This is a genomic window from Pseudomonas fluorescens (assembly GCF_003732425.1).
Lineage (GTDB): Bacteria > Pseudomonadota > Gammaproteobacteria > Pseudomonadales > Pseudomonadaceae > Aquipseudomonas > Aquipseudomonas fluorescens_BE.
In genome coordinates this window covers 1210158-1267828 of sequence record NZ_MOBX01000013.1, presented here as the reverse complement: position 1 = coordinate 1267828, position 57671 = coordinate 1210158, and the positions used below count along the sequence as shown (strand labels likewise).

Annotated in this window: 44 protein-coding genes and 1 pseudogene (2 of these 45 cut by a window edge); 18 read left to right on the top strand and 27 right to left on the bottom strand. The window is 61.0% G+C overall.

The window, feature by feature from the left end:
* Positions 1–246 carry the beginning of a LysR family transcriptional regulator gene (locus tag BK670_RS16245; protein WP_123451042.1) on the bottom strand. The gene continues 690 nt to the left of window position 1, outside the view, so the window shows 246 of its 936 coding nt (coding positions 1–246); the start codon lies at positions 244–246; its stop codon lies beyond the left edge, outside the window.
* Positions 247–359: 113 nt separating this feature from the next.
* Between BK670_RS16245 and BK670_RS16240 the strand changes: the two genes are divergently transcribed.
* The 3 genes from BK670_RS16240 to BK670_RS16230 all read left to right on the top strand — a co-directional run bounded on the left by BK670_RS16240 (position 360) and on the right by BK670_RS16230 (position 2588).
* Positions 360–845, top strand: coding sequence for a DMT family transporter (locus BK670_RS16240; RefSeq protein WP_123451040.1), 486 nt, complete (start codon positions 360–362; stop codon positions 843–845).
* Positions 846–848: 3 nt separating this feature from the next.
* Positions 849–1301 carry a DMT family transporter gene (locus BK670_RS16235; RefSeq protein WP_123451038.1) on the top strand — a complete coding sequence of 151 codons (453 nt, stop codon included), beginning with the start codon at positions 849–851 and terminating at the stop codon, positions 1299–1301.
* 1122 nt (positions 1302–2423) lie between these two features.
* Positions 2424–2588: a metallothionein gene (locus BK670_RS16230; RefSeq protein WP_123451035.1), complete on the top strand. Its 165-nt coding sequence runs from the start codon at positions 2424–2426 to the stop codon at positions 2586–2588.
* A gap of 25 nt (positions 2589–2613) precedes the next feature.
* Here the strand turns inward: BK670_RS16230 and BK670_RS16225 are convergent, their stop codons facing one another.
* Positions 2614–2886, bottom strand: coding sequence for a hypothetical protein (locus BK670_RS16225; RefSeq protein ID WP_123451034.1), 273 nt, complete (start codon positions 2884–2886; stop codon positions 2614–2616).
* A gap of 39 nt (positions 2887–2925) precedes the next feature.
* Positions 2926–3153 (bottom strand): DUF6555 family protein, encoded by a 228-nt coding sequence (locus tag BK670_RS16220; RefSeq protein ID WP_093433873.1) that lies wholly within the window; start codon positions 3151–3153, stop codon positions 2926–2928.
* Between the two features lie 81 nt (positions 3154–3234).
* Between BK670_RS16220 and BK670_RS16215 the strand changes: the two are divergent.
* A pseudogene (locus BK670_RS16215) lies at positions 3235–3681 on the top strand (quinone oxidoreductase family protein); the annotation flags it as partial.
* A gap of 122 nt (positions 3682–3803) precedes the next feature.
* On the opposite strand, the gene BK670_RS16210 reads toward BK670_RS16215, so the two are convergent.
* Positions 3804–4826: a purine-nucleoside phosphorylase gene (locus BK670_RS16210; protein WP_123451032.1), complete on the bottom strand. Its 1023-nt coding sequence runs from the start codon at positions 4824–4826 to the stop codon at positions 3804–3806.
* A gap of 15 nt (positions 4827–4841) precedes the next feature.
* Entirely contained in the window at positions 4842–5801 is a 960-nt protein-coding gene (locus tag BK670_RS16205) for a nucleoside-specific channel-forming protein Tsx (RefSeq protein WP_123451030.1), read from the bottom strand.
* A 518-nt stretch (positions 5802–6319) separates the two neighbouring features.
* Between BK670_RS16205 and BK670_RS16200 the strand changes: the two genes are divergently transcribed.
* From BK670_RS16200 to mnmH, 3 genes are all read left to right on the top strand, one after another.
* The gene (locus tag BK670_RS16200; protein ID WP_123451028.1) at positions 6320–16846 is read left to right on the top strand and encodes an autotransporter-associated beta strand repeat-containing protein; all 10527 of its coding nucleotides are present in this window, start codon (positions 6320–6322) and stop codon (positions 16844–16846) included.
* A 204-nt stretch (positions 16847–17050) separates the two neighbouring features.
* Positions 17051–18085, top strand: a complete 1035-nt coding sequence (selD, locus tag BK670_RS16195; protein ID WP_123451026.1) for a selenide, water dikinase SelD — start codon at positions 17051–17053, stop codon at positions 18083–18085.
* Positions 18085–19188 (top strand): tRNA 2-selenouridine(34) synthase MnmH, encoded by a 1104-nt coding sequence (gene mnmH / locus BK670_RS16190; protein ID WP_123451024.1) that lies wholly within the window; start codon positions 18085–18087, stop codon positions 19186–19188. Before selD ends, mnmH begins: the two co-directional genes overlap by 1 nt.
* 119 nt (positions 19189–19307) lie before the next feature.
* On the opposite strand, the gene BK670_RS16185 is transcribed toward mnmH, so the two are convergent.
* Complete coding sequence (locus BK670_RS16185) at positions 19308–19982, bottom strand: histidine phosphatase family protein (protein ID WP_123451022.1); 675 nt, start codon at positions 19980–19982, stop codon at positions 19308–19310.
* 342 nt (positions 19983–20324) lie between these two features.
* Between BK670_RS16185 and BK670_RS16180 the strand changes: the two genes are divergently transcribed.
* Both BK670_RS16180 and hemB read left to right on the top strand, forming a co-directional pair.
* Positions 20325–21023: a glutathione binding-like protein gene (locus tag BK670_RS16180; protein ID WP_123451020.1), complete on the top strand. Its 699-nt coding sequence runs from the start codon at positions 20325–20327 to the stop codon at positions 21021–21023.
* A 242-nt stretch (positions 21024–21265) separates the two neighbouring features.
* On the top strand, positions 21266–22240 hold the full coding sequence (gene hemB, locus BK670_RS16175) for a porphobilinogen synthase (RefSeq protein WP_123451018.1): 975 nt from the start codon (positions 21266–21268) through the stop codon (positions 22238–22240).
* Between the two features lie 124 nt (positions 22241–22364).
* Here the strand turns inward: hemB and BK670_RS16170 are convergent, their stop codons facing one another.
* Positions 22365–23900 carry an FAD-dependent oxidoreductase gene (locus tag BK670_RS16170; protein WP_123451016.1) on the bottom strand — a complete coding sequence of 512 codons (1536 nt, stop codon included), beginning with the start codon at positions 23898–23900 and terminating at the stop codon, positions 22365–22367.
* Positions 23901–24412: 512 nt separating this feature from the next.
* Between BK670_RS16170 and BK670_RS16165 the strand changes: the two genes are divergently transcribed.
* Entirely contained in the window at positions 24413–25504 is a 1092-nt protein-coding gene (locus tag BK670_RS16165) for a DUF1615 domain-containing protein (protein WP_123451014.1), read from the top strand.
* A 71-nt stretch (positions 25505–25575) separates the two neighbouring features.
* On the opposite strand, the gene BK670_RS16160 is transcribed toward BK670_RS16165, so the two are convergent.
* From BK670_RS16160 to BK670_RS16100, 12 genes are all read right to left on the bottom strand, one after another.
* Complete coding sequence (locus BK670_RS16160; protein ID WP_110721273.1) at positions 25576–26055, bottom strand: hypothetical protein; 480 nt, start codon at positions 26053–26055, stop codon at positions 25576–25578.
* Positions 26056–26187: 132 nt separating this feature from the next.
* Positions 26188–26880: an anti-sigma factor gene (locus tag BK670_RS16155; RefSeq protein WP_123451012.1), complete on the bottom strand. Its 693-nt coding sequence runs from the start codon at positions 26878–26880 to the stop codon at positions 26188–26190.
* Complete coding sequence (locus BK670_RS16150) at positions 26877–27410, bottom strand: sigma-70 family RNA polymerase sigma factor (RefSeq protein WP_123451010.1); 534 nt, start codon at positions 27408–27410, stop codon at positions 26877–26879. The genes BK670_RS16155 and BK670_RS16150 overlap by 4 nt, the downstream gene beginning before the upstream one ends.
* Positions 27411–27575: 165 nt before the next feature.
* Positions 27576–28097, bottom strand: coding sequence for a DUF3455 domain-containing protein (locus BK670_RS16140; protein WP_093433916.1), 522 nt, complete (start codon positions 28095–28097; stop codon positions 27576–27578).
* 167 nt (positions 28098–28264) lie between these two features.
* Entirely contained in the window at positions 28265–29899 is a 1635-nt protein-coding gene (locus BK670_RS16135; RefSeq protein WP_123451006.1) for an ABC transporter ATP-binding protein, read from the bottom strand.
* A gap of 1 nt (position 29900) precedes the next feature.
* Positions 29901–30923 carry an ABC transporter permease gene (locus BK670_RS16130; protein ID WP_123451004.1) on the bottom strand — a complete coding sequence of 341 codons (1023 nt, stop codon included), beginning with the start codon at positions 30921–30923 and terminating at the stop codon, positions 29901–29903.
* The gene (locus tag BK670_RS16125; protein WP_123451002.1) at positions 30923–31987 is read right to left on the bottom strand and encodes a microcin C ABC transporter permease YejB; all 1065 of its coding nucleotides are present in this window, start codon (positions 31985–31987) and stop codon (positions 30923–30925) included. The genes BK670_RS16130 and BK670_RS16125 overlap by 1 nt, the downstream gene beginning before the upstream one ends.
* Position 31988: 1 nt before the next feature.
* Entirely contained in the window at positions 31989–33854 is a 1866-nt protein-coding gene (locus tag BK670_RS16120; RefSeq protein ID WP_123451000.1) for an extracellular solute-binding protein, read from the bottom strand.
* A gap of 197 nt (positions 33855–34051) precedes the next feature.
* Positions 34052–36763: a TonB-dependent receptor gene (locus tag BK670_RS16115; protein WP_185036778.1), complete on the bottom strand. Its 2712-nt coding sequence runs from the start codon at positions 36761–36763 to the stop codon at positions 34052–34054.
* Positions 36764–36972: 209 nt separating this feature from the next.
* Positions 36973–37374: an ExbD/TolR family protein gene (locus tag BK670_RS16110; RefSeq protein ID WP_093433931.1), complete on the bottom strand. Its 402-nt coding sequence runs from the start codon at positions 37372–37374 to the stop codon at positions 36973–36975.
* On the bottom strand, positions 37374–38060 hold the full coding sequence (locus BK670_RS16105) for a MotA/TolQ/ExbB proton channel family protein (protein WP_371748312.1): 687 nt from the start codon (positions 38058–38060) through the stop codon (positions 37374–37376). Before BK670_RS16105 ends, BK670_RS16110 begins: the two co-directional genes overlap by 1 nt.
* A 67-nt stretch (positions 38061–38127) precedes the next feature.
* Complete coding sequence (locus tag BK670_RS16100) at positions 38128–38952, bottom strand: energy transducer TonB (RefSeq protein WP_123450998.1); 825 nt, start codon at positions 38950–38952, stop codon at positions 38128–38130.
* Between the two features lie 1222 nt (positions 38953–40174).
* Between BK670_RS16100 and BK670_RS16090 the strand changes: the two genes are divergently transcribed.
* A complete protein-coding gene (locus BK670_RS16090) occupies positions 40175–40798 on the top strand; it encodes a glutathione S-transferase N-terminal domain-containing protein (RefSeq protein WP_123450995.1) in 624 nt (207 codons plus the stop codon).
* Between the two features lie 125 nt (positions 40799–40923).
* Here the strand turns inward: BK670_RS16090 and BK670_RS16085 are convergent, their stop codons facing one another.
* On the bottom strand, positions 40924–41364 hold the full coding sequence (locus tag BK670_RS16085) for a CBS domain-containing protein (protein WP_007918278.1): 441 nt from the start codon (positions 41362–41364) through the stop codon (positions 40924–40926).
* Positions 41365–41703: 339 nt separating this feature from the next.
* On the opposite strand from BK670_RS16085, the gene BK670_RS16080 reads away from it, so the two are divergent.
* Positions 41704–44064, top strand: coding sequence for a DNA polymerase II (locus tag BK670_RS16080; protein ID WP_185036777.1), 2361 nt, complete (start codon positions 41704–41706; stop codon positions 44062–44064).
* On the opposite strand, the gene BK670_RS16075 is transcribed toward BK670_RS16080, so the two are convergent.
* From BK670_RS16075 to BK670_RS16065, 3 genes are all read right to left on the bottom strand, one after another.
* Positions 44029–44499, bottom strand: coding sequence for a DUF1810 domain-containing protein (locus BK670_RS16075; protein WP_123450991.1), 471 nt, complete (start codon positions 44497–44499; stop codon positions 44029–44031). The two genes, BK670_RS16080 and BK670_RS16075, sit on opposite strands and share 36 nt — an antisense overlap.
* 25 nt (positions 44500–44524) lie before the next feature.
* Positions 44525–45346, bottom strand: coding sequence for an aldo/keto reductase (locus tag BK670_RS16070; RefSeq protein WP_123450989.1), 822 nt, complete (start codon positions 45344–45346; stop codon positions 44525–44527).
* A gap of 224 nt (positions 45347–45570) precedes the next feature.
* Positions 45571–46719, bottom strand: a complete 1149-nt coding sequence (locus tag BK670_RS16065) for an aldose epimerase family protein (RefSeq protein WP_123450987.1) — start codon at positions 46717–46719, stop codon at positions 45571–45573.
* 344 nt (positions 46720–47063) lie between these two features.
* Here BK670_RS16065 and BK670_RS16055 point away from each other — a divergent pair, with 344 nt between their 5' ends.
* From BK670_RS16055 to BK670_RS16040, 3 genes are all read left to right on the top strand, one after another.
* Entirely contained in the window at positions 47064–47813 is a 750-nt protein-coding gene (locus BK670_RS16055) for a hypothetical protein (protein ID WP_123450985.1), read from the top strand.
* 226 nt (positions 47814–48039) lie between these two features.
* The gene (locus BK670_RS16050; protein ID WP_123450983.1) at positions 48040–49254 is read left to right on the top strand and encodes an MFS transporter; all 1215 of its coding nucleotides are present in this window, start codon (positions 48040–48042) and stop codon (positions 49252–49254) included.
* A 228-nt stretch (positions 49255–49482) separates the two neighbouring features.
* Positions 49483–50268: a sulfite exporter TauE/SafE family protein gene (locus tag BK670_RS16040; RefSeq protein WP_034154648.1), complete on the top strand. Its 786-nt coding sequence runs from the start codon at positions 49483–49485 to the stop codon at positions 50266–50268.
* Between the two features lie 168 nt (positions 50269–50436).
* Here BK670_RS16040 and BK670_RS16035 read toward each other — a convergent pair whose 3' ends face one another.
* Entirely contained in the window at positions 50437–50901 is a 465-nt protein-coding gene (locus BK670_RS16035; protein ID WP_123450981.1) for a GNAT family N-acetyltransferase, read from the bottom strand.
* Between the two features lie 207 nt (positions 50902–51108).
* Between BK670_RS16035 and BK670_RS16030 the strand changes: the two genes are divergently transcribed.
* Positions 51109–51678 carry a DUF4174 domain-containing protein gene (locus BK670_RS16030; RefSeq protein WP_123450979.1) on the top strand — a complete coding sequence of 190 codons (570 nt, stop codon included), beginning with the start codon at positions 51109–51111 and terminating at the stop codon, positions 51676–51678.
* A 137-nt stretch (positions 51679–51815) separates the two neighbouring features.
* Here BK670_RS16030 and ampC read toward each other — a convergent pair whose 3' ends face one another.
* Positions 51816–52982, bottom strand: coding sequence for a class C beta-lactamase (ampC, locus tag BK670_RS16025; RefSeq protein WP_123450977.1), 1167 nt, complete (start codon positions 52980–52982; stop codon positions 51816–51818).
* 160 nt (positions 52983–53142) lie between these two features.
* Here ampC and BK670_RS16020 point away from each other — a divergent pair, with 160 nt between their 5' ends.
* Positions 53143–54015, top strand: a complete 873-nt coding sequence (locus tag BK670_RS16020; protein WP_123451403.1) for a LysR family transcriptional regulator — start codon at positions 53143–53145, stop codon at positions 54013–54015.
* A 102-nt stretch (positions 54016–54117) separates the two neighbouring features.
* Here BK670_RS16020 and gudD read toward each other — a convergent pair whose 3' ends face one another.
* Together gudD and BK670_RS16010 are read right to left on the bottom strand one after the other, a co-directional pair.
* On the bottom strand, positions 54118–55461 hold the full coding sequence (gene gudD, locus BK670_RS16015; RefSeq protein WP_123450975.1) for a glucarate dehydratase: 1344 nt from the start codon (positions 55459–55461) through the stop codon (positions 54118–54120).
* Between the two features lie 25 nt (positions 55462–55486).
* Positions 55487–56833 carry an MFS transporter gene (locus BK670_RS16010; RefSeq protein ID WP_034154657.1) on the bottom strand — a complete coding sequence of 449 codons (1347 nt, stop codon included), beginning with the start codon at positions 56831–56833 and terminating at the stop codon, positions 55487–55489.
* 344 nt (positions 56834–57177) lie between these two features.
* Here BK670_RS16010 and BK670_RS16005 point away from each other — a divergent pair, with 344 nt between their 5' ends.
* A protein-coding gene (locus BK670_RS16005) for a FadR/GntR family transcriptional regulator (protein ID WP_123450973.1) crosses the window boundary here: on the top strand, positions 57178–57671 show its 5' portion. The gene runs 220 nt beyond the window's last position; 494 of the gene's 714 nt are visible here — the first part of the coding sequence; the start codon lies at positions 57178–57180; the stop codon falls past the right edge of the window.

The following is a 57671-nucleotide window of genomic DNA, read 5'->3' as shown; positions in this document are numbered from 1 at the left end:
TTCCAGTTGCACCAGCACCAGCCGCGCATGGTGACCGAGCATGCGCCCGGCTTCGGTTGGCGTCACCGCTCGGGTGTGGCGATAGAGCAATTGCTGATTGAGCGCCTGCTCCATCAACTGGATCTGCCGCGAAATCGACGAGGGTGCCACGCCTTCACGGCGGGCGACTTCGGAGAAACTGCCGTGGTCGAGTACCGCCACAAACAGCCTTAGCGCCTTGAATCCGAGTTCATTGAGCCCGTGCATGAATCGTCCTGTTGTGCGAGTTGCGCAAAAGTGTTGTCCGGATGCTCCCATTTATCGCACAGCGGCGCCAGCCGATAATCCGCGCCATCGTTTATTTGAGTGGAATGTTGTTTATGCAGACGTTGGATGAGGTGAGTGTCGGCGCACCGGCGACGAAATCGGGCTTGCGCTTGTTGCTGCTGCCGCTGGTGATTCTCGCGGGCATGGGGTTGTCGGTGGAGGCGGGGTTGCTCGGGCCGTTGGGTGTGCAGGTCGGGCATCTGTGGGCGACCTTGAGCATTTTTGGGGTCGGCTCGGCGATTCTGTTTTTGCTGCTGTTATTCGCCGGCCCGCAAAAAGGTCCGGCACTGACCGATCTGCCGCGCTGGCAGTTGATTGGCGGTTTTCTGGGACCGATGTATGTGGTGGTGCTGACGTTGGCGACGCCGCATATCGGCATTGCCATGACCATGATCGCGATTCTGTCCGGGCAGGTCGGCAAGAGTGTGTTGATTGACCATTTCGGCTGGTTCGGGGCGACGCGCAAGAAGGTCAATGCCGAGCGGTGGCTGGCGTTGGGGTTGATTGTGGTGGCACTTGTTTTGATTGCGCGGGGTTGAGTGATGAGTCTGGTTATTTTGTTGGCGGTGGTGGTGTTGGCCGGTGCGGTGTTGAGTGTGCAGGCGGCAATCAATGGGCGTTTGGGTGAAAGCGTCGGGGTGTTGCGCAGTAGTTTGCTGACATTCGTTGTGGGGGCGGTTTCGACCGGGTTGTTGATTTTGTTTTTTGAGCCGGCCCATGCGGTGAGTCTTTTGGATGTGCCGAAGTGGCAGTTGACCGGGGCGCTGTTTGGCGTGGTCTACATGATGGTGATGGTCGGGGCGGTGCCGGTGGTGGGGACGGCTGTGGCGACGGTGGCGGTGATTGTCGGGCAGTTGGGGATGGGGATGTTGATTGATAATTTTGGCTGGTTGGGGAATCCGGCGATTGAGCTTTCTTCGAGTCGGATTTTGGCGATGGTGTGTTTGGGGTTGGCTTTGGTGTTTATGTATAGGAGTTCGCGTCGGGTTGGGTGAGTTGGGTTGGGTTGGGTTGAGTACATATCCGTTGCTGCGGTCACGGCTGCTTAGGGTTCCGCCCTTACGGCGGGTCACTTTTGGCAAACGCCCCAAAAGTAACCAAAAGGTCTTCGCCCTGACGTTCGGCCCGCTCGCTGGGGCTCGGGGTTCCTTCGCTCCGGAATTGATCCGGGCGCAGCGTCTCCGGTTTGCTTCGCTGCACCTCCTCTCGCTGTGTTTGGCTGCGCCAAACGGTCGCTGCGCTCCCACGCCCGGATCAATCCCTCCACTCAGCCTGCCGACGGGCTCTCAGATCAAGATCAAAAGCTGCAGCCGAGCTAACGCTCATCCTGTTGAGTGGTGAGGTGCACAGCGTGCTCGGCTTTGGTTTTGCGGTGGGGCTGCCCCTCATCGGAACGCCGCCCGCCCAGCCCTCTCCCCAGGGAGAGGGCGCCGATTTGTGAGCCTTTAACCATCTGAGTTCAAAACGGTGTCGCACGTCGGCGTACCTCTCCCAAACACCTCGGTCAGTCCCCTTTTCCTCATGGGAGGTGGCCGATTTGTTTGCTTTTCAAAGCCTGAGTTCAACGCGATATCCCACGTCGGCGTAGCTCGCCCAAACACCGCGGTCAGTCCCCTCTCCCTCCGGGAGAGGGTTAGGGTGAGGGGCTTTTGAACTGGCTTTTGAACTGGCTTTTGATCTGGCTTGTGATCTTGCTTTGGCTTTTGATCTTTTGCCCCATCGGCAGGCCGAGCGAAGGTGTTCATCCGGGGGTAGGCGCGCAGCGCCGTGCGGCGTAGCCGCATACATCGAGAGGAGGTGCAGCGAAGCAAACCGTAGGCGATGCCCCCGGATGGACACCGTAGCGAGGGAACACTGAGCCTCAGCGAAGTGCCGTACGCCAGGGGCAAAGCCTTTTGGTTCCTTTTTGGCGTTTGAAAAAGGGACTCGCTGTAAGAGCGAAACCGCCAGCGGCAACACCCGCAGCAACGGATATGCCCCCAATCACAATCTCCAATCCCAATCCCATTCACCATCGCAAACAAAATCAAAAGATCGCAGCCTGCGGCAGCTCCTACACTGGGTATTACGGCTTGCCCTTCAAGCCCCAGACAACCACCACCCAAGGAGTCTGTCCCATGCCCGATAGAAAATGCGATTGCCCCGGATGCAAGTGCACAATCAAGGAAGGCGACCATGCTTACGCCGTGCACGGCAAACACTATTGCTGTGAAGCCTGCGCCCACCACCACAAAAGTGGCGAGGAATGTTCAACCAAGGGCTGTAAGTGCGCCCACGGATGACGAGCGACGCAAAAAAAAGTGGAGCCTAATCAGGCTCCACTTCCAGTTTCAGACTTTCATCATCCATTCGCTCCGCATGGCGCACCGTACCTTGCAGCCGCCGGCCTTCAACCCTGACCACCACGGTTTTCGCCTGGTCAAGGTCGTCCGGCAGCGGGGCCGGCACTCGCAGCGCAAAGCGAAACGGATCATCCTCGACCGCCTCCAGCCCGACGCGGCAGTCCACGCTTTTGGTGATACGCCCGAACAGCGTATCGAGGCCATAGTCCAGATGCGCCGGGCTGTTGATGCTGGTCATGGTGCATTCCCCCGAATGATGCCGATTGCCAGGCTGAGCTTAGCTGGTCGGTCGCCACACGACGTTTTCCACGCCGAATTTTTCCGCCATCGGTTTGCTGGTCTTCTGCACCTTCTCACGGCCAAAGCGCGGGATGCGACCGACCCCGGCGTCGCAGCTCGCCCAGTGCCATGCCTCGACGTTGTCCATTTTGTCCGAGCGGATAATGAAGGACTTGGGCGTGCCGTGAAGGGTGTATTCGATGACATAGAGTTTTGCGTTGTTCATAAAGCCCGTATTCCTCCCTGTAGTAATAGAGGGATCGCGGCGCACCGGGAAAATTCATTCGGATTGTCCGACGGTCTCTATCGTTGGCCGGAGCAGGTTAAGGATTTGCAGGCGCAGGGTTTTCAGACGCTGCAACTGGACAAGCCTGAAGACCTCGGCGCGCAGGTCAACGCGGTGTATCGCGGCGGCGCCGATGTGATCTTCGACACCACCGGTTTCTGGCTGCCGGCATCGGTGGCGGCACTGGCCCCCTTCGGCCGGATCGCGATCATCGCCGCACCGGTGGACGGGCATGTGCAATTGCCGGCACTGGCGCTGTATCGCAAGGGCGGTTCGGTGGTCGGGATCAATTCGCTGTTGTACGGCGTAGAAGCCTGCGCGGCAATGCTCGAGCAGTTCGGGCGGTTCTTCGACCAACCCTTGCTGCCGTTGCCGCAAGGGTTGGTCGAGGTGCCGTTGGCCGAAGGCCTCGCGCGCTACGCCGACGTCAATCAGGGCAGCGGCGACAAGGTCATCCTAATTCCCTGACCCACCTCAAAACCCCTGTAGGAGTGAGCCTGCTCGCGATAGCGGTGTGTCAGTCACTCATGATTAAACTGACACACCACTATCGCGAGCAGGCTCACTCCTACAGTAGATCGGTGTTGGGCTCAGGATTGCGGGACGCCGTTTTCCCACGCCGACCAGTTTTTCAGGATGTCCTGCACCAACGGATTACCGGTGCGATAGAGATTCTCCAGCGCTGGCACGAAGCCGCCCTGATCGGCGTATTTGAGCAGGTTGTCCACTTCACTGCCGCCCGGCTCAGGACGGTCGAAATCGGAGCCGGCACGCACCACGGCCAGACGCTGCACGTCGACCAGGCCTTCACGACTGGCGCGCAGCAAGGCCTCATAGGTGGAGTTGTCTTCCTGTTGCGTCGTGCAGTATTCGCCCTTGTTGTCGGTCAGCAGTTTGGTCCAGACCTCGGCCCGTTCGCTCAGGCGCGTGCCGGAGAACCAGGTGTTGCCGGCCAGTGTGTCGCAACGGGTAACCACCGGTGGTTGATTGGCCGGGGCAGACGGGTATTTCAGGCGCCAGGCGGCGGACTCCTTGCTTTCACTCAGCTCGACTTTGTGGCTCAGGGCGAAGGCCTTGGCCTGTAGCTGCGGGTTGAGCTCGAAGACTTCGGTCTTGTAGTCCAGCGGCGGTTTTTCGTTCGGGCCTTTGGTGTTGATGCCCAGGTAGCCGGTCGGCCAGTTCGATGGCGCATCGCGCGAATCGATCTCCCATTGCGTGCCGAACTCCACCAGATAATGCGCCCATGCGGCGGTGCCGATGGTCCCGTGTTTCGGGCTGATGCCGGCAATGCCGGCGATCAGGAAGTAGCTTTTGCGCAGGTCGAATTTTGGTGACAAGGCCAACGCCAGGGTCGAGGCGGCGGCGTTGGTCTGGCCCATGCCAGTGGTCAGCAGGCAGACCTGCTGCGCGTTGCAGCGGATGCTCGGGTACTCGGCGGACAGGCCCGGCACGCGGATTTCCTGCTTTAGCGCCAGGCGATCGATCCAGTGTTGCGCCTCGGGGGCAAACATGGTGATCAGCACGACTTTCGGTTGAATCGGCGCCTCGGCCGCCCACGCGGTGGAAGAGAGCAGGGCCGCACCGGCCAGGGTCAAACGCATCATTGCTTGCATGGAAAACTCCTTGATTCAGAACTGATAACCGATGCCGGCGTAATAACCCCAGCCGTTGGACCGCGCGCGGAAATTGCCGTCGCCAAAATTCAGCTCGCTGCCGTCTTCCCAGTTGCCGCCGTTGTGGAAATAACGGCCGACCAGGGTGAAGCGCAAATGGGTGAACGAGTAGAGCAGGACGTTGGTTGCCACCGTTGCATTGGCGGTGCGCGCCGGGTTGTCCTTGTGAATGTCCGAGCCGAAATCGAAGTTGGTGAAACCGATATAGGTCAGCGAAGCACCGTTGCTGAAGGTGTCGATCGGCACGATGTACTTGAGCTGCGCGCGGTAGCCGTCCCACGAATATTCGTTGCTCGCACCGTAGTTTTCCCACTGATAGCGACCGTACAGGTTGGCCGACAGATTGACCCGCGAATGGGTGTCAATGTCGGTGCCGAAACCGCTGTAAAGCGTATTGGCACGGTTCTCCTTGCGGCTGCCGTGGTCGTAGATCCAGTCGAACGCCACATACCATTCCTTGAACGGGCCGATGGCCAGGCTGCGGCCGGCGAGGTAGTCGATGGAGATGCGCGGTTCGTGTTCCATGAACACCGGCGAGCCGTGATCCCACACGCCTTTGTCGTGGCTGTTGCCGATGTTGAAGATCTTCGGAATGTCGACATAACCGTACAGTTCGAACGGGCCTTTGCGGCCGAAGTACTCGTATTCCAGATAGATATCGTCGGCCGGTTGCGGGCCGAAGCTGATGTCTTTGCTGCCGATCAGGGTCAGGTCCTGGTTGTACCAGTCTGACAGGTACGCGCCTTTTTTCGGCGGGCTCGCTTCCGGGCTGAGGGTTTCGCCCTGGGCGGATTCTTCCTTGGCGGCTGGTTGCGCCAGTGCGCTGTGGCTGAGAAGTCCGGTAACGCCGGTCAGTAGCAGGGAAACAGCAAACGTGCGCGAGAAAGGTGCGCGAAAAGGGCATGCGATGGGCATTTAAAGTCCTTTTTTGCGGATCAGGGCCCGAGTTCCGTGGGCTTGTACGGTTTTGTTACGAAAACGCTGGGATTGACGTTACGCAAACGTTTGCACAAGGCGTACCAATTTTTTCAATACGCTGAAATTTCGAAGGTTTCAGCGCATTTTTTGATAGGACGATCAGATATTCCTCGCTCACCGCATAACCCTTGTAGGAATGAGCCTGCTCGCGATAGCGCTTTATCAACAAAGGATGGGCTGACTGACACGCCGCTATCGCGAGCAGGCTCACTCCTACAGGGGGCTGCGGCAGGCTGAAGTACCGTGGGTATGGGTTGAAGAACTCATGACAGAGGCCAATAGCACCAAAGTATTAATGCCATTTAACCAATGCCCCATTGCAGGGCGTCGACTAGCGTGTGTCAGGAATAGAACGGTTTTGTAATGACCGTCGCAGTCTTGATTCGCGTGTCGAATAAGCCCGCTGCTTGTGCACGCCCCTCAAGGAAGATTCAGGCCACTACAAGGAGTAGCCCGTGGAAGCAAGGTTTGGTGTTGCCCTCGTTTCGCGTTTTTCCCCTCTTTCCCTTGCTGTGCACCTGAGCGTTGCCGGACTGCTGTTCGGCGGCGTCAGCACACCTGCACTGGCCACATGCTCCACGGCAGGTTCCACCGTGACCTGTACCGGCGTGCCAAGCCTGCCGCTGTTTCTCAACAACTTCTCCAGTGCCACCAGCGGTTTGACGGTCAACGTCAACAGCGGGGCGCAGATGAACGCGACCCTCGGCGGTCATGTAATGGACCTGACCGGGGTGAATATCTCCCTGAACAACTCCGGCACGATTGACCCGGCGCTGCTCGGCCTGGTTTCAGTGTTGAGCGGCGGTGCATTCATCGGCACGGGTGCGACGAGTACGGTCAGCGTGCTCAACAACGCCAGCGGGATCATTCGCGGCACGGGCATGTTGCTCGGCCTCAACCTGACCAGCATCGACGGCCTCGGCATTGCGGTGAACAACGCTGCTGCCGGCACCACCAGCATCACCAACAACGGCACCATCACGTCGACCGGTTTGTCGGTCGGCGGCATCACCCTGGCCGACACCCCGGTGGTCGGCGTCTACGGCGGCTCGCAGGTCAACATGACCAACAGCAGCACCGGCGTCATCAACGGCCGGATCGCGTTCGAGACCTCGGCGGCGGGCAACACCTTCACCAACGCCGGTGCGATTAACGGCGGTGTGTCGATGGGTGCGGCGAGCACCAACACCTTCACGGCGGTGACCGGCTCCAGCGTCAACGTCGGTGACGGTGTACAGATCAGCGTCGGCCTCGGCGGTTTGATCGGCATCAACCTGACCTTCGCCCCGACCGGTACGGTCGATGGCGGCGCGGGCGGCACCAACAGCCTGATCCTGCAAAACCCGATCGGCGTCGGCGGCGGCACCACGGGTGTCGGCACCGCTTCGAGCGCGACCTACGTCAACTTCAACAACCTGACCCTCAACAGTGGCACCTGGACCTTACAGGGGCCATTGGTCAGCGGCGCGACCACGCTCAATGGCGGTGTCGCCCAGTTCAACAACAACGCCACGTTCGGCAGCGGCGTGATCACCTCCAACGGCGGGATTCTGCAGGCCAGCAATGCCGGGTTGAACGTCAGCAACCTGATCTCCCTCGGCGCGGGCGGGGTGACCGTCCAAGGCACTAACGCCACCACCCTGAGCGGCGTCATTTCCGGCAGCGGTGGCCTGACCAAGGTCGGTTCCGGACAACTGAACCTCAGCGCTGCCAACACCTACCTGGGCAACACCACGCTCAATGGCGGCACCGTGCAGTTGGGCAACAACCTGGCGCTGAGCACCGGCACCCTCAACGTGACCGGCGCGACAACCCTGAGCGCCCCCGGGACGATCAGCCTGAACAACGCCATCAGCCTCGGCGGCACATTGACCGCCGGCGGTACTGGCGCGCTGACCCTCGGCGGTTTGATCAGCGGCAGCAGCGGCCTGACCAAAACCGGCAGCGGCAGCCTCACCGTCAGTGGCGCCAACACCGGGTTCACCGGCACTACCACCCTGAGTGCCGGTAGCCTGCTGGTGACTAATAACGACTCGCTGGGCAGCGGCGCGCTGAACACGGCCGCCGGTACCAGTCTCGACAGCACCGCCAACGTCACTTTGGCCAACAACATCGCGATGACTGGCGCGCTCAACGTGCTCGGCAGCAATGCCCTGACTCTGGGCGGCGTGTTGTCTGGCACTGGCGGGATTACCAAATCCGGCAGCGCCAGCCTGACCCTGAGCGGCAACAACACTAACAGCGGCAACACGCTGCTCAATGCCGGCAGCCTGTTCGTTGGCAGCAATACCGCGCTGGGGACTGGCGCACTGAATGCGGCGGCGACTACCACGCTGGATGCGACCACGGCGGTGACTTTGGCCAACGCCGTCGCGCTGGCGGCGGATCTGACCATCGGCGGTACGCAGGCGCTGGGCCTGAGCGGCGTCATCAGCGGTGCCGGTAATCTGATCAAGAACGGCACTGCCAACCTCAGCCTCAGCGGCAACAACACCTTCTCCGGCGGCACCACGCTGAATGCCGGCACGCTGATTGTCGGTTCCAACACCGCGCTGGGCTCGGGCGCCTTGACTGCGGCGGCGGGCACCACCCTCGACGCCAGCACCGCGGTTGCACTGACCAACGCCGTCAGCCTCGGCGGCAATCTGGAGATCGGCGGCAGCGCCGACCTGACCCTCGGCGGTGTCGTCAGCGGCAATGGCGGGCTGACCAAACGCGGGTTCACCAATCTGGTGCTCAACGGCGCCAACACTTTTACCGGCGGCACCACGCTGGCGGCCGGCACCCTCACCGTGGGGAACGCTGCGGCGCTGGGCACCGGCGCCTTGTCGGTCACCGATTCGGCAACGCTGGACAGCAACACCGCCGTCAATCTGACCAACGCTGTCAACCTCAACAGCAGTGCCCTGACCATCGGTGGCAGCAGCGGCTTGACTCTGTCCGGTTTGATTAACGGTGCCGGTCAGTTGATCAAGAATGGCGCGGCCAACCTGACCCTCAGCGGCGCCAACACGTTCAGCGGCGGCACCACATTGAACGCCGGCAGTGTGACCGTCGGTAACGCCGCGGCGCTGGGCACTGGCGCACTGACCGTGGCCGGGGCGGGCACCCTCAACAGCAGCACGGCGGTGACCCTGAACAACGCGATCACCCTCAATGCCAACCTCACCGCTGGCGGCGCCAACGCGCTGACTCTCGGCGGCGTGATCAGTGGCAGCAATGGTTTGATCAAGACCGGCGCATCGAGCCTGACCCTCAACGGCAATAACACTTACAGCGGCACCACCGCGCTGAACGCCGGTTCGCTGGTGGTCGGTTCCAACACCGCACTCGGCACCGGCACACTGAACGCATCGAACGGCACCACACTGGATGCCGGCATCGCCGCCACGCTGGCCAACAACGTCAACCTCGGCGGTACTCTGACGGTGGGCGGCACCAATGCGCTGACCCTAGGCGGCGTGGTTGCCGGTATCGGTGGGCTGACCAAGAACGGCGCGGCCGACCTGACCCTCAACGGCGCCAACACTTATTTTGGCAACACCGCGTTGAACACCGGCAAACTGATTGTCGGCAGTAACACCGCGCTGGGTTCCGGTACGTTGAACGCGGCGACGAACACCACGCTGGACGTCAATACGGCAGTCAGCCTGAACAATGCCGTGGCGCTGGCTGGCGCATTGAACATCGGCGGCACGGCGGATCTGACCCTGACCGGTCTGGTCAGCGGCGCTGGCAGTCTGGTGAAAGACGGCGCGGCCAATCTGATTCTCAACGCCGCCAACAACTACCTCGGCGGCACCACGCTGAACGCCGGCACACTGACCGTCGGTAACAGCTCGGCACTGGGTTCCGGTGCGCTGACCGTCGCTGGCGCGGCAACGCTGGACAGCAATTCGCCGCTGGTCAGCCTCAACAATGCCGTCGCCCTGAATGCGGCGCTGACCGTTGGCGGCACGCAAAACCTTACCCTCGGCGGCGTCACCAGCGGCACTGGCCAACTGATCAAGGACGGTGCGGCCAACCTGACCCTCAACGGCAACAACACGTTCAGCGGCGGCACCACCCTCAACGCGGGCACCCTGACCCTGGGTAATGCCAATGGTCTGGGCAGCGGCGGCTTGACCGTCGGCGGTGCGGCGACTCTGGATAACAGTGCATCGTTCGGCATCGGCAACGCCATTACGCTGAACGCCGGGCTGACCGTCGCCGGCAACAACGATCTGAGCTTGAACGGCATCATCGACGGTGCTGGCAGCCTGACCAAAAACGGTCTTTCGGACCTGACCCTCGCGGGCAACAACACCTTCACCGGCGCGCTGAACATCGTTTCCGGCAGCGTCACCACGCTCAACACCAACGCGCTGGGCAACACCTCCGGCGTCAACATCAGCGCCGGCGCCGGGCTGAATCTGGGTAGCGACGCCAGCCTCGGTGCGCTGACCGGCAGCGGCAGTGTGCAACTGACCGGCAGTAACACCCTGACCGTCGGCAGCGGCAACGTCACCAGTACATTTGACGGTGACCTCAGCGGCAGCGGCGGTCTGGTCAAAGTCGGCACTGGCACTTTGAACCTCACTGGCATCAACGGCATTACCGGCAACACCGCGATCGATGGCGGTATTGTGAACCTGAGTGGTTCGCTGGGCAGTGCACAACTCAACGTCAATACCGGCGGCACTCTGACCGGCACCGGCTCGGCGCTCGGCTCGGTGAACATTAACAACGGTGGGCATCTTGCGTTGTCATCGGGCAATACCCTGTCTGCGTCTTCGCTGACGCTCGGCGCCGGCAGCAACGTTGATGTGGCACTGGGTACGCCGTCGACCTCGTCGCTGATGAACGTTGGTGGCAACCTGACTCTCGACGGCAATCTCAATGTCACCGATGCCGGCGGTTTCGGCGTCGGTGTGTATCGCTTGTTCAACTACACCGGCAGCCTGACCAACCTCGGTCTGGACGTGGCCAGCGTGCCGGTCGGCTACGGCCTCGGCGATTTGCTGGTGCAAACCGGGGTGGCCAATCAGATCAACATTCAAGTCTCGGCGCCGAACAGCAACATCCGTTACTGGGACGGCAGCCAGACCATTGCCAACGGCGTGGTCGATGGCGGCAGCGGCACCTGGAACGCGGTCGGCACCAACTGGACCGATGCCAACGGCCTGGTCAACCAACCGTGGGCCGGCGACTTCGCGGTGTTCCAGGGCAGTGCGGGCACGGTGACGGTGAACGGTACGCAAGCGTTCACCGGCCTGCAGTTCGTCACTGACGGCTACAACCTGGTCAACGGCGCGGCGGGGCAACTCACTGCCGTCAACGGCACTGGCGGCACCACAGCAGTTCGGGTCGATCCGGGCGTCACCGGCACGATCGGCGTCAATATCGATGGCAGCGGCATTCTCAATAAACTCGACGCCGGCACCCTGGTGCTTAATGGCGCCAACACTTACAGCGGCGGCACGCAACTGGACGGCGGCAAGATCATCGTCGGCAGCAACACCGCGCTGGGCAGCGGCACGCTGACCGCCAACGCCGGTACGCAACTGGACAGCAACACTGCCGTGACCCTCGGCAATGCCGCGACGCTCAACGGCAACCTCACCGTGGTCGGCAGCAATGCGTTGACCCTCAACGGGGTGATTGGCGGCACCGGCGGGCTGATCAAAAACGGCGCGGCGAACCTGACCCTTGGTGGCAACAACGCTTTCCTCGGCCCGGTAGCGTTGAACGCTGGTGGGTTGATCCTGGCGTCGAACTCGGCGCTGGGCTCCGGCACGCTGAATGCTGCGGGCGGTACTACGCTGGATGCTGCCACCGCAGTTTCGCTGAACAACGCGGTGAACCTCGCCGGCAATCTCGGCATTGTCGGCACGGCGGATCTGAGCCTGGCCGGCACGCTCAATGGTGCTGGCAGCCTGAGCAAAAACGGCGCGTCGAACCTGACTCTCAGCGGCAATAACAACTTCCTCGGCGGCGTCACCCTCAACGCGGGCACCCTGACCGCCGGCAGCAACTCGGCGCTGGGTCTGGGCAACCTCAGCGTTGCCGGCGCTTCGGCATTGGACAGCAATAGCGCGCTGAGCTTGGGCAACAACATCGTGCTCAACGCCAACCTGAGCAACACCGGCAGCAACAACCTGACCCTCGCCGGTGTGGTCAGCGGCGCGGGCGGGCTGATCAAGAATGGCGCGTCGAACCTGACGCTCAACGGCATCAACACTTACACCGGCGGCACCACGTTGAACGCCGGCACAGTGACGCTTGGAACCGGCGCCTCACTGGGTTCCGGTGCGCTGACCGTCGCGGGCACTTCGACCCTCGACAACTCCGCGCCGCTGGTGCTTGCCAACAACCTCAACGTCAATGCCAACCTGAGCCTGGCCGGCAACAACAACCTGACCCTGGGCGGCGTGATTGCCGGGGCAGGCACCCTGACCAAGAACGGTCTGGCCGACGTCGCGCTGTCCGGCAACAACACCTTCAGCGGCACTTTCGATGTACTGTCCGGCAGCCTGACCACCCTGAGTGGCACGGCGCTGGGCAACAACGCCACGGTCAATCTTGGCGGCGGCGCGGCGCTCAACCTTGGCGCCTCGGGCAGCCTCGCCAGCCTCACCGGCAGCGGCACGGCACTGATCGGTACCGGCAACACCCTGAGCCTCGGTGGCAACAACGTCAGCAGCACGTTCGCGGGCATTCTCAGCGGTGACGGTGGCCTGAGCAAACTCGGCAGCGGCACCCTGACCCTCAGCGGCATCAGCGACCTGACCGGCGACACCAACGTCAACGCCGGCACCCTGCAGGTCAACGGCTCGCTGGCCAGCGGCAATGTGCTGGTCAACAACGGCGGCACCCTCGGTGGCAGCGGCACCTTGACCGGTGCGGTGACGGTGGCCGATGGCGGTCATCTGGCGGGCGTCACCGGCAGCACCTTGTCGGTGGATTCGCTGGTGTTAAACGGCAACGCCAACTTCGACGTCGGCCTCGGCACACCGGTGTCCGGTGGCGGTAATGCGCTGGTCAATGTCGGCGGTAACCTGACCCTCGACGGCACGCTCAACGTCAGCGATATCGGTGGATTTGGCAGCGGCGTCTATCGGCTGATCAACTACACCGGCGGCCTGACCGACAACGGCATGTTGATCGGCACCGTGCCGGGCAGCGTGACGCCGGGCGACCTGACCCTGCAAACCGCGCTGGCCAATCAGATCAACCTGCTGGTCACCGCACCGGGCGTCACCGTGCAGTTCTGGGACGGCAATCAGCTGGTGGCCAATGGTTCGGTAGAGGGCGGTAGCGGCACTTGGGGCACCGGCACCACTAACTGGACCGACGTCAACGGCACCACCAACCAGGCGTGGGGCAACAGCTTCGCGGTGTTCCAGGGCGCGGCCGGCACGGTGACCGTCAATGGCGCGCAAACCATCACCGGCCTGCAGTTCGTCACCGATGGCTACAGTCTGGTGAACGGCACGGCGGGTTCGTTGAACCTGGTCAATGGTTCGCTCGGCAATGCCACGGTGCGGGTCGACCCGAACGCCACGGCAACCCTCGGCGTTGCGCTCAATGGCAGCGGCACGCTGGGCAAATACGACAGCGGTACGCTGGTGCTCAACGCGGCCAACGGCTACACCGGTGGCACGGCGCTTAACGGTGGCAAGATCGTGGTCGGTAACAACGCGGCGCTTGGCACTGGAGTGTTGACCGCAGCTGACGGCACCGCTCTGGACAGCAATACCGCCGTTACGCTGGGCAACGGCGTGGTCGTCAACGGTGGCCTGACCGTTGCCGGTTCCAACGCCTTGACCCTCGGCGGTGTGGTCAGCGGTGCGGGCAGCTTGATCAAGACTGGCGCATCGAGCCTGACCCTCAACGGCAGCAACACCTACAGCGGCGGCACTCAGCTCGCGGGCGGTACGCTGATACTCGGCAACAACAGTGCACTCAGCAGCGCTGCGCTCAATGTGACTGGCAATGGCACGCTCGACAGCACCTCGGCGCTGCAATTGGCCAATGCCGTCAACCTCGGCGCGCAACTGACCCTCGCAGGCAGCCAGAACACCACGCTGCTCGGTGCGGTGACCGGCACCGGCAGTCTGCTGAAAAACGGCAGCGGCGATCTTGTGCTCAGCGGTGCCAACACCTACAGCGGCGGCACCACGCTGAACGGCGGGACGACGCGTGGTGACACCAGCAGCCTGCAAGGTGCAATCGTCAACAACGCGACCCTGACCTTCGAACAAAACGCCGATGGCAGCTACACCGGCAACCTCACTGGCGCCGGTACGCTGAACAAAACCGGGACCGGTGATTTGCTGCTGACGGGCAACAACGCCTTCACCGGCAACACCTCGGTGCAGGCCGGCAACCTGATCGTCAACGGCGTGCTCAACAGCGCCAACGTCAACGTCGCCAGCGGCGCGGGCATCGGCGGTGGCGGCCAGTTCGGCGGCGCTGTGCAACTGGCCGCCGGTGCGACGCTGGCTGGTGGCGGCACGGCGACGCCGTTGTCGGTCGGTTCGCTGGCATTGTCCTCGGGGACCAACCTGGACTTCAGCCTCGGCTCCGCAACCAGCTCGACCACGGTGGTCAATGTCGCGGGCAACCTGACCCTCGACGGTACCCTCAACGTCAGCAACGCCGGCGGTTTCGGCACCGGTGTCTATCAATTGTTCAGCTACGGCGGCAGCCTGACCGACAACGGTCTGGTCTATGGCAGCCTGCCGGTGTCGGCGGCCAACCTGACCCTGCAAACCGCTATTGCCAATCAGATCAACCTGCTGGTGCAAGGTACGCCGGGCGAGGTGCAGTTCTGGAACGGCGGCAAAACCAATCCGGATGGCAGCATCGCTGGCGGCAGTGGTGTGTGGGGGCCAGGCACCAACTGGACCGACCCGAACGGCACGCAGGCCTTGGCCTCCAATGGTCAGTTCGCCGTGTTCGGTGGTCAGGCGGGTACTGTTACCGTGCAGGGCAATCAGAACTTCACCGGTCTGCAATTCCTCTCCGGCGGCTACAGCCTGGTTCCGGGGGCTGGCGGTACGCTGACCCCGGTCAATGGCGCGGATGGCAGCCTTGCACCCGTGCGAGTGAACGCTGGCGCGAGTGCGGAAGTTTCCGCACCACTGGCGGGCACTGGCGGGATCGAAAAACTCGACTCCGGTACGCTGGTGCTCAGTGGTGCCAATACCTACAGCGGTGGCACCACGGTCAGCGGCGGTACGCTGATCGGTAACACCACCAGCCTGCAAGGCAACATCCTCAACAACGCTTCGCTGTTCTTTGTACAGAACGTCAATGGCCAGTTCAACGGTCGCCTCAGCGGTCTCGGGGCGATGGCCAAACGCGGCGCCGGGACCTTGCTGTTGACCGGTGACCAGCCGTTCAGCGGTACCGTGTCGGTCGATCAAGGCGTGCTGCAAGTCGGCAGTCGTGCGGCGCGGGCATCGTTGGGCGGGCAGGTGACCGTCGCCAGCGGCGCAGGGCTGAGCGGTAACGGCAGCGTCGGCTCGCTGCTCAACCAGGGTGTGGTGACTTCCGGTGCCGAAGCCGGAACCCTCAGCGTGGCCGGTAACCTGACCAACGCGAGCGACGGTGTGCTGGCGCTGACAGTCAGTTCGCCAACCGCAACGCCGCTGGCCGTAGGGGGCACCGCGACGCTGGGCGGCGCCTTGCAAGTGAACTCGCTGGCACCGTTCACCGGCAACACCACGTACTCGCTGATCACCGCAGGCGGCGGCGTGAATGGCACCTTCAGCGCAGCGGACCTGCCGCAATACGCGTTCCTCAACACGGCACTGGTGTACGACGCCAACGCAGTGAACCTGGTGGTCAGCCGCAATGGCAATTCGTTCGCCGATGTCGCCGCCACCGGTAACCAGTTCCGGACCGCCACCGCGCTGTCGAACAACGGCCCGGCAGGGGCGGCGTTGCAGAACGAGATCGTCAACCTCAGTGTCGCCGGCGCGCGTAATGCCTTCGACAGTTTATCGGGTGAGATCCATGCCAGCACCGCCAGCGCCATCCTCGAGGATTCGCGCTACGTGCGTGACGCGGTCAACGATCGCATGCGCCAACCGTCGTGCAGTGCGGCGGACGATCCACGCCGCGCCCTGGCGCCAAGTGACAACCAACTGAGCAGCAACGGTTGCCACGGCGAAATGGTCGGCTGGGCGCGGGCACTCGGTGCCTGGGGCGAGTCGGATGGCGACAGCAACGCGGCGAAACTCGACCGCAACCTCAGCGGCTTCATGCTCGGCACCGACAAGCAACTCGACGATCAATGGCGCGTGGGCATGGCCGCCGGTTACACCCGCAGCGACCTCGATGCCCATGATCGTCGCTCGGATGCCACCGTCGAAAGCTACCACCTGGCGGCGTACCTCAACTCGCAGTTCGATGCCCTGGCGGTGCGTCTCGGCGCGGCTTACAGCTGGCACGACATCGAAACCAAGCGCAACGTCAGCGTCGGCAGCTACAACGACCGTCTGAAAGCCAACTACGACGCACGCAGCGCCCAGGTGTTCGGTGAAGTCGGTTACACCCTTGACGCCGGTGGCATTGCACTTGAACCGTTCGCCGGTCTGGCCTACGTCAACTACGACACCGACAAAGCCAAGGAGAAAGGCGGAGTAGGGCGCCTGGAGGCCGATGCCGATCAAGACATCACCTTCTCGACCCTCGGTGTGCGCGCCGGCAAAGTCATCACCCTGGCCAACGGCGGTCAATTCACCCCGCGCGCGGCGCTCGGCTGGCGCCATGCCTTTGGTGACACCAAGCCAGATGCCGATCTGACCTTCATCGACGGCGGCGCTTCGTTCAGCACCCAAGGCGTGCCGATTGCCAAGGATAGCGCCATCGTCGAAGCGGGGGTCGACTTCCAGATCAGTCCGACCGGCAAACTCGGAGTCGGCTACTCGGGGCAACTGTCGAATGACAGCAACGACCATGCAATGACCATCAGCTTCAGCCTTGGCTTCTGATTTAGGGTCGAAGCACTTTTAGCCGCCCGTAAGGGCGGTTTTTTTTCAGGATCAAAAGATCACAGCCTTCGGCAGCTCCTACAGTGGGGATTTACGTTTCCCTGTAGGAGCTGCCGAAGGCTGCGATCTTCTGATCTGTTGGCTTTCGGTCCGGCCGTCCGTGCTCTGCTAGAATCGGCCCCATCAACAGCCTGAGACTCCCCCATGAGCGAGCCGATTCGTCTGACCCAATACAGCCACGGCGCCGGTTGCGGCTGCAAGATTTCCCCGCAAGTGCTGGAAGTGATTCTGGCCGGCAGCGGCGCGCAGAACCTTGATCCGAAACTGTGGGTAGGCAACGCCTCGCGCGATGATGCGGCGGTGTACGAAATTGATGCCGAGCGCGGTGTGGTCTCGACCACCGACTTTTTCATGCCGATCGTCGATGACCCGTTCGACTTCGGCCGGATTGCCGCGACCAACGCGATCAGCGACATCTATGCGATGGGCGGTGATCCGCTGATGGCCATCGCCATTCTCGGCTGGCCGGTCAATGTGCTGGCGCCGGAAGTGGCACGCGAAGTGATTCGCGGTGGTCGTGCCGTTTGCGATGCGGCGGGGATTCCGTTGGCGGGCGGGCATTCGATCGATGCACCGGAGCCGATCTTCGGCCTCGCCGTCACCGGTCTGGTCGAGAAGCGCCACATGAAGCGCAACGACACCGCCACCGCCGGTTGCCTGTTGTACCTGACCAAACCGCTGGGCATCGGCATCCTTACCACCGCCGAGAAAAAGGGCAAGTTGCGTGCGGCCGACGTCGGTGTGGCCCGCGACTGGATGTGCACCCTGAACAAACCCGGCAGTCGTTTCGGCAAACTCGCCGGCGTTACAGCGATGACCGACGTTACCGGTTTCGGTCTGCTCGGGCATCTGGTGGAAATGGCCGATGGCAGCCAGCTCACCGCGCGCATCGCCTATGACCGTGTGCCGCGTCTGGACAGCGTCGAGTATTACCTCGATCAGGGTTGTGTGCCCGGCGGCACGTTGCGCAACTTCGACAGCTATGCGAGCAAGGTGGGTCGCGTGCAGGAGCTGCACAAACGCGTGCTCTGCGACCCGCAAACCAGCGGTGGTCTGTTGATCGCGGTGACGCCGCAAGGCAATGAAGCATTCCTCGCCGTCGCCGCCGAACTGGGCCTGAACCTTGCGCCAATCGGCGAACTGGTTGAGCGACAGACGCACGCAGTCGAGGTGATTTGATGCTCCGCGACTGCACTGACTACCGAGACATTTTCCTCAACGACCGGCCAATGATGGATGCCCGTGCGCCGGTCGAGTTCGCCCACGGTGCGTTCCCCGGCGTGGTCAATCTGCCGCTGATGAACGACCGTGAGCGCGAACAGGTGGGTACCTGTTACAAACAGCATGGACAGCAGGCCGCGATTGCCCTGGGTGAGCGGCTGGTGTCTTCCACGGTTCGCGAAGAGCGAATTCAAGGCTGGGTCGAATTTGCCCGTAACCACCCCGATGGCTATCTGTATTGCTTTCGCGGCGGCCTGCGTTCACAGATTGTCCAGCAATGGATCAAGGACGAGGGCGGCATTGATTACCCGCGTGTCGGCGGTGGCTACAAGGCCATGCGCACGTTCCTGCTGGAGACGGTCGATCAGGCTGTGGCCGAATGCGATCTGGTCCTGCTGGGTGGCATGACCGGTACTGGCAAAACTGAAGTGCTGGTGCAGTTGAGCAATGGTCTGGATCTGGAAGGCCATGCCAATCACCGGGGCTCGAGTTTTGGCAAGCGCGCCACCGGGCAACCGGGCAATATCGATTTCGAAAACCGCCTGGCCGTCGACGTGCTGAAAAAACGCGCCGGCGGGATCAGGCAATTTGTCCTGGAAGACGAGAGTCGGGTGGTCGGTAGCTGTGCTTTGCCGTTGCCGCTGTACCGGGGCATGCAAGCTGCCCCGCTGGTATGGCTGGAGGACAGTCTCGACAATCGGGTCGAGCGAATCCTGCAGGATTATGTCGTCGACCTGCATGCCGAGTTCGTCGCCGTACATGGCGAGCAGGGTTTCGCGCTATTTGCCGAGCGATTGATTTCCAGCCTGAACAATATCCAGCGTCGACTGGGTGGCGAGCGTTACCAACGCATGTATCTGCAGATGGAAGCGGCGCTGGCCGAACAGGCGTGCAGCGGCTCGGTCGAGCTGTTTCGTGAGTGGATCGGCGTATTGCTGCGCGATTACTACGACCCGATGTATGTATTTCAGCGGGAGAAGAAGGGCGGGCGGATCGAGTTTGCCGGGGAGCGTGGGGCGGTGCTTGAGTATTTGCGTGAGCGGGCCAGCCAGAAAGATTGAGGATGTAGCGGCTGGCCCCTTCGCGAGCAGGCTCGCTCCCACATTGGATCTGAGTGAAATACAAATCCCGTGTGGGAGCGAGCCTGCTCGCGAAGGGGCCGGGTCAGGCCACACAACACTCAGGTCGGGCAGGTTTCCTTGCCATGATCCAGCCCTTGCTTGTAGCTGTGGCTCTGCAGACTGGCCTTGCCGTTGTGCCAGGTCAGCGTCAGCACGTACAGCGAGTCAAAATCGTTGCCCGCCCAATCATCGGTGATGTTCTGTTTCTCACCGACCGCATTGCCCGCCACCTTGTTGATCAGCTCCGGCAGATAGCCGTGGGACCAGGCGGTGTAGATCGTCGAGTTGTGATACTTGTCATTCAGCAGTTCGCGGGCCAGGTCGCTGGTGTCGTTGGCCGAGAACTCGATGTTCACCGGCAGGCCGAGCTTGATCGCGGCAGGGCTGATGGTCATCAACGGGCGAATGTAGCTGTAGGAGTTGTCCAGCTCACCTTCCTCGACATTGCGCGTCGGATTGGCGGCGAACACATAATCGGCCTTGCCGAATTTTTCCGGCAGCAGCGTCGACAGGTCGATGGCGCGGTTCAGGCCCTGACAGTTGAGCTGGCCGAGACCTCCCTCGGGTTTCTCTGCATGACGCAGGAAGACCAGCGTCTGCGTACCGTCCACCGGTTGTGCGCGACTTTCGCTGGACTCCAGCGACAGGAACAGCGCACTCACGGCCAGCAGGGAAGGCAGGGCCACATACGCGCGGTGTTTGAAACGTTTGGCGAATCGCATAAGGATCGTCATGAGATAAAAAGTTCTTCAGCAAATTCGGTTAAGGCTGACAAACCTCTACACCGCGGGCTCCCAGCACCGGGTGTTTTCCCTGTCGTGAACGGCTTCCTCTGCAACAAAGGCATAGCTCAGAGTCCCCTGAGGGCCGTTTGGTTCGATCGTCCGAGTGCGCAGCACTCTAACGGCAACGTTCAGCGGCCTGGGGGCAGGTTAGCGACAGGATGTTACGGTTCATGTAGGCGCTGTCGAACGCTGCGATCTTTTTGCAGACTGCAAAGCCTCAAGGTCAAAAGATCGCAGCCTGTGCAGCGCCTACATTATGATCGGGCTTTAATTTGTGACTGGATGCTTCCCATGACCGATCTGTCCGCGTTCCCGATCACCCAGAAATGGCCGGCGCAGTACCCTGACTGGATTCAGCTCTATTCCTTGCCGACGCCCAACGGCGTCAAAGTCTCGATCATGCTCGAAGAAATCGGCCTGCCGTACGAGCCGCACAAGGTCGCATTCGACAGCAACGACCAGTTGTCGCCGGAATTCCTCTCGCTGAACCCGAACAACAAGATCCCGGCGATCCTCGACCCGCACGGTCCCGAAGATCAGCCACTGCCGCTGTTCGAATCGGGGGCGATCCTGATTTATCTGGCCGACAAAAGCGGCCAGTTGCTGGCGCAGGAAGGCGCGCAGCGCTACGAAACCCTTCAATGGCTGATGTTCCAGATGGGCGGCATCGGCCCGATGTTTGGCCAGCTCGGCTTCTTCAACAAATTCGCCGGCAAGGACTACGCGGACAAGCGTCCGCGTGATCGTTACGTCGACGAAAGCAAACGCCTGCTCAAGGTGCTCGACGGCCGGCTCGAGGGCCGTGACTGGATCATGGGCGAGCGCTACACCATTGCCGATATCGCCACGTTTCCGTGGGTGCGTAACTTGATCGGATTTTATGAAGCGGGTGATCTGGTCGGCATTCAGAACTTCCCCAACGTCACCCGCGTACTGGAGCGCTTCCTCGCCCGCCCAGCGGTCATTCGCGGCCTGACCATCCCTTCCTGACACCAAGACATGCCCCTGTAGGAGCTGCCGAAGGCTGCGATCTTTTGATGTTGATTTTTAAGGCAAGATCAAAAGATCGCAGCCTTCGGCAGCTCCTACAGGGGATTTAGATACTGTCTGGGATTATTGCACCCCCGGTAATGCACTCTTGATTGATCCAGGTTTGTACCCCAACCCCCGCAAGGCATAAGCTTCGCCCCCTACGACTTTCGTCTCATCTGCCGTTTTCAGGAAAGGCCCCCATGTCCAGTCAGTTCCCCGAAGCACGTCCCCGCCGTCTGCGCCGCAATGCGAGCCTGCGCAGCCTGTTCCAGGAAACCGAATTCAGCCTGAATGATCTGGTGCTGCCGATTTTCGTCGAGGAAGACATCGATGACTTCGTGCCGATTAAAAGCATGCCTGGGGTGATGCGCATTCCCGAGCGCAAACTGGCCGGCGAAATCGAGCGCTATGCCCGCGCCGGCATCAAGTCGGTGATGACCTTCGGCGTATCGCATCATCTGGACAGCAACGGCAGCGACACCTGGCGCGAAGACGGTCTGGTCTCGCGCATGTCGCGCATCGCCAAAGACGCCGTGCCGGAAATGATCGTGATGTCCGACACCTGCTTCTGCGAATACACCGATCACGGCCACTGCGGCGTGATGCACAACCATGAGGTCGACAACGACCAGACCCTGATCAACCTCGGCAAACAAGCGGTAGCCGCTGCCCGCGCCGGTGCCGACGTGATCGCGCCATCGGCAGCGATGGACGGTCAGGTGCGGGCGATTCGCCAGGCGCTGGATGCGGCCGGTTTCACCCAGATTCCGATCATGGCGTACTCGACCAAGTTTGCTTCAGCGCTCTACGGCCCGTTCCGCGAGGCCGGTGGCAGCGCGCTGAAAGGCGACCGCAAAAGCTATCAGATGAACCCGATGAACCGCCGCGAAGCCCTGCGCGAATCGCTGCTCGACGAGCAGGAAGGTGCCGATGCGCTGATGGTCAAACCGGCCGGTGCCTACCTCGACATCATCCGCGATATCCGCGAGGCGTCGAACCTGCCGCTGGCGGCGTATCAGGTCAGTGGCGAGTACGCGATGATCAAGTTCGGCGCGCAGGCCGGGGCGATTGATGAGGATCGCGTGGTGCGCGAAAGCCTGGGTGCGATCAAGCGTGCGGGGGCGGATCTGATCTTCACTTACTTCGCGATGGATCTGGCACTGGCCGGAATCTAAAGACCACCGCATTGCCCCTGTGGGAGCGAGCCTGCTCGCGAAAGCGGTACTTCAGCTGACATCCATGTTGACTGAAGCGACGCTTTCGCGAGCAGGCTCGCTCCCACATTTGATTTGTGGTGGGTCAGGGGAAGTTGAAGTAGGGCCGGATCCCGTGATCGCGGAAATACCGTTCAATCACCTTTGGGTCGGCGCTATTGTCGGCCATCGCCACATAGGTATCCGGGCGCAGCAGATAAAAACCGTTGCGCCCCAAACCCGCCGCTTCAAACGCCGGGCGCCAGTCGAACACATGCAGCGGTAGATGGTGTTCATTGCACCAGGCAATCATTTCGTCGCTGGTGTCGCCGTACACATGCACCTGCCAGCACGGTTGTCGTAGCGGTTCGTAATTATCCCCCTCACCATCATGGGCCCACGGCAAGCGGTCGCCGCCGTGGACGTGGCCGGCTGCGCCCTGGCTCAGCGGCATGCCGCGATAGTTGAGGGTGACTTGTGACACGGTGCGAAAAAGGAACTCGCGACTGGCCTCGAACGACGCCATTTTCGGGATCAGAAACGGCGCCACGCGCATGCGCAGCAAGTCCGCCATACGGCCCTCGGCGGTGACAAAACTGAAGACCTTGTCGGTGGTCGACACCAATCGACGGGCGAAGGCCATGCGTTCGGTTTCGTAGCTGTCGAGCAGATGTGGTTCGGCGGCGCCGCTGAGCACGGCGGCGAGTTTCCACGCCAGATTGATCGCATCGCCAATGCCGGTGTTCATGCCCTGACCGCCCGCCGGGCTGTGCACATGCGCGGCGTCGCCGAGCAGAAACGCGCGGCCACTGCGAAAATGCTCGGCCACGCGATGATGCACGCGGTAGGTCGAGAACCAGTTCACGTCTTCGATGTGCACTTTCAGGTGTTCGATGGCGCGGCTGCTGACATCGGAGAATTCCAGGCTTTCGGCGCGATCCGCGCGCTCATCACGCACCGTGCCGATCAGGCGGGCACGGCCTTCGCCGGCCAGTGGAAACACCGCGAGGAAGTCCGCTTCGTCCAGATCCAGATGCAACTCGCCATTCATCGCCGGGCCGCTGGCCTTGACGTCGGCGACGTAGAAAATCTGCTGATAGGTGCCGCCGGGGAAACCGGTGTCGAGGGTTTTGCGCACCACTGAGCGGGCGCCATCACATCCCGCCAGAAAGCAGGCCTGGCAGATTTCCTGTTCGCCATCGGGCAGGCGCAAATGCGCGGTCAGGCCGTCGCCGGTCTCTTCGAAACTTTCCAGAGTGGTATCGCGTTCGACGGTGACGTCGTAGTCTTCCAGACGCTCGATCAGTAGCCGTTCGTGTTGATCCTGCGGGAAGATTTCGACGAATGCGTACGGCGTCAGGCCTTCACCGATGCGGTTCAGCGGCAATTGCGCGACTGGTTTGCCGTTGACCCAGAAATTCGCTGCCGCCACCCGATGACCGTTGCGCACCACGGTGTCGGCGAGGTCCAGTTGCCGATACAACTCCAGCGTGCGCGCCTGTACTGCCAGCGCTCGCGACGTGGTGCCGGGCGCGGAGGTTTTATCGATGATGCGCACGCGCACGCCGAGTTTGCTCAGCCACAGGGCCAGCACCAGCCCGGTGGGGCCGGCGCCGATGATCAGAACGTCGCTGCGATTCATGGGCCTGTCCTCCGTTTGCTGTGCAACAAGTATGGATCAGATGTAAAGGGTAGCCAGTGCCGGCCCCTTCGCGAGCAGGCTCGCGCCCACATTGGAATGCATTTCTCTGTGGGAGCGAGCCTGCTCGCGAAGGGGTTGGATGAGATACCACAAAAAAGCCCCGCAACCGGGAAGGCGCGGGTCTTTTTCATGCTGCGGTGTTGCCTGGAAATCAATGGTGCCCGACAACTTCGCCACCCGCGGTTCACCCTGGGTCCGATGCACTGGATACTGTGGCGAGGGAGCTTGCTCCCGCTGGGCTGCGAAGCGGCCCCGGTTCCCTGTTATTCCGGGTTCTTCAATTACAACGGGTGAACCGGGTTTACGACGGCTGCGCGCGCCGAGCGGGAGCAAGCTCCCTCGCCACAAGGATGCTGAGCATCAAGGGAACAGGGTCAGATCAGCGCAGTCCTAGCCTGCGCCACACCATTGAACGTATGGTGAACCCGGCACAACGGACTGGATGAGGCTTCATGCACAACTTTCGATTACCGATCACCCTCGCCGCACTGCTGGTGCTCGCCGGTTGCGCGGGGCAGCGCAGCCAGGAACCGGTGCCCCGTGCGCCCGCCGAAGTGAAGGCCGAGATCGTGCGGCTGATGCCGGCCAAGACGGCCGACCGGCAAGGCTGGGCCACCGATATTTACGCCGCGTTTGCCGCGCAGAACATCAGCCCGACCACGCAGAATCTGTGTTCGGTGCTGGCCGTCGCCGAGCAGGAATCCACCTTTCAGGCCGACCCCACGGTGCCCGGCCTGGGCAAAATCGCCCGTGACGAAATCGACCGTCGCGCCGCCAAAGTGCACATTCCCAGCCTGTTGGTCAGCGGTGCTCTGCAAGTGCGTTCAACCAACGGCAAAACCTACAGCGAACGCCTGAACGCGGCGCGCAGTGAAAAAGAACTCAGTGGCATTTTCGACGACTTCATCGGCCGGGTGCCGATGGGCCGCACGCTGTTCGGCGGCTTCAACCCGGTGCACACCGGCGGGCCGATGCAGGTCAGCATCGAGTTTGCCGAACAACACGCCAAGGATTATCCGTATCCGGTGGACGGCACCATCCGCCGCGAGGTGTTCAGCCGTCGCGGAGGCATGTATTTCGGCATCGCGCATTTGCTCGGTTATTGGGTGAGTTACCGCGAGCCGCTGTATCGCTTTGCCGATTTCAACGCCGGCTGGTACGCCAGTCGCAATGCCGCGTTTCAAAATGCGGTGAGCCGCGCCTCGGGTATTCCGCTGGCGCTTGATGGCGATCTGATCCGCTACGACTCGATCATGCCCGGCGGCACGGAACTGGCGGTGCGCACTCTGGGCAAGTCGCTGGGCATGCGCAATCCGACCATTCGCGATCAACTGGAGAAGGGCAAAACCCTGGAATTCGAAGAGACCAAGCTCTATCGACGGGTGTTCGAACTGGCGGAGCAAGCGGAGGGGAAAAAGCTTCCGCGTGCGGTGTTGCCGGGGATCGTGCTGCAGAGTCCGAAGATCACCCGCAAGCTCACGACGGCCTGGTTCGCCAAACGCGTGGATGAGCGCTACAAGCGCTGTATGGCCAGGGCGGGATAAAACACACAGACATAAAAAACCCGGCTGATGTACGCCGGGTTTCTCTGGGTTGTTGCGATGTCGCACTGCATTCAAGCGTTGCGAAGTTCGTTCAAGCGATCTGCGCCACCTTCGGCGACAGTGTTGCCCTGCAGGCGATCGGAGCCATCAGCGGCGACAGTGTTGCCCTGCAGACGATCGGAGCCATCAGCGGCGACAGTGTTGCCCTGCAGACGATCTGAACCATCGGCGGCGACAGTGTTGCCCTGCAGACGATCGGAGCCATCGGCGGCGACAGTGTTGCCCTGCAGACGATCGGAGCCATCGGCGGCGACAGTGTTGCCTTGCAGACGATCGGAGCCATCGGCGGCGACAGTGTTGCCCTGCAGACGATCGGAACCATCGGCGGCGACAGTGTTGCCCTGCAGGCGATCGGAGCCATCAGCGGCGACAGCGTTCTGGTACAGACGATCCGAGCCATCGGCGGCGATCATCGTGTGAGTCGGGGTAGCGGCGAAAGCGTTAACGGCGAAAACCGAGAAAGCGATGCTGAGAAGAGTCTGGCGTTTCATGATGGTGTGCTCCGGGGTGTTGTTGGTTGGTATGGAGCAGATGTTACGCCGCAGATTTTTTATGAGAACTTCATTGCCGTGATGGTGAACATCGATGCCGATGATGGTTGCTGTAAACCGCAGGTCAGAGCCTCACAGCACCTTTACCGCGCGCCCGATCGCCTGAATCGGCCCGGTTGGTTTGCCGATCGGCGAGCCGTTGGCACCCTCCAGCGTCAGCTCGAACAACTGGTTCGGTTGCAGCGGCGGTAACTTGTCCAGCGGCACCGATAATGCCTGCCCGGGTTTGACCAGCCCCAATGACACCGGCCCTTGCCAGCCATCGGCCTTGGTCCAGAACTCCAGCGCCTTGTCCGCCGGCACTTCGACCACGCCCAGCGGAATCAGCTGTATCTCCCGCGAATTGCTCGCCTGAATCACCCAGCCCGGGGCCTTGTCCTGCGGCGCGACCAGCACCACCAGATAACTCGGTTTCGGCGTGGTCTGGGTCACCAGGATCGAGCCCAGAATCAATGTGGCGGCCAATCCGGCCGCGCTCAAGCCACGCCAGAGCGGCAACAGATTCCACCATGAAGTTGAAGGTGCTTGCCGCGTCAGACGTCCGACACTGCGCTCAATGCGCCGCCACAACTGCGCCGACGGTTGTTGCGGTTCAGCCAGATCCGTCAGCTCCAGCAGACGCCGTTCCCAGGCGTCCACCGCCGCACGCAGCTCGGAATCGTCGGGCAAACGCCGTTGCACCTCGATGCGCTGCTCGAACGACAGCGTGCCGAGTACATATTCGCCGGCCAGTTCATCCCGTTCTTGCGCTGATTCGCTGGTCATCCCATGCACTCCCGCAAGGCATTGAGGCTGCGCTTGATCCACGCTTTGACGGTGCCCAGCGGCGTGTCGAGGCGCGCGGCAATCTGCGCGTGGCTGTAGCCGTCGACATAGGCGTGCAAGACGCAACTGCGCCGTTGGGGCTCCAGCTGTTCAAGGCAATGGTGGATGCGCGCCGCATGCGCATGGGCGTCCAAGCCGGCATCGTCCGCAGCGGTTTCGTCGGCCTCGCTGAACGGCGTTTCCCGGCCGTGATCACGCAGCAGATTCAGCGCCAGATGCCGGGTCACGCTGAACATCCAGCCACGTGCCGAACCGCGCGCCGGGTCGAATCCGGCTGCGCCGTTCCAGATCTTGATAAAGGCCTCATGAACAATGTCCTCCGCCAGCGCCGTATCGCGCACCAGGCGCTTGGCCACGCCGAGCAGGCGCGGGCCTTCCTGCACATACAAATCGCGCAGGGCCGAACGCTCGCCACGGGCACAGGCAGCGAGCCGGGCTTCGTAATCGAAAACGGATTCGGCTAAAGGCATGTCGTGCAATCTAGCTCACATTCCCCAAACATCCAGATTACACAGTTGTCACCTGTGGGAGCGAGCCTGCTCGCGAAGGCGCAGTGTCAGGCAACACATTCATATCTGACCCAGCAAATTCGCGAGCAGGCTCGCTCCCACATTGGATCTCGGTTAGTCCGGGAATCAGTTCGCCGCCCAGAAAATGTAATCGGCCTGATACTTCACCACTTCCTGCTTGCCCTTGTTCGCCGTCGTGCATTCACTGCCCGGCGCCACGCCGCCCTTGAGCGCGACACGCTGGATGTAACTCACGCCGCTCATCGCGCCTTTGCCCTCGGCCGGGTTGGCCTTGACCAGCTGATAGGGCAGGTTGCCCGGAGTCGACGGCGCCACGGCCAATTGCGTACCGGTGACTTTCGAACCGTCCTTGGCCTGCCAGGTGGCGGGTGGGCCGAAATAGGTGCCGACCTGCTTGCCACTGCGATCATTGAGCACCGCTTTCGGGCCGACGAACGTCCACTCGGTCTGCCCCGCCGCGTTGGGCTTGTCGCGGCACTCGTAGGTGATCTCGCCGACGCCGGTGGTTTCCATGGCGATCTTGTGACCGTCCGGAACTTTGATCGCGTCGGGGTAACTGCTTTGGGCGAAGGTTGTCGAGGACAGGGCGAGCAAACCGGTGAGGCCAATCAGCTGGGTGATGTTCATCAGTGTTATCTCCGAAAAGGGTAGACCGCTGACAGCCGAAGAGGGCTGTTATAAGGACTACCCGTGACGGAGACGTTTGGATGCAGTGCCTGAAAAATAAATTTCAAACCCGACAATAACCCCTGTGGGAGCGAGCCTGCTCGCGAAGGCGTCGGGTCAGCCAGCACTTATGTGACTGACACACCGTATTCGCGAGCAGGCTCGCTCCCACAGGGATTTTTGTCGGGCTTGAGGCCGGAGGCGTTCAGGAGTTCCTGGGTATAGGGGTGTTGCGGCGCGGCGAAAATCTCGCGTGACGAACCCTGCTCAACCACCTTGCCGTCCTTGATCACCATCAAGTCATGCGCCAGCGCATGCACCACCGCCAGATCATGGCTGATGAACAAATAGGTCAGCCCATGCCTGATCTGCAATTGCCGCAACAACTCCACCACCTGCTTCTGCACCGTGCGATCCAGCGCCGACGTCGGTTCATCGAGCAGAATCAGCGCTGGCTCCAGCACCAGTGCGCGTGCGATGGAGATGCGCTGGCGCTGGCCGCCGGAAAACTCGTGGGGATAACGATGGCGGCTCTGCGGATCGAGGCCGACTTCCTCCAGCACCCGGATCACCGCCGCCTCACGCTCGGCCTCGGTGCCGATGCCATGGGTCAGCAAGCCCTCGGCAATGATCTGCTGCACCGACATCCGTGGGCTGAGGCTGCCGAACGGATCCTGGAACACCACTTGAATCTGCCGCCGCAACGGTCGCATCAAACGCTGATTGAGCAGGCTCAATTGCTTGTTGCCGAAGCGGATATTGCCCTCCGATTCCACCAGGCGCAGGATCGCCTGACCCAGCGTCGACTTGCCCGAACCCGACTCGCCAACGATGCCCAAGGTCTTGCCGCGTTGCAGGGTGAAACTCACGCCATCCACGGCTTTGATGTAATCCTGCTGGCGACTGAACAACCCTTTGGGCAGCGGAAACCAGACTTTCAAATCATCGACCTCAAGCAGGTTGTGGTCGTACTCACTGGGCACTGGCGCGCCGCTCGGTTCCGCCTCGATCAGCAAGCGGCTGTAAGGATGCTGCGGCGCACCAAACAGCGTTTCGCAATCGGCCTGCTCAACAATCTCGCCATGGCGCATCACGCACACCCGTTGCGCGATGCGCCGCACCAGATTGAGGTCGTGGCTGATCAGCAACAGCGACATGCCCAGCCGTTGCTGCAACTCGATCAGCAACTCGAGAATTTTCTGCTGCACCGTCACATCCAGCGCTGTAGTCGGCTCATCGGCGATCAACAGTTCCGGTTCGTTGGCCAGCGCCATGGCGATCATCACCCGTTGCCGCTGACCGCCGGAAAGCTGATGCGGATAGGCTTTCAAACGCTGCAAAGGCTGACGAATGCCGACCAGCTCCAGCAGCTCCAGAGTCCGTTCGCGAGCGGCGCGGCCCTTGAGGCCTTTGTGAATTTCCAGCACTTCGCTGACCTGCTTTTCCACCGTGTGCAGCGGGTTCAGCGAAGTCATCGGCTCCTGGAAAATCATCGCAATGCGGTTGCCGCGCAAGCCGCGCATCTGCTGCTCACTGGCGTGCAGTAAATCCACGCCGTTGTAGCGGATCGCGCCGCTGCTGCTGACGTTCTTGCCCGGCAACAAGCGCAGGATCGAATGTGCGGTCACCGACTTGCCCGAGCCGGATTCACCGACCAGTGCCAGACATTCGCCACGGCGGATATCGAGGTTCAAACCGTGCACCACTGCCTGCCCGGCGAAGGCGACGCGCAGGTCGCGAATTTCAATCAGGTTGTCGTTCATCTCAACTCCGGGGATCGAATGCGTCACGGCAAGCCTCACCAATAAAAACCAATAACGACAGAATCAGCGCCAGGGCGAAAAACGCCGTCAGCCCCAGCCACGGCGCTTGCAGATTGCGCTTGGCTTGACCGATCAATTCGCCCAGCGATGCAGTACCCGCCGGCATGCCGAAGCCGAGAAAATCCAATGCGGTAAGGGTGGCGATGGCGCCGGTCAGAATGAATGGTAGGTAGGTGAGGGTGGAGGTCATCGCGTTGGGCAGGATGTGCCGGCACATCAGTTCGTTGTCGGTCAGGCCCAGTGCACGCGCGGCTTTGACGTACTCGAGATTGCGCCCCCGCAGGAACTCGGCGCGCACCACATCGACCAGCGCCAGCCAGGAAAACAGCGCCATGATCCCCAGCAGCCACCAGAAACTCGGCGAGACGAAGCCGGACAAAATGATCAGCAAATACAGCACCGGCAACCCTGACCAGATCTCCAGCACGCGCTGCCCGAGCAAGTCGACCCAACCGCCGTAATAACCCTGCAATGCCCCGGCGACGATGCCGATCAATGCACTGATAGCCGTGAGACTCAGCGCAAACAGAATCGAAATCCGCGTGCCGAAAATCACCCGCGCCAACACGTCGCGTGCCTGATCATCGGTGCCTAGCCAATTGCTCGATGACGGTGGACTCGGCGCCGGTTCGCTAAGGTCGTAATTGACCGTGTCGTAACTGAACGGGATCGGCGGAAACAACATCCAGCCGCCCTGATCCTCGATCAGTTTGTGCACGTAGCTGCTGGCGTAATCCGGCTGAAACGGCAGCTCGCCGCCGAAATCGGTTTCCAGATAGTCGCTGAGGATCGGGAAGTAGAAAGCGTCGTGATAACGGATCACCAGCGGCTTGTCGTTGGCGATCAGCTCACCGCCCAGACAAATCAGGCACAGACCGATAAACAGCCACAGCGACCAGCGCCCGCGCCGGTTGGCTTTGAACTGTGAAACGCGACGCTGACCCAGAGGAGAAAGTGTGAACATCAGGCAGTCCTCGCCGAGAAGTCGATGCGCGGGTCGAGCAGGGTGTAACAGAGGTCGCCGATCAGCTTGATCAGCAAACCGAAGAGGGTGAACAGAAACAGCGCGCCGAACACCACCGGATAGTCCCGCGACACTGCTGCTTCGTAGCTCATGCGGCCGAGGCCATCGAGGTTGAAGATGGTTTCGATCAGCAAGGAACCGGCGAAAAACACCTCGATCAGCGCCGACGGCACACCGGCCACCACCAACAACATGGCGTTGCGGAACACATGGCCGTAGAGCACGCGCCTCTCCGTCAGACCCTTGGCCCGCGCGGTGATCACGTACTGGCGGCTGATCTCGTTGAGGAAGCTGTTCTTGGTCAGGATCGTCAACGTGGCGAAGCCGCCAATCACCAGCGCCGTCACCGGCAACACCAGGTGCCAGAGGTAATCGCCAACCTTGCCCAACGTGCTGAGGCTGTCGAAGTTATCCGAGACCAGCCCTTGTACCGGAAACCAGTTGACGTAGCTGCCACCGGCAAACACCACGATCAACAGAATTGCGAAGAGGAACGCGGGCATCGCATAGCCGATGATGATTGCCGTGCTGCTCCAGACATCAAACGCGCTGCCGTTCTTGATCGCTTTGCGAATGCCCAGCGGGATCGAAATCAGGTAGGTGATCAACGTCGCCCACAAGCCCAGCGACAGCGACACCGGCAGCTTCTGCACGATCAGGTCGGTAACCTTGGCGCCGCGAAAGAAACTGTTACCCAGATCCAGTTGTGCGTAGTTTTTCAGCATCAGCCACAGGCGTTCGTGCATTGGTTTGTCGAAGCCGTAATGGTGTTTGATTTCCTCGATCAGCACCGGGTCGAGACCACGGCTGCTGCGGCCCGCGCCACCAATCGCGGCGACCTCGCCACCGCCGCCCATGCTGTGCCCGCCAAAGCCCTGCAAGCGGGCAATGGCTTGTTCCACCGGGCCGCCAGGCGCGGCCTGCACAATCAGAAAATTCACCACCAGAATGCACAGCAGCGTGGGGATGATCAGCAACAAACGTCGACTCAGATAACGCAGCATGTCACTGGCCCCCCGCAAGCTGGCTGTGCATCTGTTGCGTGGTCAGCGCCTGGGTCGACACCTCCCACCAGGTGTTGAGGCCTTCGTCGTACGCCGGTTGCACGGGCGGCATGCCAAAGCGGTTCTGATACACCGTCGGTGTGCCTTTGGAGTAGTAGTTGGGAATCATGTAGTAACCCCATTGCAGCACCCGGTCGAGGGCGCGGGCGTAATGCACCATGGCCTCGCGGGTATTGGCCTGGACCAGCCCGTCGATCAGTTGATCGACCGCCGGATTGGCCAGCACCATCGAGTTGGAACTGCCGACTTGTGTGGCACTTTGTGAGGCGTAGAGGCTGTACAGCTCGCGGCCGGGGGAAACGATCGGGTCGCCACTGCGCGGGAAACTGGTGACGATCATGTCGTAGTCGCGGGCGTTGAGGCGGTTGACGTACTGCGCCGAATCGATCCGCCGCAAATTGAGGGTGATGCCGATCTGCGCGAGGGTGCGTTTGAACGGCAACAGCATGCGGTCGAAAGCGCCCTGACCGTCGAGAAAAGTGAACTCCAGCGGCTCGCCGTCAGCGTTGACCAGACGATTGTGTTGCGGCGTCCAGCCGGCCTCGGCGAGCAACTTCAGCGCTTGCAGTTGTTTGTCGCGGATATAGCCGCTGCCATCGGTTTTCGGTGCTTCATACACCGTGGTGAAGACCTCGTCGGGGATCTGCCCGCGCAGCGGTTCGAGGATCTTCAATTCTTCGGCATCAGGGAGGGCGGTGGCGGCCATTTCACTTTTCGGCCAGAAGCTGTTCTGGCGCACGTAAAAGCCGCGCATCATCTGCTTGTTGGTCCACTCGAAATCCCACAGCAGGCTGATTGCCTGACGCACGCGGCGATCCTGAAAGATCGGGTTCTGCAGGTTGAACACGAAGCCCTGAGCGGCGGTGGGTTTGTCCGGAGCGAGGATCGACTGCTGCAAGCGTCCGTCACGCAACGCTGGGCTGTCGTAACCGACCACGTAACCGGACGAGGAAAACTCGCGGTTGTAGTCGAATGCACCGGCCTGCAGCAGTTGGCGGGCGACGTCGGTGTCGCCGTAGAAATTCACCGTGAGGGTGTCGAAGTTGTACATCCCGCGACTGACCGGCAGGTCCTTGCCCCACCAGTCCGGATCGCGTTGGAAGCTGATGCTGCGCCCGGCGTCGACCTTGCTCACCCGGTACGGGCCGCTGCCCAGCGGTGGCTCGAAACCGCCGCCATTGGCGAAGTCGCGGGTTTTCCACCAGTGTTCGGGGACGATGCGCATCGTCGCCAGATCCAGCGCGAGGGTGCGGTTGAGGTTGTTCTTGAAGGTGAAGCGCACCTGTCGTGGGCCTTCGATCAGCACATCCTGGACGTCGGCGTATTGCTGGCGATAGCTCAGGCTGCCCTTGGTCATCAACAGGTTGAAGGTGTAGCGCACGTCTTCGGCGGTGATCGGCGTACCGTCGGCGAAGCGTGCCTTTGGATTGAGGGTGAAACGCACCCAGAGTCCATCGGGATCGCGCTCGATCTGCTGCGCGACCAGTGCGTAAACGGTGTACGGCTCGTCGAGCGAACGAAACGCCAATGGCGAGTACACCCAGTCGTTGACCTGCACCACGGAAATGCCTTGATCGGCATATGGGCTGATGTAGTTGTACTGGCCGATCTCCATCGACGCGCGGCTGAGCGAACCGCCCTTGGACGCGTTGGGATCGACGAAATCGAAATGCTCGAAGTTCGCCGGATACTTCGGCGCCTCGCCGTATACCGTCAGCGCATAACTGCTGCCGGCCAGCGCATGTGCGGCATTGCACAGCAGCGTGCCGCCGAGCAGCAGAGCGGCCATGTTGCGCATGAATTTCATGAAGTTTTTCCTCTAAGCCCGAAAACTCACTAGCGGCGCTAAAAACTGTGGCGAGGGAGCTTGCTCCCGCTGGGCTGCGAAGCAGCCCCGGAAATCAGACTAACCCTGCAGATTTTTGTGAGTGCTGCGCACTCAAGCGGGAGCAAGCTCCCTCGCCACAAAGGTTTGCATTCACCCGGTTTTACGGTGTTTGTGCCTTAGAAGTGGTACGTCATGCGCGCAAACAACGTGCGGCCCAGCGGGTCGGTGTAGCGCGGGTCATAGCCGCTCTGGAAGTTGTAGGCCTGGTTGGAGAACGGCGGGTTGCGGTCGAACACGTTCTTCATCCCGGCATCGACATCCAGCACCTTATTGAAGGTGTAACCGGCCGACAGGTCCCACACCGAATACGACGCCACCCGCGCGTGGGTATCGCGGTCGTAATCGTTGTAGCCGGTGGTGAAGCGGTTGGTCAGTGCCGCCCGCGCCGCGCCGAAGGTCCAGCTGCCGGTGAGGTTGTGCTTCCAGCGCGCGATCACGCCGTCACCCTGAAAGTCGCCGACCTTGTCGGTGAACGGGCCTTTGATGGTGCTCTGGAAGTCGTACTCGTCAACGTAAGTGCCTTGCAGGCCCAGACCGAACTGACCGTACGGCGTGTTCGGGAAGCGATAGTCGAGCGACACATCGACACCGTTGGTTTCGACGATGCCGAGGTTGGCGTTGCCGGTGACGATGTAGTTGAGCGTGCCGTCGGCATTGCGCACGAAGCGATCCGGGTAGGAGCCGGCCTGATCAAACACGGTGGATTCCGGGAACGGCTGGATCTGGTTGGAAATGTGAATCCACCAGAAGTCCAGACCGACCGAGAGGTTGTTGATCGGCTGATAGACGAAGCCCAGCGTTACGTTGCGTGCCTTCTCCGGGGCCAGATCTTCGTTGCCGCCAATCTGGTTGAGGAACTGCTGACCGCAATCGCGGCCGCCGTTGCCGCCCGGTTGCACCACACCGCCGGTACACAGCACCGGGTCGTTGTAGTAACCCTGAGTGAAAGTGATGCTGCGCGGCGAATACAGCTCGTACAGCGACGGCGCACGGAAGCCTTCGCTGTAGGCGCCACGCACCACCAGCTCTTTCAACGGCTGATAACGGAACGAGTATTTCGGGTTGGTGGTGCTGCCGAAGTCGCTGTATTTGTCGTGACGCACGGCGGCGGACAGTTCGAGGCTGTCGAGCACCGGCACGTTGATTTCTGCGTAGGCGGCTTTGACGCTGCGGTCGCCTTCGACGCTGCCGGCCGGGTCGATACCGAGGCTCTGGATGTCGCCGGCAAACTGCTCGAAGTCCTGATGGAATTTCTCTTTGCGGTACTCGCCGCCCAACGCCAGACCAGACGGCCCGGCACCGAACCAGTCGCCGATCTCTCGGCTGATGCGTCCATCAAAACCGGCCACGCGGCCAACAGCGGTGGAGTAGGCGCCGTGGTACGCCGCGTCGTCGATGTACTGCTGACCGGCCGCCGACTGCGGGCCGAACGGGTTGAGCAGACCGCTGGCCAGACCGGCGATCATCGCCTGGTCGCTGACAAAGCCACTGGTGACGCTGGAGACGATTTTGTTCTGGTTATACGAGGCGCCGACGTTGTAATCCCAGCCGCCCACCAGACCATCGAAGCTCAGCAGGAAGCGCTGGCTGGTGTTCTGGTCTTTTGATTCACGCGGGCCGGCAGCGGTCTCGCGCCAGTTGACGTCGACCGGTTGCGTCGGGTCGAGGGCGAAATCGGTCGGCGCGGGGGTGATGCCGTTGCCCGGGTAGTAAGGCGACGAGGAATCCAGGCTCAGACCGGTGAGCGGAGCAGGGCCGATCGCCGTGGCGTTGTTATTGCGCGACCAGAAGTATTCGAGGTTGACGTTGTGATCGTCGCCAAGCTTGCCGGTGGTCTTGCCGAAGAACGAGGTTTTCTCGGTCTGTGGCACCAGGTCGATGAATTCACGGGTGCTGAAGCGGCACAAGCCGTCGCGGGCGATCAGGTTGGGGCCGTTGCAATTGCTGTTGGCCAACGGGTTGGTGGCGTTGCCGTTCTGGCTGTAGTTGCCGGGGAACGCGGTGCCGGAGGTCTGATCGAGACCGCGACCGGGGGCGTAGTCGGTGGCGAAGGAGCGGTCGTTGGCGTCGAGGTTCTGCTGCTTGTTGTAGTTGAACACGCCGAGGACGTTGAAGCGGTCTTCTTCCAGATCGCCGTAGCCCCAACTGGCGCTCATGTCTTTGGTTTGTCCGCCGCCGCTGTGGGTCGGGGTTTCGCCACCGAGGGTCAACTGGCCGTCGGTCAGGGATTTCTTGGTGATGAAGTTGATCACGCCGCCGATGGCGTCGGTGCCGTACAGGGCCGAGGCGCCGTCGCGCAGCACTTCCACGCGCTCGATGGCGGCAAACGGGATCATGTTCAGATCCACCGCGCCGCCGGCCGAGTTAGTCCCGGACAAGGCGTTGTTGGCCAGGCGTCGACCGTTGAGCAGCACCAGCGTCTTGTTCGCGCCGATGCCGCGCATGTCGGCGAACGAGGCGCCACCAGTGGCTGCGCCCACGGAGCCTGCACTGTTGTTGATCGACTGGCTGCCGGTGATGCGCTGCACCAGTTCGGCGGTGGTGGTCACGCCCTGTTTGCGCAGCTCATCGGCTTTGAGAATGGTGATCGGCACCGCCGTTTCCGCATCGACCCGGCGAATCGCCGAACCGGTCACTTCCACCCGTTGCAATTGCGTGGTCGGCGCAACCACCGCCGCAGCTGCCGGGACGTTAGCGTTGTCGTCCTCGGCCGCCTGCACGGTCCCGGCGCCCATCCCCATGGCCACCAGATACAGCGGAACAAAACGGTGACGAGAAATCGTTGCCACCAATGGTTTGAGCGTGAAGCGTGGAGTGTTCATCAGCATGGTTGTTTCCGACTTTATTAGACGTTATCGAATTGGCCTTGTGAGCCCCTCATTGCTCCGCTTTCGGTGATACCGCGTGCGGAAAACCACTTTCTTCAAGCAAGCCGATCCCCTCCGAAGACGCGTGGCGTTTTTTCGGTCGGCCGATTGCGACGGGATTTGGTCAGCGGTGCCGGACGCGTGTTTTCAGTACGCGGCCGGCACCGCACTCAGTGGGTGGTCATCACCGAAATCTTGGTAATGCCCGAGCGTTCGATAGACGCCATGGCCTTGGCGACCTGGCCGTAGTTGACGGCGGAGTCGGCTTGCAGCTGCACGCGCACTTCGCTGTCCTTGGCCTTGACCTCCTTGAGGCTGGCTTCCAGGGATTCCGGCGCCAGTTCGGTTTTCGCCAGATAGAACTTGCCGTCCTGATCGACGCTGACCACCACCGGGTCTTTCTTCTCGGCGGGGGCGACGGCGTCGGTTTTCGGCAGGTTCACTTTGATTGCGTTGGTCATCAGCGGCGCGGTGACGATGAACACCACCAGCAGCACGAGCATCACGTCGACCAGTGGCGTGACGTTCATTTCGCTGAGCACTTCATCGCTGTCTTGAGTGGAAAAGGACATCAGCTGGCCTCCCGCACGGCGGCTGTGGTTTTGCTGGCGATGGCCTGACGGCTGATGGAAAACGCACTGCGCGAGGCGAGGGCGTCGAAGTCATGGGCGAAGTCATCCATGTCTGCCGAGGCGAGCTTCAAGCGGCGCAGGAAGAAGTTGTAAATCAGCACCGCCGGCACCGCGACGGCGATACCCACGCCAGTGGCGATCAGCGCGTGACCGATCGGCCCAGCCACCGCTTCCAGGCTGGCCGAGCCGGTTTCGCCGATGCTTTTCAGCGCTTCCATGATTCCCCACACGGTGCCGAACAGGCCAATGAACGGCGCGGTGCTGCCGATACTGGCGAGGATCGCCTGGCCGTTTTCCAGCGAGCGGCGTTCTTTCTGGATCTGCTGGCGCAGGTTGCGTTCCAGGCGATCCGAGCGATTGATGGTGTGCGCCAATTGCTGGGTGGTGCGCGGCGAATCTTCTACCAGCAACGCCTCGAAACCGCTGCTGGCGATGCGCGCCAGCGAGCCCGGATACTGGCTGGCGTGTTCGGCGGCGGTGAGCAGATCCGGCGCGCCCCAGAAGGCTTTGCTGAACTGTTTGTTCTGCGCTTTCTGCCGCAGGTACTGCGCCGACTTGACCAGCAGGATCGCCCAGCTGACCACGGAAAACAGCACCAGACCCCAGAGGACACCGGGGACAATCATCGAAGACAAATCGTTCATGGTTACACCTCGCTTGCGTTATTCGGTTGTGCGTTGATTGAGCGTTCGGTTATTGCGGCAATTTGAAATCGATGGTCTGGGTGGCGAAGCCGTCGATCGGCGTGTCACCGCGTTTGGCTGGAATGAATTTCCAGTTCTTCACCGCCGCGACGGCAGCGTCATCCAGTTGCGGCTTGCCGCTGGATTTGGTCACCGTCACCGTGCCGGCGCGACCATTGGCGAGCACCTGAATGCGCAGCACCACGCTGCCTTCCCAGTTGCGTCGCAGCGCCAGCGACGGGTATTCCGGCGGCGGGTTGCCGAGGCTGGCGAGGCCGGAAACGGCTGCCGATTCCTTGACCGGAGCGGGTGCGGCGGCGGGGGCCGGTGGCGCGCTCGGTGTGGTCGGCGCCGCAGGAGCGGCCGGTTGTGCCGGGGCGGGTGGCGCTTTCGGCGGCTCGACCTTTTTCACTGGTTTCGGCTTCTCGACCGGTTTCGGTTTTTCGATCGGCTTGGGTTTCTCCACCGGTTTCGGCGGTGGCTTGACCGCGTCCTCGTCTTCCACCGGCTGCTCCGGTTCGGGAGGCGGTGGTGGCGGAGGAGGCGGTGGTGGTTCCGGGGTGGGCGGTGCCGGTGGCGTCGGGCTGGTCAGTTCGACGGTCATTTCCGGAATCTGCGGCGGCGTTGGCAATGGCTCTGTCTTGGACTGCTGGAGAAACCACCAGGCGCCGCCATGTATCAGCGCCGACACCGCCACCAGCAAGACCATCTGCTGTCTATTCAGACCACCGGGTTGCGAGGTATTGGCTTTAAAGGCCGGCCTGCCCGAAACCGGCGGGATCGGCGCTTCCCGTAACGGCCCCGGCAGGGTTCTGTGCTTTACCGCGTCGTTCATTAAAGCTCCCTCGGGTTGATGAAGGGCAATAAGGTGCCGTCCGAACATCCAGAGGATGTTCGAGTGGGTGGGTGCAACTTTCTTCAAGGTGTGCAGAAGCCGATAGTTCAACTATCCAGTTAACAAGGCTTGTGCAAACTTACTGGCTTAGCGCCATCGACTTTGGGTGTTCATTGGCCATTCCCTGGTTGTTCTTCTTTTACGTGAGCGCACTGTCGGTGTCTCATGCTTGTTACATATAGCAACGGTTGTGCCAGATATTGCCGAAATGTAGAGCGCTTATTTCATGAGTGTTACCCATGTCGCATTTATATAAGTTTTGCCTTTGTCATGATTTTTCTTTGGCGCGCGGATTCCCGTTACTCCGGTTAGCGGAGTTTTTTCAGAGGCGAGTCAGGCTCTACGCGCTATCACGCTGATCGGCGGGATAGAGCGGCGGCTTGGCTGGCGGCCGGGGCACTTGCTGGTGCGCGGCGGACTGATTTGGTGCGGGTCAATGTTTTAGCGGGTCACGGCGTATGTTCCTTATTCTTGTTTAAATGAAATCAATGTTTGCAGTGCTGAAGAGTTCAAGTCACTGGAGCTGTTTTGGTGCACTTGCAGAGTCGCTGAAAGTTATTGTCCGACAATCCCGCCTGCGCTCATTTAATGCGGCGTTTGTGCAATAACTTTTCGAGTTGTATTTAAAAAATAAATAGCACGCCATTGTCGGCGAAGAGGTCATCGCCAATCACGGTATGCGCTCATGAAGTCAGGTAATAAAGTAAAAGTGCTGGCCGCCGGGACTGTTCGAATGAACTCGGCGTTGTGGATAAACAAACAGGCAAAGAATGATGCGGCAGAGCGTTTGAAGATTCACGCGGTGAACTCCTTGTTGCCAGCTCGGATACGCGAACTTTTGATTCGGTATCGCACCTTACAAGAACGCGGATAGCGTTCGATGATTGCTTTTGGTGCGGGATGGGCACCGCCAGCGCTGTTTTGCGAGGTTTGAATTCGCAAGTCGCGAGAGCATGGGAAAACCGTGCCAAAACCGATACAACAGCCAAATGAATTGCCACTGTGGCGAGGGAGCTTGCTCCCGCTGGGCTGCGACGCAGACCCAAACCCGGTAAATGCACTACAACTGATACACCGCAGTCTCTGATTTTATGACTGCTGCGCAGCCAAGCGGGAGCAAGCCCTCGCCACAGGGGATAAGTAATCATTAGAAGGGGAAGTCATGTATCAGCTCTACGGACATCGCAATTCAGGTGCAGCCGCCATCGAAGCGGCACTGGAACTGTGCCAGATCGCTTACCGCTTCATTGATATCGAAGCCAGCACCGAAGCCGCCGAGGCGCTGGCCCAGCTCAATCCACTGAAGCAGATACCGACCTTGCAACTGCCCGACGGCAGTGCCATCACCGAGAGCGCGGCGATCCTGATTCATCTGGGCCTGACGTTTCCCAGGTCGGGCCTGCTGCCTGCCAAGGCCGATGATCGCGACCAGGCCATTCGCGGTCTGGTCTACATCGTCAGCAATTGCTACGCGGCGATCGGCGTCATCGATTATCCGGAGCGCTGGCTGCTGATGCCCGACGACGCCTCGCGGCAGAATCTGATCGGCGGCGCGCGCGCGCGTTTGCACTGGAGTTGGGAGGTGTTTGCCGACCAGTTTTCCGCCGAGCTGTATCTGGATGACGAGACGCCGGGGGCGCTGGATGTGCTGGCGGCGGTGGTGACACGCTGGGCCGGCAGCCGTGAGCATTTGCGCCAGGCGCGACCGGGGTTTTATGCGTGGTTGCAGCGGATTGACCGGCATCCGGTGCTGGCGCCGGTGTTCGCCCGGCATTGGCCTTCTTGAACACACCGCAGATTCAAATGTAGGAGTGAGCCTGCTCGCGATAGCGGTCTGTCAGCTAAAAATAAGGTGACTGACAGAATGCTATCGCGAGCAGGCTCACTCCTACAGGGCGGCGGCTTCGGGATTTATTCCCCGCGGATGTACTGCTCCAGCTGCTTGATCAGCTCCGCCTGTTCGGCAATCGCTTCCTTGACCAGGTCACCGATCGACAGCAAGCCAATCAACTTGCCGTTCTCCACCACCGGCAAGTGCCGCAGGCGTTTGTCCGACATGATGCCCAGGCACGTGTCGACGGTTTGGTGAGTGTCGACGGTGATCACGTTCGCCACCATGATGTCGCGCACCGGCGTGCCCACGGATGAGCGGCCATGCAGCACCAGTTTGCGCGCGTAGTCCCGTTCGCTGATGATGCCGACCACTTTTTCGTCTTCGACCACCAGCAAGGCGCCGACGTTTTTCTCGGCCATCTTCATCAGTGCTTCGAGCACCATGTGATCAGGTTTGATCTGGTGCACTTCCTGATTTTTCTGATCTTTGAGCTTGAGCAGCTGGGCGACGGTCTTCATGGTGGTTACTCAGGTGTTGTCGTTGTTATTCAAGCATCGTAGACGCAAGCGCGCAGGGCAAGGTGGCAAAGCGGCAGATAACACGCAAAAAACGTCATTTGCCGAAAAAACACCCCATCAGCCTGTGAAAGATGACCCTGTGGCGAGGGAGCTTGCTCCCGCTCGGGGGCGAAGCACCCGCAGACGCGGCAGGCACAGTGTGTCTGGAGAAATGGGGTGGCAGGGTTTGGGTCTGCTGCGCAGCCCAGCGGGAGCAAGCTCCCTCACCACAGGGGATGGGGTTATCTCAGGAAGGGCAGCGTAGAATGCCCCTCTGTTTCAATTCCTGAGGTTGCAGTGGTGGATTTACCGCAGGGCTTCGTCCTGACCCGGCATTGGCGCGACACAGCGGCCGGCACCGAAGTCGAGTTCTGGCTGGCGACCGACGCCGGGCCGCGCCGTGTGCGCCTGCCGCATCAGCCGTCGGTGGCGTTTATCCCCGCCGAGCAGCGCGAAGCGGCCGAACGCCTGCTGCACGATGAAAAGAACGTCGAACTGCGCTCATTGGCCCTGCAGGATTTCGAGCATCGCCCGGTGCTCGGTCTGTATTGCCAGCAACACGGCCAGTTGATGCGCCTGGAAACCGCGCTCAACCGCAACGGGGTCGACGTCTTCGAAGCCGACGTGCGCCCGCCGGAGCGCTATCTGATGGAGCGCTTTATCACCGCGCCGGTGCGGTTCAGCGGCACGCCCGATGCCGACGGCGTGTTGCTCAACGCCCAGCTCAAACCTGACCCGGATTACCGACCGAAGCTGCGCCTGGTCTCGCTGGACATCGAAACCACCGAAACCGGCGAGCTGTATTCCATCGCCCTCGAAGGCTGTGGTGAGCGTCAGGTGTACATGCTCGGCGCGCCGAATGGCGACGACAGCATCGTCGATTTCGACCTTGAATATTGCGATTCGCGCACCGTCATCCTGAAGAAACTCAACGACTGGTTCGCGCGCCACGACCCTGACGCGATCATCGGCTGGAACGTCGTGCAGTTCGATCTGCGCATCCTCCACGAACACGCGCGGCGCTTGGGTGTGCCGCTGAAGATCGGCCGTGGCGGCGAAGAGATGCAATGGCGCGAGCATGGCAGCCGCAATCACTACTTCGCCTCGGCGGCGGGGCGGCTGATCATCGATGGCATCGAATCGCTGCGTTCGGCGACCTGGAGCTTCCCGTCTTTCAGTCTGGAAAACGTCGCCCAGACGTTGCTCGGCGAAGGCAAGTCGATCGACAACCCGTACCAGCGCATGGACGAAATCAACCGCATGTTCGCCGAGGACAAACCGGCGCTGGCCAAGTACAACCTCAAGGACTGCGAACTGGTCACACGGATCTTCGCCAAGACTGAATTGCTGACCTTTTTGCTCGAACGCGCCAGCGTTACCGGATTGCCGGCCGACCGCAGCGGTGGTTCGGTGGCGGCGTTCACGCATTTGTATATGCCGTTGATGCACCGCCAGGGTTTCGTTGCGCCGAACCTCGGCACCAACCCGCCACAAGCCAGCCCCGGCGGTTTTGTCATGGACTCGCAACCGGGGCTTTACGAATCGGTGCTGGTGCTCGATTACAAGAGTCTGTATCCGTCGATCATCCGCACCTTTCTGATCGACCCGGTGGGGTTGATCGAAGGTTTGCAGCACCCGGACGATGCCGATTCGGTGCCGGGTTTCCGTGGTGCGCGGTTCTCGCGCACCCGGCATTGCCTGCCGGCGATCGTCTCGCGTGTCGCCGAGGGGCGGGAGACTGCCAAACGCGAGCACAACGCGCCGTTGTCGCAGGCGCTGAAGATCATCATGAACGCCTTCTACGGCGTGCTCGGCTCCAGCGGCTGCCGCTTCTTCGATACGCGGCTGGCGTCATCGATCACCCTGCGCGGTCACGAGATCATGCTGCGCACACGCAAGCTGATCGAAGAGCAGGGCCACGCGGTAATCTACGGCGACACCGACTCGACCTTCGTCTGGCTGCGTCGCCCGCACGGGCAGGAGGAGGCGGCGAATATCGGTCAGGCGCTGGTCAAGCACGTCAACGATTGGTGGCGTGCGCATGTGCGGGATGAATATGGCCTGGAAAGCGCCCTCGAACTGCAATTCGAAATTCACTACAAACGCTTCCTGATGCCGACCATTCGCGGTGCGGAGGAGGGCAGCAAGAAACGCTACGCCGGCCTCGTCACCCGCGCCGACGGCACTGATGAAATGGTCTACAAAGGCCTGGAAACCGTGCGCACCGACTGGTCGCTGCTGGCGCGGCAATTCCAGCAGGAACTTTACGAGCGGATTTTCCAGCGCAAGCCCTACCAGGATTACGTGCGCGACTACGTGCGCAAAACCCTCGCCGGCGAATTCGACGATCGTCTGGTCTACCGCAAACGCCTGCGCCGCACCCTCGACGATTACGAACGCAACGTACCGCCCCACGTGCGTGCGGCGCGCCTGGCCGACGATTACAACGCGCAACACGGGCGTCCACGGCAATACCAGAACGGTGGCTGGATCAGCTACGTCATCACCCTGGCAGGTCCCGAACCGCTGGAAGTGCGCCGCGCCGCCATCGATTACGACCACTACATCACCCGGCAACTGCAACCCGTAGCGGATGCGATTCTGCCGTTTGTCGACGACGATTTCTCAACCCTGATCGGGGGGCAGCTGGGCCTGTTTTGAGTCGAGCAGTTGTAGCGTCCATTCATCAAGAATGCCGTGGAAGTAGCGCTCCAGTGCTTGATTAAACAGGCTGTCTTCATCGGCGAACTGGGCGAACAGGGTCATCGAGGAATGAAATTTCAGGTCATCGGGATGGCCGAAAATCTCCGCGATCGAACGCTGACGCACCTTCAGCACTAACTGCGTGCACGTACGCAGGCGCGCGCCGAGCAGTTCGTGAGCCAGGTACGCCCGGGCTTCCTCGGCCGAACCGATGGCAAAGCGCCGGGACATTTCACTGCCGCCCAGGCCGGCGAACTGCGGGAAGACAAACCACATCCAGTGGCTGCGCTTGCGGCCCTCATCGAGTTCGCGTTGCACGCGCTCGAACACTGGATCCTGAGCCTGGATAAAACGTTGCAGGTTGAACGGGTCGTACTGATCTGTGCTTCTCATCGCGAAGCCCTCGCCAGTCGGCGGCTCAGACCATGGCCAGCCGCTGCTTGCGTTGTGGCGCTTGAAACACTTGGTCCAGCGCCGCCAGATCCCCGGCCTCCAGTTGCAGTTGCGCGGCGTGTGCATTGAGTTGCACGTGTTCCGGTCGCACAGCCTTGGGAATCGCAATCACACCATCCTGACGCAGAATCCACGCCAGCGAAACCTGTGCGGGGGTTACGCCGTGACGAGCGGCAATGTCTTGCAACACCGGCTCGGCGAGCATGGCGCCACCCTGGCCAATCGGACAGTAGGCCATCAGCGGCATGCGCTGATGTTGGCACCACGGCAGCAGGTCGAATTCGATGCCGCGCTCTTCGAGGTTGTAGAGCACCTGATTGGTCGCGCAGGCTGAACTCGACAGTTCTTCGAGATCGTCGACATCGAAATTCGACACGCCCCATCGGCCGATCTTGCCATCCTCGCGCAGGCGTTCGAAAGCTTCGACGGTTTCCTCCAGCGGATACTGGCCGCGCCAATGCAGCAGATAGAGGTCGATGTAATCGGTGCCGAGCCGCCGCAGACTGCGCTCGCAGGCCTGCGGGATGCCAGTGCGGCTGGCGTTGTGCGGGTAGACCTTGCTGACCAGAAACACCTGATCGCGAATGCCGGCAATGGCTTCGCCAACCACGGTTTCGGCACCGCCCTCGGCGTACATTTCGGCGCTGTCGATCAGAGTCATGCCCAACTCGATACCCGTGCGCAGCGCCGCTACTTCTCGTTTGTGCGCTGAGCGGTCTTCGCCCATGCGCCAGGTGCCCTGACCGATGACGGGAACCTGGACGCCGGCCAATTCGAGGGTACGCATGCAAACCTCCTTGCTGAATGTGTCGATACCTTTTAGTGGGCAGCAGGATAGCGCAGGGGTTCCGAAAGAAGGCAGGCCGGCGTGCAGACGAACCTGTGGCGAGGGAGCTTGCTCCCGCTGGACTGCGCAGCAGGCCCCCGCGTTTTCAACTGAATGAAAAGCGCGGGCCACTGCGTGACCCAGCGAGAGCAAGCTCCCTCGCCACAATGTTGGGTGGTGGCAGGTTATTTCGCGGAGAACTTCAACACCACGCTGTGGCTGTAAGTCTGCCCCGGATCAAGCCGAGTACTCGGGAAGTCCGGCTGATTCGGCGAGTCCGGATAGTGCTGAGTCTCCAGGGTAAACGCGCCCCAGTGCGGATAGACCTTGCCACCCTTGCCCTTGACCGTGCCGTCGAGGAAGTTGCTGGTGTAGAACTGCACGCCCGGCTCCGTGGTGAACAGCTGCAGCACACGACCGGACTGCGGATCACTGACCTCAGTAGCAACTTTGCCGATATCACCCTGGGTATCCAGCGCCCAGTTGAAATCGAAGCCACCCTGTTTCGGTTCGGCAAATTTCAACTGCGGATGATCCGCCTTGATGTGCGTGCCGATCGCAGTGGGTTTGGTGAAGTCCATCGGCGTGCCGGCCACGGGCGCCAGTTCGCCGGTCGGGATCAGTTTGGCGGTGACCGGGGTGTAATGGCTGGCGTGCAGGGTGGCGACCTGTTTGAGAATGTCGCCATTGCCGGCGCCGGCGAGGTTGAAGTAGCTGTGGTTGGTCAGGTTGAGCACGGTCGGTTTGTCGGTGCTGGCCTTGTAGTCGATGCGCAACTCGTTGTTGTCGGTCAGGCGATAGGTCACCTCGGTGGTGAGGTTGCCGGGAAAGCCCATTTCACCGTCCGCCGACAGATAGGTCAGGGTCACGCCGACGGAATCCTTGTCCTTGGTTTCCTGGGCTTTCCAGACCTTCTTGTCGAAGCCCTGAGTTCCGCCATGTAGCGCATTGGTCTTGTCGTTCTGCGGCACTTGATAGCGCTTGCCGTCGAGTTCGAAGGCGCCGTCGGCGAGGCGATTGCCGAAGCGGCCGATGGTTGCGCCGAAGTAGGCGGTGCCTTTCTGGTAACCCTGTACATCATCGAAGCCGAGCACGACGTCGTCGAACTTGCCGTGCTTGTCGGCGACTTTCAGCGATTGCAGGGTCGCGCCGTAGGTGATGACGGTGGCTTGCATGCCGTGGCTGTTGCGCAGGATGTATTGCTCGACGGGCGTGCCGTCATTGGTTTTGCCGAAGGCTTTGTGTTCGGCGCTAAGGCCGGCCGCGTTGGCGGAGAGCGTGGCGATCATCAGGGACAGTCCGAGGCCGGAGAGCAGGTGACGGGATTGAAGCATGGTTGACCTTCCTTTTTGTTGTTGTTTTCAAAATGGCGCCGATGCCGTGTAGGAGCTGCCGCAGGCTGCGATCTGTTGATCTTGCTTCTAAACCCCAACGTCAAAAGATCGCAGCCTGCGGCAGCTCCTACAGGATGACTAGTCATGCTATTTGTGTGAGTAGTGAAAATTTATAGCTGATTAATCGTTTATTTCAACAATAAAGACTGACTAATTGGTTGGGCAGGCATTGCCGAAGGTCGGCTGGTCGTGCGCACCACTGCACTTTTTCGCAATCGGCGGCTCTATCCATGGCCAGGATGCGGTGACTCCCGCCGCACAGGAATGTGCCTGTTCGAGATTTCATGCCGAGAGCTTTTGCCCTGATCGCTGCTTTTTTCCGTCGCCCGTGCCTGTTGCTGGCGTGTTTGTCGTCGCTGCTGTTCAGCGGTTGCACTCACCAGGACGGCAATGGTTTCTTCAATCAGATGCGTGAGGGGCAGCCGCAGGAATTTTTGCAGACCAGCGTCGACCGCATGGCCACGTTGGCGATGCGCGACAACCTCAACAGCCTTTATCGCTTGATGGGCAAGCTGTACTTGCGCAACCCCGAAGAGCTGCGCAAATCGGGGTTCCTCAACATCAACACGGCGGTGAAACAGGTGCGCCTGGCCATCGAGCAGCAACAGCCGTTGCCGGTGCTTGGCGGTCGCAAGGATCTGGCCGCACTCAGTTATGCGATGAGTCCGGAATTTCTCGGTGACCGCGTTGGCGCGTTCATCTATGCGATCGGCAGCATGCTGGTGACCGCCCACGGCAATCGCACCGAGTTCTACATGACTGACGCGATCAACCCGACGTTCGTGCATAACTCGGCGCGCAACATTGAGAAGGCCATGTGGATTCTGTCGCAGCGGCAGAACAAGGAGGGCCAGCCGTTGTTGTTCTCCAACGAGATTTCGGAGGAGGGCAGCAACCTGAGTTTCGCCACCGAATTCAGCAAAATCGTCGCACGCCTGGATTTGCTCACGCAGATGCTTGATGAGCGTTACCGGCGGATCGGCCTTAACTACGCACAGAGTTTGTTGTTCCTGAATTTCTTGCCCGTGCAGTAAAGCTGCTGGGCTGTACCGAAACCGTAAAACAGCGCAACCCGTGTAGGAGCTGCCGAAGGCTGCGATCTTTTGATCTTGCTGTTTATAAGGTCAAAAGATCGCAGCCTTCGGCAGCTCCTACAGGAATTCAGTGTTGTGTCAGTCCTTACAGTGTGGGTGGCGTGGCAGCGGGATAAGTTGTATACAATCACCCGCCATAGTTGAGTCAAAAGGAGCCGCACCCGTCATGACTGACCCCGCCAGCGCCGATTTCAGCCGCGTCGACCGCACCGCCCGTGCGGACAAACTGCCCTATGCCGCGTTGCTGGCGTTCGCCATGACCGGGTTCATCGCCATCCTCACCGAAACCCTGCCCGCCGGGCTGCTGCCGCAAATCGGTGCCGGGCTCAACGTTAGCGAAGTGTTCGCCGGGCAACTGGTGACGCTGTATGCGCTGGGTTCGATTGTCGCGGCGATCCCGCTGACTGTCGCCACGCGCGGCTGGCCGCGGCGGCGGGTATTGTTGATGACGGTCGGCGGGTTTCTGTTGTTCAACACCGTCACCACGTTCTCCAGTCATTACGGCCTGACCCTGGCTTCGCGGTTTCTCGCCGGGATGGCGGCGGGGCTGTCGTGGGGGATCATGGCCGGTTATGCGCGCGGCATCGTGCCAGTGCATCAACAGGGGCGGGCGCTGGCGATTGCCATGCTCGGCACCCCGGTGGCGCTGTCGCTGGGCACGCCGGCGGGCACGTGGCTGGGCAATCTGATTGGCTGGCGTGCGTCGTTCGGGATCATGTCGGCGCTGGCTCTGGTGCTGGCCGCGTGGATCGTGATCGCGGTGCCCGATCGTCCGGGGCAGGCCAGTGACGAGCGTCTGCCGCTGCTCGAATCAATGCGCCTTCCGGGTGTGCGACCGGTGTTGTTCGTGGTGCTGGCGTGGATGCTCGGGCACAACATTCTCTATACCTATATCTCACCGTTTCTGATGCAGGCTGGTCTCGCTGATCGGGTTGATCTGGTGCTGTTGGTGTTTGGCCTGTGTTCACTGGGCGGGATCTGGATCATCGGCCTGCTGGTGGATCGCTGGTTGCGCTGGCTGACATTGATCAGCCTCGCGGTGTTTGCCTTGACAGCGCTGGTGTTGGCGCTGGCTGCACCGTCGCCGCTGATCATTTATGCCTGCATGGCGGTGTGGGGTTTGTCGTTCGGCGGCTCGGCCACCTTACTGCTGACCTCGGCAGCGGATTCGGCCGGCGAGCATGTCGATGTGGTGCAGGCGATGCTCACTACTTCGTGGAACGTAGCGATTGCCGGCGGTGGCTTGTTTGGCGGGTTGTTGCTGGATCGGGCCGGGGCGATGTCGTTTCCGTGGGCACTGCTGATTCTGACCCTCATCGCGCTGGCCACTGTGTGGATCAACAAAACCCATAGCTTTAAACCGGGTCGGCGAGTGCACTGATCTAGGGCCCACCAAAAATCCCCTGTAGGAGTGAGCCTGCTCGCGATAGCGGTCTATCAGTGACGAACTCAGTGACTGGAACACCGCTATCGCGAGCAGGCTCACTCCTACAGGAAAGCGATGCTGAGTTTGATATGGCATAACGATAGACCGCATCGATATATGTGGTTATAAGAAAAATCGCTATGCTGCGGGCCAGATTTTTCCTGTCGTTTTTCTGGACGGTTTATGGAATTGGCAAATTTCGGCCTGGTGATTGCCGGGCTGGTGGTGGGTTTTATTGTCGGCATGACCGGTGTCGGCGGTGGTTCGTTGATGACGCCGATCCTGCTGTGGTTCGGTATCAACCCGGCAACGGCGGTGGGCACTGACCTGCTGTACGCCGCCATTACCAAATCCAGTGGCGTGCTCGTTCACCGCAAGAACAAGAACATCGACTGGGCCATCACCGGCTGGCTGACCCTCGGCAGCGTGCCTGCGGTGGCCATGACACTGTGGTTCCTCAGCACTCTGCACACCGCGCCGGACGCGATGAACGCCATCATCAAGCAGGCGCTGGGTTTCGTCCTGTTCGCCACGGCGCTGGCGATCTTCTTCAAGAAACGCTTGCTCGACTTCGCCCACAAGCGCGCTGGCGGCAATTACAACCCGAGCGGTTCACGGCTGAACGTAATGACCGTCATCACCGGGCTGATCCTCGGCACCATGGTCGCCCTGACCTCGATCGGTGCGGGCGCCCTCGGTACTGTCGCGCTGTTCATCCTTTATCCGCTGCTGCCGACCCGTCGCCTGGTGGGCACCGAAATCGCCCACGCTGTACCGCTGACACTGGTTGCAGGTCTTGGCCACGCGAGCATGGGCAATATGGATTGGGGCGTGCTGGGCTTCTTGTTGGTCGGTTCGCTGCCAGGCATCTGGCTCGGCAGCCACCTGACCGGACGCATCTCCGACGAAGTGCTGCGCCCGTGCCTGGCGACGATGCTGGTGCTGATCGGTTACAAACTGGCGTTCTGATCGGCCTCAATTGCCGGACTGGAACAAAAAACTGTGGCGAGGGAGCTTGCTCCCGCTGGGCTGCGAAGCGGCCCCAATCCCGGTAGATGCACTCCTCGGGACAATCGAGGTTGCCGGGTTTGCGACTGCTGCGCAGCCGAGCGGGAGCAAGCTCCCTCGCCACAAAGGTCAGCGCTGAATGATGTATTTCATCACCGTCACCGGTAACTCTTCGTACACCAGCTCTTCAACCACTTCCCAACCCAGCCGTGCATACAGCGACTGCGACGTGTCGGTGTATAGATACAACTCAGGCACCCCCAGCGCCGCCGCTTCTGCAACCACCCGATTAACCAGTTGCGAAGCGATCCCGCGACCACGTTCCTCAGCCTTCACATAAACGCCAGCCAGCCATGGCGTCAGGTTCGGTCGCAGCTTCAGGTCGTTTTCGATCAGCAGCGCGCCGCCCAGCAAACGTGAACCTTCAAGTGCCACCACTACACTGGGAATCGCACCTTTGCCGCAGGAGGCGCGCATGTGTTCGATGCGATGTTCGACGGTTTGCCCGGGACGAAACTCGCCCCATTCCTTGAAGTTGAGTGTGGCCAGTTCTTCAATCAATTCGGGGTGATCGCACAGGTAATCAATGTGCATGCGGGTGAACTCCATTTCATGGGCAGAACCGCCACCCTAATGCGCTCATAAAAGGTAATCAAATCCGGGTTGCGATCACTTCGGCGATGTTGCGCAATGTCGTGCCTGTCCTAAGCTTCTAACAGGCGACACCTATTTGCCGGGTTGCCCCGGAACAATCGCCACGATGCGCAATCAGTAGTGCGTGGATATCAAAAGGAGATGCGCATGCTCATCAGGTCATTGACCCTGACACTCTTGCTGGCGATTGCCGGCCCCTTGTTCGCCGCTGACAACGATTCGCCCATCGCCGGGGACATGGGCCGCGCCCGTCCGCTGATCGTGATCGCACAAAGCACCGTTGACCCCGTGTGGGTCGCCCTGAAAAAGTCGCTGGAAGACCCCGTGAACAAAAAGGGCGTGACCGATCGCAATATCAAGGTCTACACCATCCTCAACATGGCCGGCCAACTCGACGGCAAGGACATGGGCCAGCAAGACACCATGGCGCTGCTACGCTCGCTGAAGCTCGGCGCCGGGGCCTATCCGAAAGTGTTCCTGGTGGGCAAGGACGGCGAGACCAAACTCTCGGCGTCGGGGGATGAAGCGAAGTCGGTGGATTTGAAGAAGATTTTCGACACCATCGATGCCATGCCGATGGCTGAGAAGGAAGCAGCCGCTGCCGCCGCCGCTCAGGCCCCGGCCGCCGCCGAGCCTGAACCGGCCAAAGGGGCGAAGGGCGCCAAGCCGACCAAGCCTGCAAAACCGACCAAGCCGCCGGAAATGCCGGATGATTGATGGCATGGCCTGAATCAAAAAAATGGGCGACCTCAGCAGGTCGCCCATTTTTTATTGCCCGCGAAAAGATCGCAGCCTTCGGCAGCTCCTACGTAGATCTCATGTAGGAGCTGCCGAAGGCTGCGATCTTTTGATTTTCAGTCAGCGACAGCACTGAGGATTTTGTGGGCGACCTTCACCCGCTCAGGAATCGGGAAGTTCTTGTTGGCCATGATCACGATGCCAATATCCTTGCTCGGCACAAACGCCACGTAAGCCCCGAAGCCACCCGTCGAGCCGGTCTTGTTGATCAACACATTATCCGGTTGCGGTCGCGGCGGATTCAGCCACTGCACCTTGTGCGCCTCCATGGCCATTTCCGTCGAGTTGCCGGCGAGCAAGCGCTCCAGGCTGATCGGGTAGCGGTACATTTCCCAACCCAGGCCCTGGGTCATGTCGCCGACGGTGTAATAACCGGTGTGGGTGTTGGCGATGGTTTTTTGCAGGGACGCTTCAAGCGTTTCAGGTTTCAGGTTGGCCTGTACGTAACGCAGCATGTCCACCGCGCTGGTTTTCACGCCATAGGCCTGCGCGTCCAGCGCGCCGGGGCTGACGCGGACCGGTTTGTCGTTCTTGTCATAGCCCTGCGCATACAGGCTCATTTGCGCGGCAGGCACGCTGAGGTAGGTGTGCTGCAAACCGAGTTTCGGCAGCAAGGTCTGTGTCATCGCCTGCTCAAACGGCTGGCCGAGGCTTTTTGCGGCCAGATAACCGAACAGGCCCAGGCTGGGGTTGGAATACTGGCGATGGCTGCCTGCCGGATAAACCGGTTTCCACTGCTGGAAATAGCCGAGCATCTTGTCAGGCGAGTCGGCATTGTCGGGGAATTGCAGCGGCAAACCGCCGGCGCTGTAGGTGCCCAGTTGCAACACGCTGATATTGTCGAAGGCACTGCCTTTCAATTCAGGCCAGAGCTGACTGGCCTTGGTCGACAGGTCGAGTTTGCCGCTGGCCTGGGCGTAACCGGCAAGGGTGGCGGTGAAGGTTTTGCTCACCGAGCCGATTTCGAACAGGGTGTTTTCGCTGACTTTTTGCGCGGTGTCTTTGCTGGTGACGCCGTAGTTAAAGTAATGCGCCTTGCCGTTAACGGTCAGTGCTACGGTCAGGCCGGGAATGTTCTGCTGCTGCATCACGGGCGTTACCGCGTCGTTGACCAACGCTTGCAACTGCGCATCGCTGGATACGGCGGCGAGACAGGATGTGGCACCAAAAAACAGGCCGAAAGCGGCGCAGGAAATGACTTTGCTCGATTGAATGGATGGCATGAATGAATCACTCTCCATGAGTGTTGATAGTGTTATCCCGCTACACTGCGGGCGTTTTCTTTGTTGGGTGGCTGATCAGCGCCGCCAATCTAGTCAGCGCGGCGACAATCGACAAACGATGAAAACTCGCACGAGCCATTAGAAAAATTTGGGAATGGGCATGATTCGACCTCAATTGCCGCTCAATGCACTGCGCGCCTTTGAAGCGTCCGCGCGTCATTTGAGTTTCACTCGCGCGGCCGTGGAGCTGTGCGTCACACAAGCGGCGGTCAGCCATCAGGTGAAAAGCCTTGAGGCGCAACTCAACGTTACCCTGTTCAAACGCCTGCCCCGTGGGCTGATGCTGACCAGTGAAGGCGAAACCTTGCTGCCGGTGCTGAGCACTTCGTTCGATCACATCGCGCAGATTCTCGAACGTCTCGCCGGTGGACAGTATCGCGAAATGTTGACCGTCGGCGCGGTGGGCACCTTCGCCGTAGGTTGGTTGTTGCCGAGGCTGGCGGACTTCCGGGCGAAACATCCGCTCATAGATTTGCGGCTGTCGACCAACAACAATCGCGTGGATGTCGCGGCAGAAGGGCTGGATTACGCGATCCGCTTCGGCGCCGGGGCGTGGCATGGCATCGAAGCGACGCGTTTGCTCGATGCACCGCTGTCGGTGTTGTGCGTGCCGGAAATCGCCCGGCAATTGCATTCGCCGGGGGATCTTTTGCAGCAGACCTTGCTGCGCTCTTATCGCACCGATGAATGGCCGGAGTGGTTTCAGGCTGCCGGTTTGGCGACCCATGCGGCGCCACCGCAGAGCATTGTCTTCGACTCGTCGCTGGCGATGATGGAGGCGGCGTTGCAGGGTGGCGGGGTCGCGTTGGCGCCGCCGTTGATGTTCGCCCGGCAACTGGCGGCGGAGGCGATTTGTCAGCCGTTTGCGATTGAGATTACGACGGGGAGCTACTGGTTGACGCGGTTGCAGTCGCGGCCTGAAACAGCGGCGATGACAGCCTTCAAAAACTGGCTGCTGCAAATCTCTACCTGACACAAACCCTGTAGGAGCTGCCGGAGGCTGCGATCTTTTGATTCTGTTTTTAAGATCAAAAGATCGCAGCGTTCGGCAGCTCCTACAGTTATTAGTGAGGCATCAGCGCACCAGACACGGCCGCTTGTTATCGAACTTCCAGCCCGGAATCAGAAACTGCATCGCCACGCTGTCATCGCGCGCGCCGAGGCCCATGCCTTTATACAGTTCGTGGGCCTTGGCCACCTGGTCCATGTCCAGCTCGACGCCCAGCCCCGGTTTCTTCGGCACCTGCACCAGACCGTCGACAATTTGCAGCGGCGCCTTGGTCAGGCGCTGGCCGTCCTGCCAGATCCAGTGGGTGTCGATCGCGGTGATCTCGCCCGGTGCGGCCGCAGCGACATGGGTGAACATCGCCAGCGAGATATCGAAGTGATTGTTGGAGTGTGAGCCCCAGGTCAGGCCCCACTCATGGCACATCTGCGCCACGCGCACCGAGCCCTGCATGGTCCAGAAATGCGGGTCGGCCAGTGGAATGTCCACCGACTGCAGCTGGATCGCGTGGCCCATTTCGCGCCAGTCAGTGGCGATCATGTTGGTGGCGGTTTTCAGTCCGGTGGCACGACGGAACTCGGCCATGACTTCGCGGCCGGAATAGCCGTTTTCCGCGCCGCAGGGGTCTTCGGCATAGGCGAGTACCTGGTGCTGATCACGGCACAAACGGATGGCTTCTTTCAGTGACCACGCGCCGTTCGGATCGAGGGTGATGCGCGCCTCGGGAAAGCGTTCGGCCAGCGCTGTGACGGCTTCAATTTCCGCATCGCCACTGAGCACGCCGCCCTTGAGTTTGAAGTCCTTGAAACCGTACTTCGCATGGGCCGCTTCGGCGAGGCGCACCACGGCTTCAGCGGTCATCGCCTTCTCGTGACGCACGCGGAACCAGTCGTTGTCGGCGTCCGGTTCGCTGCGGTAAGCAAGGTCGGTTTCACGCTGATCACCCACGTAGAACAGATAACCGAGCATCTTCACGTCATCGCGTTGCTGACCCTCGCCGAGCAACGCCGCCACCGGTACATCGAGATGCTGGCCGAGCAGATCGAGCAGCGCGGCTTCGAGGCCGGTCACCGCGTGGATGGTGATGCGCAGATCGAAAGTCTGCAGACCACGACCGCCAGCATCGCGGTCGGCGAAGGTCTGGCGCACTTGATTGAGGATCTTCTGATACGTGCCGATCGGGCTGCCGATTACCAGGCTGCGCGCATCTTCCAGGGTCTGGCGAATACGCTCGCCACCGGGCACTTCACCGACGCCGGTGTGGCCGGCGTTGTCCTTGAGAATGACGATGTTGCGGGTGAAAAACGGCCCGTGGGCGCCGCTCAGATTGAGCAGCATGCCGTCGTGGCCGGCCACCGGGATGACTTGCATGTCGGTGATGATCGGGGCTTTGGCAGTGTCGTGTGCAGTCATGGTTTTTATCCTTCTTATGCAGAATTCAGGCGTGTTTCGGCGCGGTCTCGACCACGGCGATGTCGGCAGCGGGTTTCGGTGTGGTGCGCGCGAAGAAGACAATGATTGCGGCAATGATCGACGTCGCGGCCAGGCCATAGAGGCCGCCCTGAATCGAGCCGGTGTGTTCTTCGAGCAGGCCGAACGTGGTCGGCGCAACGAAGCCGCCAAGGTTGCCCACCGAGTTGATCAGCGCGATCACCGCTGCAGCGATGCGCGCATCCAGATACGCCTGCGGAATCGGCCAGAACAGCGACGACGCGGATTTGAACCCTAGCGCGGCAAAGCAGATCGCAACGAAAGCGAAGATCGGCCCGCCGGTGGTGGACATAAACATCCCCGCTGCGGCAATCAACAGGGCGGTGGCGACCCACGCCTGCTGGTGTTTCCACTTGGCCGAGAACGAAGCGAAGGCGTACATGCCGATGATCGACAGCAACCATGGAATCGAGTTGAACAGGCCGACCTGGAAGTCGCTCATCTCGCCCATTTTCTTGATGATGCTTGGCAGCCAGAAGGTCGCGGCGTAGATGGTCAGCTGAATGAAAAAGTAGATCAGGCAGAACAGGATGATCTGCCGGTCTTTGAGCAGTTTGCCCATGGACGGCCGGATTGGCGTCGCGGCTTCGCGGGCCTTCTGTTCAGCGTCGATGGCGTTGACCAGTGCGTCCTGTTCGGCGCGGGTCAGCCATTTCGCGTCGTGGGGTTTGGCGTCGAGCCAGAACCAGACGAACACACACAGGCCCACCGAGAACATCCCTTCAATAAAGTACATCCACTGCCAGCCGTGCATGCCCAGCCCGTTGATCTGCAGGAGCAGGCCGGACAGCGGGCCGGAGATCAACGATGCCACAGCCGAGCCGCTGAGGAAGATCGCAATGGCCTTGCCGCGCTCGGCGCCGGGCAGCCAGCGGGTGAAGTAATAGATCACCCCGGGAAAGAACCCGGCCTCGGCTACGCCAAGCAAAAAGCGCAACACATAGAAGTGGGTTTCGTTCTGAATGAACGCCATGCCGGCGGCGACCAGGCCCCAGGTGAACATGATGCGAGTCAGCCAGATGCGTGCGCCGACTTTCTGCAGAAGCATGTTCGACGGGACTTCGAACAGCGCGTAACCGATGAAGAACAGCCCGGCGCCGAAGCCATAAGCGGCGGCACCAATACCGAGGTCGTGTTCCATGTGGGTGCGGACGAAACCGATATTCACCCGGTCAATGTAATTGACGATGAACATGATGACGAAGAGCGGCAGGACGTGGCGTTTTACTTTCGAGATGGCCGATGCGAGTGTCGAATCGACGCCCTCGTTCATCCCGGAGACGGAGGTTTTCACTTGGTTTTCTCCCACTGATTATTTTTATGCGGGGTAGGGCAGGTGCTGCGTTGTTGATAGACATCATACAACTCAGAATTTTTGTCCTACAAGTGGGTGGGGCCGATTATTTTTCTCTGGGAAGGCGGTTTTTTATGCTGTTTTGCGTTAATGTCCAGCGTTTATTGGAGTTTTCAGGTCGTAGAACGTGGCGGCATCCCTCGGAAAAACGGCTTTGATCGCCAAGACTGCCTGAAGATATTTAGATTTATTCGAATGTTGTCATACAAGCTGAGCCGCTAAACTCAACTTGGTCATCCCCGCAGGATGCTACGATCCACAAGCCCCGATCACCGGAATCGACCATGCAAGAAGACCTCGACGCCCCCGCTCGCAAACGTGCGCACAACCTCGCCCATGATCTGGTCGAGAAGCTCACCCAAAGCATCCTGCTCGGCCAGTTGTCACCCGGCGACAAGCTGCCGTCGGAGAATTCCATCGTTCAGGAATACGGGGTCAGCCGCACGGTGGTGCGCGAGGCGCTTTCCAAATTGCAGGCCTCCGGGCTGGTCGAGACGCGCCATGGCATCGGCACCTTTGTCATCGAGCGTGTAGCGGAGCAGGGCTTACGCCTTAATGTCGACACGGCGCTCGGTGTGCGCAGCATTCTTGAATTGCGCCTGGGCCTGGAAACCCAAGCGGCAGCGCTGGCGGCGCAACGGCGCACGGAGCAGCAAGTGCTGCAGATGCGTCAGGCGCTGGATGACTATCAGCGGCTCCTCGACAGCAACGACAGTTGCGTCGAGGCGGATCGGCGCTTTCATCTGCTGATCGCCGAGGCCACCGGCAATGTTTGCTT

Coding starts and splice junctions, on each gene's coding strand:
- BK670_RS16240 (WP_123451040.1), top strand. CDS start 360: ATGCAGACGTTGGATGAGGTGAGTGTCGGCGCACCGGCGACGAAATCG.
- mnmH (WP_123451024.1), top strand. CDS start 18,085: ATGCTCCGCGACTGCACTGACTACCGAGACATTTTCCTCAACGACCGG.
- BK670_RS16090 (WP_123450995.1), top strand. CDS start 40,175: ATGTATCAGCTCTACGGACATCGCAATTCAGGTGCAGCCGCCATCGAA.
- BK670_RS16100 (WP_123450998.1), bottom strand. CDS start 38,952: ATGAACGACGCGGTAAAGCACAGAACCCTGCCGGGGCCGTTACGGGAA.
- BK670_RS16075 (WP_123450991.1), bottom strand. CDS start 44,499: ATGAGAAGCACAGATCAGTACGACCCGTTCAACCTGCAACGTTTTATC.
- BK670_RS16035 (WP_123450981.1), bottom strand. CDS start 50,901: ATGCACATTGATTACCTGTGCGATCACCCCGAATTGATTGAAGAACTG.
- hemB (WP_123451018.1), top strand. CDS start 21,266: ATGTCCAGTCAGTTCCCCGAAGCACGTCCCCGCCGTCTGCGCCGCAAT.
- BK670_RS16050 (WP_123450983.1), top strand. CDS start 48,040: ATGACTGACCCCGCCAGCGCCGATTTCAGCCGCGTCGACCGCACCGCC.
- BK670_RS16180 (WP_123451020.1), top strand. CDS start 20,325: ATGACCGATCTGTCCGCGTTCCCGATCACCCAGAAATGGCCGGCGCAG.
- gudD (WP_123450975.1), bottom strand. CDS start 55,461: ATGACTGCACACGACACTGCCAAAGCCCCGATCATCACCGACATGCAA.
- BK670_RS16225 (WP_123451034.1), bottom strand. CDS start 2,886: ATGACCAGCATCAACAGCCCGGCGCATCTGGACTATGGCCTCGATACG.
- BK670_RS16125 (WP_123451002.1), bottom strand. CDS start 31,987: ATGCTGCGTTATCTGAGTCGACGTTTGTTGCTGATCATCCCCACGCTG.
- BK670_RS16210 (WP_123451032.1), bottom strand. CDS start 4,826: ATGCAAGCAATGATGCGTTTGACCCTGGCCGGTGCGGCCCTGCTCTCT.
- BK670_RS16130 (WP_123451004.1), bottom strand. CDS start 30,923: ATGTTCACACTTTCTCCTCTGGGTCAGCGTCGCGTTTCACAGTTCAAA.
- BK670_RS16040 (WP_034154648.1), top strand. CDS start 49,483: ATGGAATTGGCAAATTTCGGCCTGGTGATTGCCGGGCTGGTGGTGGGT.
- BK670_RS16155 (WP_123451012.1), bottom strand. CDS start 26,880: ATGACCAGCGAATCAGCGCAAGAACGGGATGAACTGGCCGGCGAATAT.
- BK670_RS16135 (WP_123451006.1), bottom strand. CDS start 29,899: ATGAACGACAACCTGATTGAAATTCGCGACCTGCGCGTCGCCTTCGCC.
- BK670_RS16235 (WP_123451038.1), top strand. CDS start 849: ATGAGTCTGGTTATTTTGTTGGCGGTGGTGGTGTTGGCCGGTGCGGTG.
- BK670_RS16170 (WP_123451016.1), bottom strand. CDS start 23,900: ATGAATCGCAGCGACGTTCTGATCATCGGCGCCGGCCCCACCGGGCTG.
- BK670_RS16055 (WP_123450985.1), top strand. CDS start 47,064: ATGCCGAGAGCTTTTGCCCTGATCGCTGCTTTTTTCCGTCGCCCGTGC.
- BK670_RS16230 (WP_123451035.1), top strand. CDS start 2,424: ATGCCCGATAGAAAATGCGATTGCCCCGGATGCAAGTGCACAATCAAG.
- BK670_RS16110 (WP_093433931.1), bottom strand. CDS start 37,374: ATGTCCTTTTCCACTCAAGACAGCGATGAAGTGCTCAGCGAAATGAAC.
- BK670_RS16070 (WP_123450989.1), bottom strand. CDS start 45,346: ATGCGTACCCTCGAATTGGCCGGCGTCCAGGTTCCCGTCATCGGTCAG.
- BK670_RS16160 (WP_110721273.1), bottom strand. CDS start 26,055: ATGAAACGCCAGACTCTTCTCAGCATCGCTTTCTCGGTTTTCGCCGTT.
- BK670_RS16165 (WP_123451014.1), top strand. CDS start 24,413: ATGCACAACTTTCGATTACCGATCACCCTCGCCGCACTGCTGGTGCTC.
- selD (WP_123451026.1), top strand. CDS start 17,051: ATGAGCGAGCCGATTCGTCTGACCCAATACAGCCACGGCGCCGGTTGC.
- BK670_RS16020 (WP_123451403.1), top strand. CDS start 53,143: ATGATTCGACCTCAATTGCCGCTCAATGCACTGCGCGCCTTTGAAGCG.
- BK670_RS16140 (WP_093433916.1), bottom strand. CDS start 28,097: ATGAACATCACCCAGCTGATTGGCCTCACCGGTTTGCTCGCCCTGTCC.
- BK670_RS16205 (WP_123451030.1), bottom strand. CDS start 5,801: ATGCCCATCGCATGCCCTTTTCGCGCACCTTTCTCGCGCACGTTTGCT.
- BK670_RS16065 (WP_123450987.1), bottom strand. CDS start 46,719: ATGCTTCAATCCCGTCACCTGCTCTCCGGCCTCGGACTGTCCCTGATG.
- BK670_RS16120 (WP_123451000.1), bottom strand. CDS start 33,854: ATGAAATTCATGCGCAACATGGCCGCTCTGCTGCTCGGCGGCACGCTG.
- BK670_RS16220 (WP_093433873.1), bottom strand. CDS start 3,153: ATGAACAACGCAAAACTCTATGTCATCGAATACACCCTTCACGGCACG.
- ampC (WP_123450977.1), bottom strand. CDS start 52,982: ATGCCATCCATTCAATCGAGCAAAGTCATTTCCTGCGCCGCTTTCGGC.
- BK670_RS16030 (WP_123450979.1), top strand. CDS start 51,109: ATGCTCATCAGGTCATTGACCCTGACACTCTTGCTGGCGATTGCCGGC.
- BK670_RS16185 (WP_123451022.1), bottom strand. CDS start 19,982: ATGACGATCCTTATGCGATTCGCCAAACGTTTCAAACACCGCGCGTAT.
- BK670_RS16085 (WP_007918278.1), bottom strand. CDS start 41,364: ATGAAGACCGTCGCCCAGCTGCTCAAGCTCAAAGATCAGAAAAATCAG.
- BK670_RS16115 (WP_185036778.1), bottom strand. CDS start 36,763: ATGCTGATGAACACTCCACGCTTCACGCTCAAACCATTGGTGGCAACG.
- BK670_RS16150 (WP_123451010.1), bottom strand. CDS start 27,410: ATGCCTTTAGCCGAATCCGTTTTCGATTACGAAGCCCGGCTCGCTGCC.
- BK670_RS16105 (WP_371748312.1), bottom strand. CDS start 38,060: ATGATTGTCCCCGGTGTCCTCTGGGGTCTGGTGCTGTTTTCCGTGGTC.